General features: G+C 71.3%; 48 protein-coding genes and 2 pseudogenes. 14 read left to right on the forward strand and 36 right to left on the reverse strand.

Annotation, left to right across the window (positions count from 1 at the left end):
* The first annotated feature begins 465 nt into the window (after window positions 1–465).
* Together B9G49_RS06395 and B9G49_RS06400 are read left to right on the forward strand one after the other, a co-directional pair.
* The gene (locus tag B9G49_RS06395; protein ID WP_086215816.1) at window positions 466–1,587 is read left to right on the forward strand and encodes an asparaginase; all 1,122 of its coding nucleotides are present in this window, start codon (window positions 466–468) and stop codon (window positions 1,585–1,587) included.
* 107 nt (window positions 1,588–1,694) lie between these two features.
* The gene (locus tag B9G49_RS06400) at window positions 1,695–2,882 is read left to right on the forward strand and encodes a hypothetical protein (RefSeq protein ID WP_086215817.1); all 1,188 of its coding nucleotides are present in this window, start codon (window positions 1,695–1,697) and stop codon (window positions 2,880–2,882) included.
* A 30-nt stretch (window positions 2,883–2,912) separates the two neighbouring features.
* On the opposite strand, the gene B9G49_RS06405 is transcribed toward B9G49_RS06400, so the two are convergent.
* The 9 genes from B9G49_RS06405 to cheB all read right to left on the reverse strand — a co-directional run bounded on the left by B9G49_RS06405 (window position 2,913) and on the right by cheB (window position 13,004).
* Window positions 2,913–4,169 (reverse strand): carbohydrate kinase family protein, encoded by a 1,257-nt coding sequence (locus tag B9G49_RS06405; RefSeq protein ID WP_086215818.1) that lies wholly within the window; start codon window positions 4,167–4,169, stop codon window positions 2,913–2,915.
* The gene (locus B9G49_RS06410; protein ID WP_086215819.1) at window positions 4,166–5,137 is read right to left on the reverse strand and encodes a ribose 1,5-bisphosphate isomerase; all 972 of its coding nucleotides are present in this window, start codon (window positions 5,135–5,137) and stop codon (window positions 4,166–4,168) included. Before B9G49_RS06410 ends, B9G49_RS06405 begins: the two co-directional genes overlap by 4 nt.
* A gap of 59 nt (window positions 5,138–5,196) precedes the next feature.
* A complete protein-coding gene (locus tag B9G49_RS06415; RefSeq protein WP_049930405.1) occupies window positions 5,197–5,889 on the reverse strand; it encodes a class II aldolase/adducin family protein in 693 nt (230 codons plus the stop codon).
* Window positions 5,886–6,599, reverse strand: coding sequence for an HAD family hydrolase (locus B9G49_RS06420; protein WP_086215820.1), 714 nt, complete (start codon window positions 6,597–6,599; stop codon window positions 5,886–5,888). Before B9G49_RS06420 ends, B9G49_RS06415 begins: the two co-directional genes overlap by 4 nt.
* 78 nt (window positions 6,600–6,677) lie before the next feature.
* Window positions 6,678–7,550, reverse strand: coding sequence for a CheF family chemotaxis protein (locus B9G49_RS06425; RefSeq protein WP_049930402.1), 873 nt, complete (start codon window positions 7,548–7,550; stop codon window positions 6,678–6,680).
* Complete coding sequence (locus B9G49_RS06430) at window positions 7,551–8,765, reverse strand: HEAT repeat domain-containing protein (RefSeq protein WP_086215821.1); 1,215 nt, start codon at window positions 8,763–8,765, stop codon at window positions 7,551–7,553.
* Entirely contained in the window at window positions 8,765–9,583 is an 819-nt protein-coding gene (locus B9G49_RS06435; protein ID WP_049930399.1) for a protein-glutamate O-methyltransferase CheR, read from the reverse strand. The genes B9G49_RS06430 and B9G49_RS06435 overlap by 1 nt, the downstream gene beginning before the upstream one ends.
* A complete protein-coding gene (locus B9G49_RS06440) occupies window positions 9,580–11,910 on the reverse strand; it encodes a chemotaxis protein CheA (RefSeq protein WP_086215822.1) in 2,331 nt (776 codons plus the stop codon). Before B9G49_RS06440 ends, B9G49_RS06435 begins: the two co-directional genes overlap by 4 nt.
* On the reverse strand, window positions 11,910–13,004 hold the full coding sequence (cheB, locus tag B9G49_RS06445) for a chemotaxis-specific protein-glutamate methyltransferase CheB (protein ID WP_198943822.1): 1,095 nt from the start codon (window positions 13,002–13,004) through the stop codon (window positions 11,910–11,912). Before cheB ends, B9G49_RS06440 begins: the two co-directional genes overlap by 1 nt.
* Before the next feature lie 102 nt (window positions 13,005–13,106).
* On the opposite strand from cheB, the gene B9G49_RS06450 reads away from it, so the two are divergent.
* The 4 genes from B9G49_RS06450 (at window position 13,107) to B9G49_RS06465 (ending at window position 15,444) form a co-directional block, all read left to right on the forward strand.
* Window positions 13,107–13,580 carry a chemotaxis protein CheW gene (locus B9G49_RS06450; protein ID WP_049930396.1) on the forward strand — a complete coding sequence of 158 codons (474 nt, stop codon included), beginning with the start codon at window positions 13,107–13,109 and terminating at the stop codon, window positions 13,578–13,580.
* A 124-nt stretch (window positions 13,581–13,704) separates the two neighbouring features.
* Window positions 13,705–14,400, forward strand: a complete 696-nt coding sequence (locus tag B9G49_RS06455; protein ID WP_049930394.1) for an ATPase domain-containing protein — start codon at window positions 13,705–13,707, stop codon at window positions 14,398–14,400.
* Window positions 14,400–14,792: a hypothetical protein gene (locus B9G49_RS06460; protein WP_086215824.1), complete on the forward strand. Its 393-nt coding sequence runs from the start codon at window positions 14,400–14,402 to the stop codon at window positions 14,790–14,792. The genes B9G49_RS06455 and B9G49_RS06460 overlap by 1 nt, the downstream gene beginning before the upstream one ends.
* Before the next feature lie 43 nt (window positions 14,793–14,835).
* Window positions 14,836–15,444 (forward strand): hypothetical protein, encoded by a 609-nt coding sequence (locus B9G49_RS06465; protein WP_086215825.1) that lies wholly within the window; start codon window positions 14,836–14,838, stop codon window positions 15,442–15,444.
* A 52-nt stretch (window positions 15,445–15,496) separates the two neighbouring features.
* Here the strand turns inward: B9G49_RS06465 and B9G49_RS06470 are convergent, their stop codons facing one another.
* Window positions 15,497–16,087, reverse strand: a complete 591-nt coding sequence (locus B9G49_RS06470; protein ID WP_086215826.1) for a hypothetical protein — start codon at window positions 16,085–16,087, stop codon at window positions 15,497–15,499.
* 132 nt (window positions 16,088–16,219) lie between these two features.
* Between B9G49_RS06470 and glmM the strand changes: the two genes are divergently transcribed.
* A complete protein-coding gene (glmM, locus tag B9G49_RS06475; protein WP_049930388.1) occupies window positions 16,220–17,584 on the forward strand; it encodes a phosphoglucosamine mutase in 1,365 nt (454 codons plus the stop codon).
* A 308-nt stretch (window positions 17,585–17,892) separates the two neighbouring features.
* On the opposite strand, the gene B9G49_RS06480 is transcribed toward glmM, so the two are convergent.
* Window positions 17,893–18,609 (reverse strand): Sjogren's syndrome/scleroderma autoantigen 1 family protein, encoded by a 717-nt coding sequence (locus B9G49_RS06480; RefSeq protein WP_086215827.1) that lies wholly within the window; start codon window positions 18,607–18,609, stop codon window positions 17,893–17,895.
* An 88-nt stretch (window positions 18,610–18,697) separates the two neighbouring features.
* Window positions 18,698–19,120, reverse strand: coding sequence for a Fe-S cluster assembly sulfur transfer protein SufU (sufU, locus tag B9G49_RS06485; RefSeq protein WP_049930385.1), 423 nt, complete (start codon window positions 19,118–19,120; stop codon window positions 18,698–18,700).
* An 82-nt stretch (window positions 19,121–19,202) separates the two neighbouring features.
* Here sufU and B9G49_RS16510 point away from each other — a divergent pair, with 82 nt between their 5' ends.
* Window positions 19,203–19,340: a hypothetical protein gene (locus tag B9G49_RS16510; RefSeq protein WP_158093601.1), complete on the forward strand. Its 138-nt coding sequence runs from the start codon at window positions 19,203–19,205 to the stop codon at window positions 19,338–19,340.
* 197 nt (window positions 19,341–19,537) lie between these two features.
* On the opposite strand, the gene B9G49_RS06490 is transcribed toward B9G49_RS16510, so the two are convergent.
* The 5 genes from B9G49_RS06490 to B9G49_RS16700 form a co-directional block, all read right to left on the reverse strand.
* Window positions 19,538–19,924 (reverse strand): co-chaperone YbbN, encoded by a 387-nt coding sequence (locus B9G49_RS06490; RefSeq protein ID WP_049930383.1) that lies wholly within the window; start codon window positions 19,922–19,924, stop codon window positions 19,538–19,540.
* Window positions 19,925–20,023: 99 nt separating this feature from the next.
* Complete coding sequence (locus B9G49_RS06495) at window positions 20,024–20,239, reverse strand: hypothetical protein (protein WP_049930382.1); 216 nt, start codon at window positions 20,237–20,239, stop codon at window positions 20,024–20,026.
* On the reverse strand, window positions 20,236–22,026 hold the full coding sequence (locus tag B9G49_RS06500) for a b(o/a)3-type cytochrome-c oxidase subunit 1 (RefSeq protein WP_086215828.1): 1,791 nt from the start codon (window positions 22,024–22,026) through the stop codon (window positions 20,236–20,238). Before B9G49_RS06500 ends, B9G49_RS06495 begins: the two co-directional genes overlap by 4 nt.
* Complete coding sequence (locus B9G49_RS06505) at window positions 22,023–22,532, reverse strand: cytochrome c oxidase subunit II (protein WP_007345352.1); 510 nt, start codon at window positions 22,530–22,532, stop codon at window positions 22,023–22,025. Before B9G49_RS06505 ends, B9G49_RS06500 begins: the two co-directional genes overlap by 4 nt.
* A 6-nt stretch (window positions 22,533–22,538) precedes the next feature.
* The gene (locus tag B9G49_RS16700; protein WP_007345353.1) at window positions 22,539–22,715 is read right to left on the reverse strand and encodes a hypothetical protein; all 177 of its coding nucleotides are present in this window, start codon (window positions 22,713–22,715) and stop codon (window positions 22,539–22,541) included.
* A 97-nt stretch (window positions 22,716–22,812) separates the two neighbouring features.
* On the opposite strand from B9G49_RS16700, the gene B9G49_RS06510 reads away from it, so the two are divergent.
* A complete protein-coding gene (locus tag B9G49_RS06510; protein ID WP_086215829.1) occupies window positions 22,813–23,013 on the forward strand; it encodes a hypothetical protein in 201 nt (66 codons plus the stop codon).
* 70 nt (window positions 23,014–23,083) lie between these two features.
* The gene (locus B9G49_RS06515) at window positions 23,084–25,525 is read left to right on the forward strand and encodes a cation-translocating P-type ATPase (RefSeq protein WP_086215830.1); all 2,442 of its coding nucleotides are present in this window, start codon (window positions 23,084–23,086) and stop codon (window positions 25,523–25,525) included.
* Between the two features lie 17 nt (window positions 25,526–25,542).
* Here B9G49_RS06515 and B9G49_RS06520 read toward each other — a convergent pair whose 3' ends face one another.
* The 5 genes from B9G49_RS06520 to B9G49_RS06540 form a co-directional block, all read right to left on the reverse strand.
* Window positions 25,543–26,097, reverse strand: a complete 555-nt coding sequence (locus tag B9G49_RS06520) for a hypothetical protein (protein WP_049930375.1) — start codon at window positions 26,095–26,097, stop codon at window positions 25,543–25,545.
* Window positions 26,098–26,211: 114 nt separating this feature from the next.
* A complete protein-coding gene (locus tag B9G49_RS06525; RefSeq protein WP_049930374.1) occupies window positions 26,212–26,454 on the reverse strand; it encodes a SelT/SelW/SelH family protein in 243 nt (80 codons plus the stop codon).
* A 78-nt stretch (window positions 26,455–26,532) separates the two neighbouring features.
* Entirely contained in the window at window positions 26,533–27,936 is a 1,404-nt protein-coding gene (locus tag B9G49_RS06530; protein ID WP_049930373.1) for a heme o synthase, read from the reverse strand.
* A gap of 105 nt (window positions 27,937–28,041) precedes the next feature.
* Complete coding sequence (locus B9G49_RS06535) at window positions 28,042–28,494, reverse strand: adenylyltransferase/cytidyltransferase family protein (protein ID WP_049930683.1); 453 nt, start codon at window positions 28,492–28,494, stop codon at window positions 28,042–28,044.
* The gene (locus B9G49_RS06540) at window positions 28,491–29,006 is read right to left on the reverse strand and encodes a Mov34/MPN/PAD-1 family protein (protein WP_049930371.1); all 516 of its coding nucleotides are present in this window, start codon (window positions 29,004–29,006) and stop codon (window positions 28,491–28,493) included. Before B9G49_RS06540 ends, B9G49_RS06535 begins: the two co-directional genes overlap by 4 nt.
* A 116-nt stretch (window positions 29,007–29,122) precedes the next feature.
* Here B9G49_RS06540 and B9G49_RS06545 point away from each other — a divergent pair, with 116 nt between their 5' ends.
* The gene (locus tag B9G49_RS06545) at window positions 29,123–31,069 is read left to right on the forward strand and encodes a DHH family phosphoesterase (protein WP_086215831.1); all 1,947 of its coding nucleotides are present in this window, start codon (window positions 29,123–29,125) and stop codon (window positions 31,067–31,069) included.
* 36 nt (window positions 31,070–31,105) lie between these two features.
* Here B9G49_RS06545 and B9G49_RS06550 read toward each other — a convergent pair whose 3' ends face one another.
* The 4 genes from B9G49_RS06550 to B9G49_RS06565 all read right to left on the reverse strand — a co-directional run bounded on the left by B9G49_RS06550 (window position 31,106) and on the right by B9G49_RS06565 (window position 35,991).
* Window positions 31,106–32,875 (reverse strand): phospholipase D-like domain-containing protein, encoded by a 1,770-nt coding sequence (locus B9G49_RS06550; RefSeq protein ID WP_086215832.1) that lies wholly within the window; start codon window positions 32,873–32,875, stop codon window positions 31,106–31,108.
* Window positions 32,876–32,965: 90 nt separating this feature from the next.
* Window positions 32,966–34,348, reverse strand: coding sequence for a HEAT repeat domain-containing protein (locus B9G49_RS06555; RefSeq protein WP_086215833.1), 1,383 nt, complete (start codon window positions 34,346–34,348; stop codon window positions 32,966–32,968).
* Between the two features lie 226 nt (window positions 34,349–34,574).
* Window positions 34,575–35,126 carry a cysteine hydrolase family protein gene (locus B9G49_RS06560; protein WP_086215834.1) on the reverse strand — a complete coding sequence of 184 codons (552 nt, stop codon included), beginning with the start codon at window positions 35,124–35,126 and terminating at the stop codon, window positions 34,575–34,577.
* The gene (locus B9G49_RS06565; protein WP_086215835.1) at window positions 35,119–35,991 is read right to left on the reverse strand and encodes a YqcI/YcgG family protein; all 873 of its coding nucleotides are present in this window, start codon (window positions 35,989–35,991) and stop codon (window positions 35,119–35,121) included. The genes B9G49_RS06560 and B9G49_RS06565 overlap by 8 nt, the downstream gene beginning before the upstream one ends.
* 109 nt (window positions 35,992–36,100) lie before the next feature.
* Here B9G49_RS06565 and B9G49_RS06570 point away from each other — a divergent pair, with 109 nt between their 5' ends.
* Window positions 36,101–36,535, forward strand: coding sequence for a DUF1810 domain-containing protein (locus tag B9G49_RS06570; protein WP_086215836.1), 435 nt, complete (start codon window positions 36,101–36,103; stop codon window positions 36,533–36,535).
* A gap of 42 nt (window positions 36,536–36,577) precedes the next feature.
* Here the strand turns inward: B9G49_RS06570 and B9G49_RS06575 are convergent, their stop codons facing one another.
* Window positions 36,578–38,062 carry a sodium:solute symporter gene (locus B9G49_RS06575; RefSeq protein ID WP_086215837.1) on the reverse strand — a complete coding sequence of 495 codons (1,485 nt, stop codon included), beginning with the start codon at window positions 38,060–38,062 and terminating at the stop codon, window positions 36,578–36,580.
* Window positions 38,063–38,151: 89 nt separating this feature from the next.
* Window positions 38,152–38,391, reverse strand: a pseudogene (locus B9G49_RS06580) (DUF3311 domain-containing protein); the annotation flags it as partial.
* 177 nt (window positions 38,392–38,568) lie between these two features.
* On the opposite strand from B9G49_RS06580, the gene dnaG reads away from it, so the two are divergent.
* Entirely contained in the window at window positions 38,569–40,155 is a 1,587-nt protein-coding gene (gene dnaG / locus B9G49_RS06585) for a DNA primase DnaG (RefSeq protein ID WP_086215838.1), read from the forward strand.
* A 360-nt stretch (window positions 40,156–40,515) separates the two neighbouring features.
* Here the strand turns inward: dnaG and B9G49_RS06590 are convergent, their stop codons facing one another.
* From B9G49_RS06590 to B9G49_RS06620, 8 genes are all read right to left on the reverse strand, one after another.
* Window positions 40,516–41,607 (reverse strand): A24 family peptidase, encoded by a 1,092-nt coding sequence (locus tag B9G49_RS06590; RefSeq protein WP_049930356.1) that lies wholly within the window; start codon window positions 41,605–41,607, stop codon window positions 40,516–40,518.
* Window positions 41,608–41,669: 62 nt separating this feature from the next.
* The gene (locus B9G49_RS06595) at window positions 41,670–42,947 is read right to left on the reverse strand and encodes a DUF6498-containing protein (RefSeq protein WP_086215839.1); all 1,278 of its coding nucleotides are present in this window, start codon (window positions 42,945–42,947) and stop codon (window positions 41,670–41,672) included.
* Between the two features lie 82 nt (window positions 42,948–43,029).
* Entirely contained in the window at window positions 43,030–43,242 is a 213-nt protein-coding gene (locus B9G49_RS06600) for a hypothetical protein (protein WP_086215840.1), read from the reverse strand.
* Complete coding sequence (locus B9G49_RS06605) at window positions 43,239–44,294, reverse strand: GNAT family N-acetyltransferase (RefSeq protein WP_086215841.1); 1,056 nt, start codon at window positions 44,292–44,294, stop codon at window positions 43,239–43,241. Before B9G49_RS06605 ends, B9G49_RS06600 begins: the two co-directional genes overlap by 4 nt.
* Window positions 44,291–45,610 (reverse strand): Glu-tRNA(Gln) amidotransferase subunit GatD, encoded by a 1,320-nt coding sequence (gene gatD, locus B9G49_RS06610; protein ID WP_049930348.1) that lies wholly within the window; start codon window positions 45,608–45,610, stop codon window positions 44,291–44,293. Before gatD ends, B9G49_RS06605 begins: the two co-directional genes overlap by 4 nt.
* A gap of 131 nt (window positions 45,611–45,741) precedes the next feature.
* Window positions 45,742–46,017 carry a PadR family transcriptional regulator gene (locus B9G49_RS06615; RefSeq protein ID WP_004597247.1) on the reverse strand — a complete coding sequence of 92 codons (276 nt, stop codon included), beginning with the start codon at window positions 46,015–46,017 and terminating at the stop codon, window positions 45,742–45,744.
* A 485-nt stretch (window positions 46,018–46,502) separates the two neighbouring features.
* Window positions 46,503–46,649, reverse strand: coding sequence for a hypothetical protein (locus tag B9G49_RS16705; protein WP_167373080.1), 147 nt, complete (start codon window positions 46,647–46,649; stop codon window positions 46,503–46,505).
* A 117-nt stretch (window positions 46,650–46,766) separates the two neighbouring features.
* Entirely contained in the window at window positions 46,767–46,991 is a 225-nt protein-coding gene (locus B9G49_RS06620; protein ID WP_086215842.1) for a hypothetical protein, read from the reverse strand.
* Between the two features lie 313 nt (window positions 46,992–47,304).
* On the opposite strand from B9G49_RS06620, the pseudogene B9G49_RS06625 reads away from it, so the two are divergent.
* Window positions 47,305–47,557, forward strand: a pseudogene (locus B9G49_RS06625) (DNA primase catalytic subunit PriS); the annotation flags it as partial.
* Window positions 47,558–47,662 lie beyond the last annotated feature (105 nt).

Below are 47,662 nucleotides of genomic sequence, written 5' to 3' on the forward strand. Positions count from 1 at the left end.
CCTCTACACCGGTGACGCCGTCGAGGCCCGCGTACAGGAGGGCGGGGTACGCGGCCGGGATGGCGATGGCCGCCCAGAAGGCGGCGGCTTTCACGGTGCCGGTCATCAGCCCGGCGAGCCGTTCGCCGGAGGCGATCTGCGTGGGAGCGGGGGTTGACATGGACACCTCTCCGTAGGAAGGGGGACCACATATAGCCCGACGAGGGTTCGACGAATTTCACCACGTTTCTCGGTCGGTTTGGACGTTTTAAAACCCGCTCAGAGATATTTTAACTGTTTATCGGCTCCGCTAATCCTTTGTTTCGAGATCTGTGCCGAACCGAGGGTTTCGGAGCGTCTGGGCCCGCGGAGCAGTCCGACCGCCGCGAGCCGCCGGTAGTCGACCCCGGTCGCGGTCCGGCGCGCGCCGAGCCGAGCGCCTGCCGCGGTACCAATCGCTTTGTCCGTCGGGGAGCGAGGACCGGTATGACCGAGACCGATCACCGCGACCGGCGCGGCGACTCGAACGGCCGGCGCGGCGGCACCGGAAGCGACCGAGAGCGACCCGCGGCGCGAACCGACGGCGGTCGCCCGGGCGTGGCGGTGGTGGCCTGCGGCGGCACTATCGCCTCGGAACCGGGCGAGGACGGTGCGGCGCCGGAGAAGACCGGCGACGACCTCGTGGCGGCGGTGCCGGCCGTGAGCGACCACGCGCGGGTGACGGCCAGAGAGGTCTGCTCGCGGCCGGGGTTCGACGTCCGGTGGCGCGACGTGCTCGCGACCGCGGCGGCGGCGCGCGAGGCGGTGGGCGAAGGCCCGGACCGGACGGGCGTGAGCGCGGACGAGGCTGCTGACGGCGTCGTCGTCACCCACGGGACGGACACCCTGGCGGACACCGCGTTCGCGCTGGACCTCCTCACGGACCTCGACGCGCCGGTCGTCGTCACCGGCGCGCAGCGGCGGCTCGACGAGCCCTCCAGCGACGTACCGGCGAACCTCGCGCTCGCGGTTCGGGCGGCCGCGGACAGCCGGTTCTCGCGCGGCGTCCACGTCGCGTTCGACGACGAGCTCCACGCCGCCCGCGACGTCGTGAAGGGCCACAGCAACGCGCTGTCGACGATGACTTCGCCGGGCGCGGGTCCGGTCGCGACGTTCACCCGCGCCGCCTCGCGCGTCGTCCGCACCCCCGAGCGCGGCGTCTCGGTCGATCCCCTCGCAGACGCCGTCGAGGGTGCTGAGGGCGTGCCTGAGGTCCCGGTGATCCACTCGGGCACCGGCGTCGGTGCGGGCGCGCTCGAACGCGCGCTCGACGCGGGGGTCGGCGGGATCGTCGTCGAGGGGACCGGTCTCGGGAACGTCACCGGGGCGCTCGGAGAGGCGATCGGCGAAGCGGTCGAGTCCGTGCCGGTCGTCGTGGCCGGGCGCCCGCCCGCCGGGCCGACGGAGCCGGTGTACGGGACCGCCGGCGGCGCCGTCACGCTCGCCGACCACGGCGTCACGTTCGCCGGCGACCTCCCGGCCCCGAAGGCGCGCGTCGCGCTCGCGCTCGGCCTCGCCGCCGACCTCGACGCCGAGGGGGTCGAGGCGCTGTTCGCACCGCCGGCGTAGGCCGGCCGGAACGCGTCCCGCGCTCCCGGACCGGCCGCGGACCGGTTGGTTAGACGCGCGTTTGCGTCTACAGGAGGGACTTACGTATCGACAGCGTACCGCGAGGTATGACTGGTCTCACGCGGCGAGCGGCCCTCCACGGCGTCGCCGTCGGAGGCGCCGCCGCGCTCGCGGGGTGTACCGAGGCGGGCGACCCGATCCCGGGCGGAAACGGAACGGACGGCGGCGACGGACGCGACGGCGACGGTAACGCGAGCGACGGCGGGGACGGCGGCGACGGGGTGACGACGGCGGTTCAGCAGGTCGGCGCGGCCCTCTCCGGGCCGGCGTGGAACCGGAACGAGCGACGCGGGTTCTGCGCGCTGATCACCGAGGAGCACGGCGAGGGCGCGGGGCTGTTCGACGACGCGCCCGAACGGGTCCGCGCGTTCGTCGAGGAGACCGACTTCGCGGCGTCGAGGCTCTGCTACGTCGAGTCCGTCGGGCCGGACACCTGTCACGACGAGATCGCGTTCGGCGGGGTCGCGGTCGAGGACGGGACCCTCGTCGCGAACGCGACGGTTCAGGGGCCGGGGGGCGACGATGTCACCTGCGGCGAGGCGATCACCTACTCGGCCGCGCTGCTCCGGGTCACGAGCGATCCCCTCCCCCGGGCAGCGCGGCTCTCGGTCACCGACGGCTGGGGCGAGACCGGGACGGTGCGCGACGCCGACGGAATCCGCGACCCGGAGGGGCTCGCCGGGGAGATCCGACCCGACCACGGGCCGTCGAACGTCCCCGCCTCGTTCGACTGCGACGCGGAGGGGGCCGAGCGTCACCCACAGCTCTACGAGGGCGGCGTCAACTGGGGCGGCGCGGGCGGGGTCGGCACCGGCGCCGGCGGCGACGGCCCGCTCGCGCTCCGCGTTGTGATCCCCGGCGACGACGCCCCCGGGTCCGATCCGCTCGCGATCGGCCGCGGGACTGCGTTCCGGATCGAACTGACGAACGTCTCCGGTCGCACGGCGTACGTCGGTAGTCGCGGGCAGTACAACCTGGAGATCCTGACCGAGGCGGGCTGGACCGAGCTCCGCGCGACGGAGGGCGACCCCGCCGTCGGCTACGACGACGTGGCGATCGGCGTCCCGCCCGGGGGGACGCTGACGTGGGAGTTCGAGATGAGCGAGTCCGGGCTCGTCGGGGACGGGCCGCAGGCGGACGCGTTCCGGGTCTGTCCGGACCTCGTTCCCGGCCGCTATCGGTTCGTCTTCTTCGGCGCCGACGACCTCGCCGTCGCGTTCGACTACGAGGACTGACGCGGCGGCCCGGCGTCAAACCGCGGCGTCTCAGCCGCGGACCTCGATGAGGAGGTCCGTCTCGGGCGACTCGCCCATCCGGTCCCGCACGCGGTCCCACGAGAGGTCCGTGCGCGCGGTCACCGACTCGGTCGCGACCGCGCCGCAGGCGTTGCCGACCAGGATCGGGACCTGGTAGTCGCGCGGGTCGTGCGAGAACCCGTCGCCGGTGATCTCCGGCTCCCGCAGCGCGGCCGCGAGGAACCCGGCCGCGAAGGCGTCGCCGGCGCCGGTCGTGTCGACCGGGTCGACGTCGAACCCGGGGTGCGAGACGCTGCCGTGCGGCGTCCGCACCGTCGCGCCTTCGTCGCCGAGCTTGATCGCGACGACGCGGTCCTCCGGCTCCCACGGATCGACGTCCGTGGCCGCCGCGAGCGCGTCGGCCTCCCGGTCGTTCACGAAGAGCACGTCGCTCGCGTGGAGCGCGGCGTCGAACTCCCGGTCCGCGACGCGGCGCCCGGGGTCGAAGCTCCGGGTCGCACCCGCCTCGGCGGCCGCGGTCGCGAGCGCCGCGGCGGTCTCGGGCTGCTGGCCGGTGAGGTGGAGGTGGTCGGCGGCTGCGAGCGTGTCGCGGTCGAGCCCGGCCGCGGAGAACGACTCGTTCGCGCCGTCGTTCGCGAGCATGAGCAGCTCGCCGCCGCCGTCGACGATGACGTACTTCACCGAGGTCGGCTCGGCGGCGTCGACGAGTACCTGGCCGGGATCGACGCCGGCGCTGGCGAGCTCGCGCAGCGCCAGCGCGCCCGACTCGTCACCGCCGACGCTGCCGTAGACGACCGACTGGCCGCCGAGGTCGACGAGCCCGACCGCGACGTTCGCGGCGCTGCCGCCGCCGGACTGTTCGAGCCGGTCGATCCGCGTCTCGCCGTCGGGCTCGGGGAGGCGGTCGACGTGGATCGTCACGTCCCAGTTGATGTGGCCCGCCGAGACGACCTTCGGGACGCGGTCGGCGTCGTCGGGGTTCAGGTCGGGGTCGCGGTCGACCGACGGGTCGACCCCGTCGCCGGCGGGGGGCGCACCGCCGTCGGCGGCCTCGTTCCCCGCGCCGTCGTTCCCCGCGCCGTCGTCGGCTGCCCCGTCGGTCGCGGTGCCGCCGTCGCCGTCCCCTCGATCCTCGGAACCTTCGCCCTCCCACTCGTCGACCTCGCGGCCCCACGCCGCGACCGTCTCGTCCCAGTCGTCGACGCCCTCGCCGTCGCCAGGTTCGGACGCGATGTCGTCGTCGCCCGCGCCGTCGCGTCCACTCATGGTTCCGCCCACGGCTCGGCCGCGCCCTCGCCGAACAGCTCCCGCATCAGCGTCACGATGCTCTCGGGCGGGAACTGCCCCTGCTCGGTGACGATCGCGTCCATGTACCGCGGCGGCGTCACGTCGAACGCTGGGTTCTCGACCGCGATCTCACCGATCTCCCCGCGGGTCTCGGCGTCGATGACCTCGCTCTCGTCCCGCATCTCGATCTCGACGGTGTGGCCCGTCAGCGTCTCCGGGTGGAGCTTGATCGTCTGTGCCGCGGTCATGATCGGGACGCCGCGCTCGCGGGCGTTGACCGCGAGCCCCGAGGTGCCGATCTTGTTGATGACGCCGCCGTCGGCGGCGATCGAGTCCGCGCCGACGACGACGTGGTCGACCTCGTCGAGGTACCGCCGCGCCGCGGAGTCGACGATGAGCGTGACGGGGACGCCCGCGTCGCGGAGCTGTTCGGCGGTGATGTGGCCCTGCTGGCGCGGGCGCGTCTCCTTGACGACCGCCGAGATCGACTTCCCCTGCTCGACGGCCGCCTCGATGCACGCGAGCGCGTCGGTGGAGTGGCAGTGGGTCATCACCGTGTCGCCGTCGGCGAGGCGGTTCGCGCCGACCCGCCCGAGGTCCTCCTGCGCGCGGTCGAGCTGGCGGACGAACGCCTCGCTCGCGTCGGCGACGCTCAGGCGGAGTCGGTCGACCGAGTCGCCCTCCATCCGCTGGAGGACGTATCGGAGCGCGTTGGGCAGCGACACCGCGGTCGGGCGCGTCTCGCGGAGCGTGCGGGCCGCGGCGCGCATCGACGCGCGGAACGCCGCGGGGTCGCTCGCGGTCGCGTCCGCCGCGGCCGCCGCCTCCGCCTGCTCGGCGAGGGCCTCGGCGGCCGCGGAGGCGATGGTCGCCGCGCCGCGGATCTCCATCGTCGCGATCGACTCGGCGGTCTCGCGGACCGCCGGCGCCGGCTCCGTGTCTGTCATACCGATCCGGTAGCCGCCCGTGTATTTATAAAACCGGCCGACTGCCGGCGCCGCCGCCCCTACTCCGCGTCCGGCTGCTGGCCGTAGCTCTCGAACCGCTCCTCGACGGTCGCCATCTGCTCGTCGGTGAGGACGTGCGGCTCGCCGACCGCGGACGCGCGCAGGTAGAGCCGGCAGATGTCCTCGACGTGGCGGGTGTTCTCGACCGCCGTCTCCACGTCTGGGCCGGTGACGACGAGCCCGTGGTTCGCTAAGATTGCGGCGTCGGAGTCCGCCTCGGCCATCGCGGCGACGACGTTCGCGGCCAGCTCCTCGGTCCCGTACGGCGCGTAGTCGGCCAGCGGCACCTCACGGCCGACCGCGGCGATCATGTAGTGGACCGGCGGGAGCTTCCGGCCGAGCGTCGCCATCGTCGTCGCCCACGGCGAGTGGGTGTGGACGATCGCGCCCGGCCGGTCGTGCCCGTAGATGCCCGTGTGCATCGGCACTTCGCTCGACGGCGCCATGCGCCCGGCGAGCCGCTCACCGTCCAGCGACACCACGGGCACGTCCCCCGCGTCGAAGGAGTCGTAGGGGACGCCGGTGGGCGTGACCGCCACCGCGTCGCCGTCGCGGACGCTCAGGTTTCCGGTCCGGCCGGGCGTCAGATCGGCGAGCGCCGGCGCGTACTCGACGACCGCGTCGCGCGCCTCGCGCAGGAGGTCGGGGTTCGCTCCCGGCTCGGGGTCTCCCACGGCGTCATCGCGGGTCACGCCGCCACCTCCGTCAAGTCGGTGAGCGCGTCGAGCCGACGGTCGGGGCGCTGCCGCGCCGAGAGGTCCGCCTCGGCGGGCGCGTCGCCGTCGGCGACGAAGAGGGCGGTGTCGAGACCGACCGCGTTCGCGCCGGCGACGTCCGTCTCGGGGTTGTCGCCGACCGCCAGCGCCTCGCTCGGCCGGCGGTCCAGCTCGGCGAGCGCGGTCGTGAACGGGAGCGCGCTCGGCTTCTCGCGGCCGACCTCCTCGGAGGTGACGAGCAAGTCGATCCGGTCGTCGACCCCGAGCGCCGTGAGCTTGCGCACCTGGATCCGCGTCGTGAGGTTGGTCACGACCGCGACGTCGATCCCGGCCGCGTCGAGCGCGTCGAAGGCCGGTTCGACGCCGTCGCAGGGCGACATCTCCGCGAGGAATCCGTCCCAGTAGGCGTCGCCGGCCGCCAGCGCGGCCGCGACGTCCGGCTCGCCGGAGCGACGGTACAGCCCGCGCTTGAAGTAGACGTGCCGGTCGTGGCAGGCGGCGGTGGTTCGCGTCTCGCGTTTCGCCTCCCGTCGACCGGTCGCGTAGAGGTCGTCGAACGCCGCGCGGTCGAGCTCGTACCCGCGCTCGCGGAGGGCGTCGAGCGCGGCCCGCTTGCCCGCCTCGTTACAGGGGGCGTACGGGTACAGCGTGTTGTCGAGGTCGAAGAGGACCGCCTCGTAGCTCATGGGCGGACTCGACGCGGCACCGACTTAACTGTGATTCGACGCGGCGACACCGCGCGGTCGAGAAGCGGAGACCGCGCCTCACTGCTCGTTCATCGCCTCGCTGGCGATGTTGCGGCCGCGGGAGTTGAGCGCCACCTCGCGGCGGATCCGGACCTCCTCGACCACTTCGAGCTCGACCAGCCGCTCAAACGTCTCCTCGACGTCGTCGACGTCCATCCCGAGGAACGAGGGGATCTCGAACGGCGAGACGCCGGAGTACAGCGCCATCAGCACCTCGCGGTCGCGGCTAGAGAGGTCGACGTTCGTCGACGACCGCTCCTCGCCCTTCCGGAGCCACGACTCGACGAACCGCATCCGGCTCGGGTCGCCAGCGACGTGCGTCTCGATGCTCGTCCCCTCGTCGTCCGTGTGCGACACCTCGATGACGGGCTTTTTCTCGCCGTTCACCGTGCGCTTCGCGGCGTCGAGCCCGCTGATATCGTCGAGGTCGAACTTCACGAACGCGCCGCGCTCCAAGGCCGCGTTGAGCCCGTTCTCGTCGATCTTCACGCGGGCCTGCTCCCACTCGGTGTCCTGGACGACGCCCCCCTCGATCGCGGGGTGTTTCGCCATCACGGTCTTCTGGTCGAGCAGGGCGCGGTAGACGTCGCGCTCGAACGACTCGTGGTCGGAGGCGGCGACGAGCATGACCTGATCGCCTAAGTCGAAGCTCACGTAGTTGGAGACGCGCGCGACGGACTGGTTCGCGTCGTGGCGGCCGCCGAGCCGCTCCAGCTTCGACAGCGGAATCGTCCGCTTCCCGTCGTTGCCGGCCAGGATTAGCCGCCGGTTCGAGAGCAGGACGCGCCCGGGCGTCCACGAGACGTCGCTCACCTTCCGCCCCTCGCGGACCGCGACCGCGAACTTCGCCTGCGTGTCGGTGATCTTGTACTCGCCCTGGTCCTGCGCCATTTACTGACCCCCCGCGCGGAGCTTCGAGACGGCCGAGAACACGCGCTTCCTGACGGCCTGACTGTCGTCGTCCGCGTACTCTTCCAAGCGGTTGAGCGTCTCCTGTCCGCCGATCTGTCCGAGGACGAACACCGCCTTCGCGCGGGCGTCCTCCGGGTGTTCGGGGCTCAGCTTGTCGAGCAGACGGTCCTCGACGACCGGCCCGCCGAGGCTCTTGAGGCTCGTGGCCGCGAACTGCGCGGTCTGCGGGTCGTCGTCCGCGAGCGCGTCGGCGAGCGCCTCCACCGCCGTCGACGCGTCCGGGTCCGCCACCCGGCCGAGGATCCACGCCGCGTTCCGCCGCTGGCGGCTCTGCTGGCCGTCGGTGAGGATCTCGACGAGCGGCTCGACGACGGTCGCGTCGTCGGCCGCCTTCAGCTCCGAGACCACCTGGTCGCGGACCGCGTGGCTCTGTTGGGTGGGCACGTTCGAGAGCAGCTCGATCACCGAGTACACCGCCGCGTTGCGCACGACCGCGCTCTCGTCGCCGAGCGCCCGCGCGAGCGGCTCGACCGGTTCGGGCGTGCTCGCCTTCCCGAGGGCCCCGGCCGCGATCCGGCGGATCGACTCGTCGCCGTCGTCGAGCAGGTCCAACAGCGGCGACAGCGCCTCGTCGGTGCCGATCGTCCCCAGCGCGTTGGCCGCGGCGCGGCGCACGCGCGGGTCGTCGTCGTCCAGCCGCTCGCGGAGGCCGGGGACCGCTCGGGCGTCCGCGAAGGTCCCGCAGGCCTGCGCCGCGCGGAGCCGGACGCGGGCGTCCTCGTCGTCGAGCGCGCCGACGAGCGGCTGGACCCCGCTCGCGTCGTCGAGCCGCCCGAGCGCGTTCGCGGCCGCCATCCGGAGCTCCGGGCGGTCGGCCTTCAGCGCGCGGGCGAACTTCCGCGCGGTGACCCACTCGGCCTCGGCGTCGCCGCCGCCGCCCGTGAGCTCCTCAAGGAGCTGTTGGAGCGCTTCCTCGCCGATCGCGTCGAGCGCGTCGACCGCCGACCCGCGGACCTCTGGGTCGTCGTCCGTCGTCGCCGCGCGGAGCAGCCCGTCGACCGTCGCCTGATCGCTCTCCTCGCCGACTTCGCCGAGGAACTCCGCCGCCCGCCGCCTGACGGCCGCGCTGTCGCTGCCGAGCGCGTCCCGGAGGCGCTCCGCGTTCCCGTCCCGGGCGTGCTGGTACAGCGACATCAGCGCCTCCCGAACACCCGTCGTCGCTTGTCGATCGGTTCGTAGCGGTCGGTGCGGTCCGGGGGGACGCTCTCCGTCATCCCCAACACTAAGACGCCGTCGTCCGCCAGCGACGCCTCCAGCGTGTCGAACAGGGCGGCCTTGTGGTCCACGTCGATGTAGATCAGCAGGTTCCGGCACAGCACCACGTCGAACGGGTCGCGGGCGCCGTCGCGGATCAGGTCGTGCGTCTCGAAGTCGACGAGGCGCTTGACCGCCGGGCGCACCTGAAACGTGTCCTCGTCGCGCTCGACGTACTTGTCGGGGTCGGAGAGCGGCTCCAGCTCCTCGGCGATGTCCGTTGTGCGCGTCGTGTGGTAGACGCCCTCGCGGGCGTTTTCGAGGGCTTCCTCGCTGATGTCGGAGCCGAGCACCTCGATCCGCGACTCGTCGATCTCCGGGTCGTCCCGGGCCAGCATCGCGACGGAGTACGGCTCCCGGCCGTCCGCCGAGGGCGCGGACCAGACGCGGACGCGCCGCTGGTCTGCGGTCCGCTCGCGGAGCACGTCCCGGAGCACGTCCCACATCTCCGGGTTTCGGAAGAACTCCGTCACGTTGATCGTGAGCGCGTCCATCAGCGCCTGCCGCTCGTCGGCGTCCTCGCGGAGGATCCGCTCGTACTCGGCGTGCGACTCCGTGTCGCGCCGCCGCATCCGCGCCGTGATCCGGCGGTCGAGGTACGACTCGTTGTAGTACCCCGGCTCGAACGGCACCGTGTCGTCGATCTGCCGGAGGACGCCTTCGAACGCCGTCTCGCCGTCGTCCGCCGACCCGCTCATAGGCTCACCACGTCGAGGACGGCCACGACGTCCCCGTCCCCGAGGACGGCCGTGCCGCTGAGGCCCGGCGTCCCCGAGAGCGGGCCGTCGAGGGGTTTGACGACCACTTCCTCCTGGTCTAGCACCGCGTCGCAGTGGAGCGCGACCTTGCGCGTCTCCTCGCGGATCCGGACGAGCATGCCGTCGTCGCTCGGGCCCTCGCCGGACCCGTCGGGCGCCGCGGGGTCGGCCGGGACGAACCCGTCGTCTCCCGGCTCGTCGGCCGCGACGCCGCCGTCGGCGGCTGGCGTCTCGGTCGGCCGTTCCGCCGCGGTCGGATCGATCTCGCCGAGACGTTCGTTCAGCCGGACGACGGGGTAGAGGTCGTCCTCGTGTCTGACGACCTCGTCGCCGTGGACCTCCTCGACGTCGTCGGCGCGGGCGACCTCCGCGATCGACTTGATCGGGATGCCGTACTCCGTGCCGCCCACGTCGACGAACATCACCTTCACGATGGCGACGGTGACCGGGAGCCGGAACCGGACCGTGCTCCCCTCGCCGGGCTCGCTCTCGATCGAGACGGAGCCGTCGAGGTCGCGCGCGGTCGTCCGGACCACGTCCATCCCGACCCCGCGGCCGGAGACGTCGGTGACCTCCTCCGCGGTCGAGAAGCCGGGGTGGAAGACGAGGTCGTACACCTCGTCGTCCTCCATCGCCTCGACCGCCTCGCGGCTCTTGACGTCCTCGTCGACCGCCTTCTCGCGGAGCTGGTCGGGGTCAAGCCCGCCGCCGTCGTCCGACACCTCGATGATCACGTGGTCGCGCTCGCGCTCCGCCGTGAGCGACACGTGGCCGGTCGGGTCCTTCCCGGCCGCTTCGCGCTCCTCGGGCGACTCGATCCCGTGGTCGACCGCGTTCCGCAGGACGTGGACGAGCGGGTCGCGCATCTCCGTGAGGATCGTGCGGTCCAGCTCGACGTCGTCGCCCTCGATCTCGAAGTCGATCCGCTTGTCGAGGTCCCGCGAGATGTCGCGGACGAGCCGCGGGAACGAGTCGGACACCTGCGAGAACGGGATGAGCCGCATGTCCATCGCCGTGTCTTGGAGGCTGGAGGCGAGCTTGTCGAGCTCGTCTAAGGCGTCCGACTCCGCGTCCGTCCCCTCGATCTCGCGGCGGAGCTTGATCCGGCTCGTCACCAGCTGCTCGACGAGCCCGTACAGCTCGTCGACCTGATCGACGTCGACGCGGATCGACTTGATCTCGTCGCCGGACTTGGAGTCGGTCCCGCCGGCAGACCCGGAGTCGTCCGACGGCGAACTGGAGTCGTCCGACGGCGAACTGGAGTCGTTGTCGTCAGACTGGTCGGGCTCGTCGTCCGCGTCGGCCGCGGCCGGCTCCGCCGCGCCTTCGGCGTCGATCTCGCCCGAGTCAGCGTCGCCGGGGTCGGCGGGTTCGGGCCCGGCGTCGCCCGACTCGGCGGCTGACTGCTCGGGGGCCGCCGATTCGGCGTCCGGGTCGCTCGATTCGACCTCGGCGGCGTCGCCGCCGCCGACCGCGGCCGCCGTCACCGCCTCGACCTGCGTGAGCGCCCGGAGCCCCTCGGCGACGACCTCGGGGTCGGCGCCGCCGACGAAGGCGTCGAACCCCTCGTCGTACTCGCCGTCCTCCAGCGCCTCGGGCGCGGGATCGGTGACGTGCCCGTCGAACTGCTCGTCGAGGGCTTGGAGGACGAGCGCCGCGTCGACGCCCGGCATCTGGGCCTCGCCGATCGTCACGTCCGCGTACGCGACCGGGTCCGGGAGGTCGTCCGCGGCCGCCGGCGGCTCCGGCACCGAGATGTCGGGGGCCTCCCCGTCCGCGTCGGCTTCGGTTCCGCCATCATCGTCACCGCCGGCGTCGCCTTCATCGGCCGCGGCATCGCCGGCGCCGCCGGCCGAATCGCCGTCTCCGCCGGCGTCGCTCCCGCCGACGGTGCCGTGCTCCTCCATCTCGCGCAGGCGCGATTCGAGGTCGGAGGGGTCCGTCGACACCTCGCCGGTGTCGGCGATCTCGTCGACCATCGCCTCGACGGTGTCGACCCCCTCGAAGAGGAGGTCCATCAGCTCGGGCGTCACCTCGCGGTTGCCCTGCCGGACCGCGTCGAGCAGGTCTTCGAGGGCGTGCCCGAAGTCGGAGATGCCCTCGTACCCCATCGCCGCGGCGTTGCCCTTCAGGGTGTGAGCGACGCGGAACACGTCGTCCATCGCCTCGGCGTCCTCAGGGTCCGCTTCGAGCGCGAGCAGGGCGTTGTTGAGGTCGGTGATCCCGTCTTCGGCCTCGGCGACGAACGCGGCGCGGTGGGAGTCCATCAGGCCTCACCCCCCACTATCGCGCCGGCGACGTCGTCGAGGTCGCACACCGCGTCGACGCCGCCCGTCTCGACGGCGCGCTTCGGCATGCCGTAGATGACGCAGGTGTCCTCGCTCTGCGCCAGCGTGCGCGCCCCGGCGTCGGCCATCGCGCGGATCCCCTCGGCCGCGTCCGAGCCCATGCCGGTCAGCACGACGCCGACGAGCGGGTCGTCGATCACATCGGCCGCGGAGCGCATCGTCACGTCCGCCGCGGGGGTGACAGTGTGGGAGTCGTCGTCTTCGTCGAGCTTCACCCGGAGCCGCCCCGACCGGTAGCTGTCGATGCGTGTGTGGCTTCCGCCGCGGGCGACGAGCGCCTCGCCGGCGCCGATCCGGGCGCCGTCGCTCGCCTCCCGCACGTCGTACGCTGAGGCCTCGTCGAGCCGGTTCGCGAACCGCGAGGTGAACGCCTCGGGCATGTGCTGGACGATCACCACGCGGCAGTCCGCCATCGGCAGCGCCGACAGCACGCGCTCGACCGCGTTCGGGCCGCCGGTCGAGGCCGCGATCACGACCGTCAGCGGGCCGTCGACGTCCGCGGCGTCCGCCTCCGACGCGGCGCCCGGCGAGCGCGACGCCGCGGCGCTCGGATCGTCACGCTCGCGGGTCGCGGCGTCGAGGTCGGCGTCCGCAACCGAGCGCACCGCCTCGACGAGCCGGTCCGACTCCCGCGAGACGCCGGTGGACACCTCGCCGCCCGGCTTCGCGAAGAAGTCGACCGCGCCCCGGTCGAGCGCCTCGAAGGTGACTTCTGCCCCCTCGTCCGTGTGCGCGGACAGCATCAACACCGGCGTCGGCGTCTCCTCCATCAGGCGCTCGACGGCTTCGAGCCCGCCCATTCCGGGCATCTCGACGTCCATCGTCACGACGTCGGGGCGCGTCTCGGCCACCACCGAGAGCGCCTCCTCTCCGTCCCCCGCCTCGCCGACGACCGCGACCCCGGCGTCGCTCAAGAGGTCGCTTATCAATCCCCGCATGAACGGAGAATCGTCGACGACCACCACCCGCGGCGACCCGTCCCGACCGCCGCGCCGATCCGTCGTCCTGCTCATACTCCACAGCGCGCCCAGAATCAGCATAAATCCACGGACCCAGTAATCACCCCTGATAATTCAGGGAACACGGTTATTTGTCGGTTCACCGCAGGTACGGGCATGGCAGCCACAGAGGCGGACGCCGAACCGACCAAGGTGCTGGAGTTCGGCCTGGGCGACGGGACGTACTGTCTGGACATCGGCGTCATCGACGAGATCGTCGACGCCGGCGAGCTCACGCGGATCCCCAACTCGCCGGACCACGTCGAGGGGGTCATGGACCTCCGCGGCCGGACGACGACGATCGTCGACCCGAAGACGCTGTTCGACATCGACGAGGCCGGTCCGCGAGAGCGGATCGTCGTCTTCGACGACGACGAGATCGACGAGGGCGGCACGGTCGGCTGGATGGTCGATGAGGTGTTCCAGGTTCGCGACGTCTCGCCCGAGGACGTCGATCAGAGCACTACCGTCGAGGACGAGGGCGTCCGCGGTATCGTCAAGTCGGACGACCGGTTTGTCGTGTGGGTCTCGCCGGACGTCGACGAGGCCATCGCAGGCGACCTCGACGACGTCGAGGCCGCGGAAGCGTAGCCGAGAGGGCGGAGCGAGCGCCGGGCGACCGCGTCGGCGACCCCGTCGGCGTCCGCCGGCGATCGGTTCTCACGGGTGAGAACCGGGTGCCAACGCTTATCAGCCGTCCAACGGGTCCCTACGTATGCGCGTCTCAAGCGGCGTCCCGGGGTTCGACGATCTCGTCGACGGCGGGTTCCCCGAGGACCGCCTCTACGTTGTCAGCGGCCCGCCCGGGAGCGGGAAAACGACGTTTTGCTCACAGTTCGCGGCCCAAGGCGCTCGGAACGGCGAGGACGTCCTCTACATCAGCATGCACGAGACGAAGGACGGGATCCGCGAGGACATGAGCGGCTACGACTTCGGGTTCGACCGCGCGCTCGACTCCGACCGCGTCACCTTCCTCGACTCCTTCTCGTCGGACGGCCGGCGCTTCTTCGGGCTCCCCGGCGACCGCCGCGACCGCTCGGGGGTCACCAACCGGCTCACCGGGTTCATCAACTCCCGCGACATCGACCGTGTCGTCTTCGACTCGACGATGCTGCTGCGGTTCCTCTTAGACGACGACGAGGACACGATGATCCAGCTGCTCTCCTCGCTGAAGCGGACGGACGCGACGACGCTTCTGATCTCCGAGATGACCGACCCGAGCGCGTACTCCGAGGAGCACTACCTCGCGCACGGCGTCGTCTTCATGCACAACTACCTCGAAGACGAGGGGATGCGCCGCGGGGTCCAGGTGCTGAAGATGCGGGGAACGGACGTCGACACCGACATCCAAGACGTGGAGTTCACCGACGGCGGGCTCCGCGTCGGCCCGGCGGCGACGGTGACGCACTGATGTACGACCGCACGTTCGGCACGGAGTGGGACGACCTCTCCCGCGAGGAGGCGGTCGAGCGCGCCTTCGCGCTGGGCGTCGCGGCCGGCGTCGACAACCCCCGCCCGGAGGAGCTCGACCGCGTGCTGGAGACGTTCTCGGGGGGCTACGACCGGAGCATCGTCGAGCTGGCGTACGACGAGGGGCGAACGAAGGCGCTGGAGGCGAAGGCGGAGCGGGACGACCCGGAGGACGAGGCTGTCTGGTCGTCGCTCGTCGACGGCGCCGGCGCACCGCGCGAGTCTCCGGTGCCGGCCGCGCTCCCCGGGGCGATACGCGAACTGACACTCACCGACGGGCCGCGGGAGGGCCCGCCCTCGTCGCTCGACCTCCCCTCCATGCTTCGAAAGTGATCCCTCGGAAGGGTTTTACCCGACACACTCTCACGTCCACAAAATGACTGTGCTTCCCGACGCTGTCCGCGGTGCCGACAGCGTCCTCATCAGCGGTCCGCCGATGAGCGGGAAGTACGACCTGTTCAACCGACTGCTCGCAGGGTGGTCCACGGGCCCGGTCGTGATCTCGACGGGACGGACCGCGGAGAAGGTCCGCGAGGACTACGAGGAGCTGACGGGGGCGGACGGCGACGACGTGGTCGTCATCGACTGCGTCACCCACGAGCAGGGCGACAAGCGCGAGGACACGCCGGCGACGAAGTACGTCGCCAGCGCCGGCAACCTCACCGACATCGGGATCAAGTTCACCGACATCGTCGAGTCCTCCGTGGGCCGCGACCGCGCAGTCGGCGTCTACTCGCTGTCCCAGCTGTTGATGTACTGGGAGCCAGAGCGTATCTACCGGTTCACCCGGGTAATGACCTCGCAGACCTCCGGCGAGGGGTGGCCGTTCGTCGGGGTCGTCGGCTCGACCGCCCACGACGAACAGGTCGTTCACACCCTCCACGAGCCGTTCGAGGTCGTCGTCGAGACCCGCGTCGACGACGACGCGCGGGAGTTCCGCGTCCGTGGCCGGGTCGGCCAGCCGTCAGACTGGGAGCCCTTCTGAGCCGGGAACCCCACCGTGGCCCGAGATCTCCGCGGCTCGCGTCGAACCGGCCTCACCCCACCAGTTCGAACTCCGCACCGATCGGGGGCGCGTCGACGAGCCCCCAGTAGACGAACCGGTAGGTGCCGTCGCCCAGCGGCGGGCAGACCTCCAAGTCGACGCCGTCGACCGCGTCGGCGATCGCCGACTCGGTCAGCGTGATGTCCCAGGAGTACGCCGAACTCGTGTCGAGCGACGCCTCGGTCCGGGGGAGTTCGACCGCCTCGCCCAAGGTGGAGCCGCGGATGTCGAGCCACCCCTCCCCCGTCTCGCGCTGGAGCGAGTAGGTGGATTCGCCGAGCGTGGCGGCGGGAGCGTCGCCGGTGTTCCGGAGGACGAGCCGGAGCGACTGGCCGTACGTCTCGGTCGCTCCCTCCGTGGAGAGCTCAACGGTCGTCTCGTCCGTCTCGACGAGGGTCTCGGTGACCGACGCCTCGAACGGCTGACCGAGGCGGACGAACCCGTCGTCGTCGCAGGTCAGCGTCGCCGGCGTTCCCTCCGGGCCCTGCGGTCCGTCGCCCGCCGCGAAGTCGAGACAGCCCGCCGTCGCGACGGACAGGGCGAGCGCGCTCCCGGCGAGCGCGTCGCGTCGCGTGTGGTCCATACGGGTCGAACGAACGCCACCGGCATGAACCGCACGCGTCGTCGCGGGAACGACCGCGGATGTCGGTCGAGCGACACGCGACCGGCCGAGCGGTTCGGAACCGCTTTCCCCTCGGCCGGCGGATGGCCCCGCATGGAGCTGTTCGGATCGAGTGGCATCCGCGGGGTCGCGCTGCGGTACCTCACGCCCGCGCTCGTCCTCGACATCGCGAAGGCGGCCGGAACGGTGTGGGACGCCGACCGCGTCGCCGTCGCGCGCGACACGCGGACCACCGGCGAGCTGTTCGCGAACGCGGCCGCGAGCGGCCTCGCCGCGGTCGGCTGCGACGTCGACCGCCTCGGCGTCGTGCCCACGCCCGCGGTCGGGAACTACTGCGAGGCCGACGGGGTCCCCGCGGTCCTCGTCACCGCCTCGCACAACCCGCCGGAGTTCAACGGCATCAAGCTGGTGGGCGCCGACGGCGTCGAGCTCTCCGTCGACGTGTTAGAGCGCATCGAGCGGCGCGTCCTCGACGACGAGTACGACCACGCCGACTGGCGGTCGGCCGGCGCGACGACGCCGATCGATGGCGCCGTCGACGACTACGCCGACCAACTGACCGCCGCGGTCGACCGCGAGGCGGTCGCGGACGCCGACCTCACGGTCGCGGTCGACCCCGGTCACGGCGCGGCCTCGGTCGCGTCCCCCCGGATCTACCGCGAACTCGGCTGCGAGGTGTTGACGGTGAACGCGACGCCGGACGGCCACTTCCCCGGCCGCGACTCCGAGCCGGTCCCCGAGAACCTCGCGGACCTCTCGCGGCTGGTCGCGACCTCCGACGCCGACGTGGGGATCGCGCACGACGGCGACGCAGACCGTGCCGTCTTCGTCGACGAGCGGGGGCGGTTCGTCGACGGCGACACCTCCTTCGCGGCGCTGGCGGACGCCTGTCTCGAACCGGGCGACGCAGTCGTTAGCGCGGTCAACGTCTCCCAGCGGCTCGTCGACGTCTGCGCCGCCAACGACGCCGACCTCGAACTGACGCCCATCGGCGCGACGAACATCATCACCCGGACGCGCGACCTCCACGACGAGGGGGTCAACGTCCCCATCGCGGGCGAGGGGAACGGCGGGCTGTTCTTCCCGCCGTACCGGCTCTCGCGGGACGGGGCGTACATCGGCGCGCGCTTCCTCGAACTGCTCGCGGCCGCGGACGGCGCGCCCGTCAGCGAGGTCGTCGCGCCGTACACCGACTACCACTTCGTGCGGGAGAACGTCGAGTACGCGGACGACGACGAGCGCGACGAGATGCTCTCGGCCGCCCGCGCCTACGTCGAGACCGCCGACGCGGAGCCGAACACGACGGACGGCTATCGGCTCGACTACGGCGACGCGTGGGTGCTGGTCCGCCCCTCGGGCACCGAGCCGAAGATCCGGATCTACGCCGAGTCCGCCGACGCCGACCGCGCCGAGCGGCTGGCGGCGGACATGCGCGTCGCCGTCGAGAGCGGGCGGTAGCGCAGGCTATTTGATACTCGAAACTGCGGTGGCGCGTGCCTGCGAGCGGCCGCCACCGGCGGCCGCGAGACAGCACGCGCGAGGGACGCGGCGACCGGAGCGAAGCGGAGGGAGCCGCGAGGTTGGGGAGGCGTGAGGCGCGGTCGCGGGGCTTTGGCGGTGATTGCCGGCGATCCGCAGTCGATTACTCATAAACGGTCGGCCGAGACTCTGGTGGGGCTCGCCGCCGATCTACCGGGATCAGGTTGTTAACCGACAGCCGAGACCTCGACCGCGGCCGCGACACGGAGACGTGTTTATAAGTAGTGTCAGTCCAGCGCCGCCAGCGCCTCGGCCGCCTCGCGGGCCGCTTCGAGGTGGTCGCGGGCGCGCCGCGGGTCGTCCGTCTCCTCGGCGGCACGGGCGAACCGCGTCAGCGTCCGGGTCAGCGACGCGCGGGCGGCGCCGACGCCCTCGGCGTCGTCCGTCAACTGAGGCGGGGTGGGTCGCCCGGACTCGGGCGGTCGGGAGTCGGGCCGCCGCGGCTCGGGCCGCTGGGAGTCGGACTGCTGCGGCGGCGCTGACCCCTGCGGCGGCGCCGATCCCTGTGACTGCACGGCAGCCGAGCGGGAGGGCCGCGGCCCCGCGCTCTCGGTCGCACCGGACTCGGTCGTGGCGGAATCGGTCACACCGGAGTCGGCACCCACCGAGCCGTTCTCGGCGACGCCGTCCGCCGCGCCGGCGTCCACGTCCGGCGGGGCTCCCGTCGCCTCGGTGCCTCCCGCCGCGTCCGGCTCCGCCGCGGTCCCGGTCGCCTCGTTCGCCCCCGCCGCGCCGCCGGCCTCGTTCCCGCAGGTGGGACAGAACTCGCGACCGTCGTGACGGAAGATGGGGTCGCCGCACTCCTCGCAGTGGCGGTTCGTCATCGTCGCGCCCTTCAGGAGGAGCTCGGACATCCGCTGGGTGTGCTCGCGCTTCTGCTCGTCGTCCGCGAACTTCTCGCGGAGCTTCTCGCGTTCCGCCTCCTTGTCGAAGTCGTCGCTCATGGGCTGACGAACGTGGTTCGCGGGCAAAAGTCCGGTGGGCTCGGGACGAGCCGTGGCGGGAGCCGACGGGCGCCGTCGGCCCGCGGGCTCACTCCTCGGTGACCGTCCGGTCGTCGGGGTCGAGCTCGCCGCGGTGGATCTTCGCGCCGTCCTGCGCGACCTGTCGCCCCAGCACCGCGCACTTCACGCGCATCGGCGAGATGTCGACGCCGAGCATCTCGGTGACGTCGTCGGTGTCGAGCCCGTCGAGTTCGTCGACGTTCATCCCGTGGAGCCGCTCCGAGAGCATGCTCGCGGAGGCCATCGAGATGGCGCACCCGTCGCCCGTGAACCGCACCGCCTCGATCGTCTGCTCCTCGTCGTCGAGGTCCACGTCCATCCGGATCGTGTCGCCACAGGAGGGGTTCTCGCCGACGTGCGTGAAGTCCGGATCCTCGAGTTCCCCGTAGTTTCGCGGGTTCTTGTAGTGGTCGAGGATCTGCTGTCGGTACATGTCCGAGCCCAGTCCCATACTGGCGCACAGTACGCCGCTCCGGCTCAAAAGGGTTCCGTCGAGCGCGATCGTTTATAAATAGGTGAGAGCCAAACGACGAGTGAGTACGGAAAGTGCGGTGGCGCGCACCTGCGAGCGGCCGTCAGCGGCGGCCGCGAAGCCAGCACGCGCGAGGGAGGCGGCGGGCCGGCGCGGCGGCGCCCGCGCCGGTGCGTCCGCCGAGGCTGGGGAGGTGTGAGGTGCGGGGCCGAGCGGTACGGGGTGGCACTCGAAGGGGCAGTCGTGAGGCGGGCAAAGGCGGTGTACGTACCACAGCGACAGAGTGGAGCGACTGAGCGAGGAACGCAACGAGCGTGCGCCCGGCTCGCGACTGGGGCTTCGGTGGTGTCCGTCGGCGACCCCCGGAACGAGTCCGAACCGACACATCAGCCTCGGTCAGGCCGCGTGCTCGTCGACCCACGCCGTCAGGTCGTCGCCCGAAATGAACCCGTCGGCGCGCCGCGCGACCGGCTCGCCGTCGACGAAGAGGACGAACAGCGGGACGCTCCGCACGTCGAACCGCTCGACCAGCGGCGGGTCGTCGCGGGGATTCACCAGGCCGACCGCCAAGTCGGCCTCGGCGCCGCGGGCCACGTTCCCGATCACCGGCTCCATGCTGGCACAGATGCCGCAGCCGTCGGTGTAAAACTCCACGAGCGCGGCGTCCGCGTCGGCGACGAAGGCGTCGAGAGCGTCCTCGTCCGCGAGCGAAACGGGCCGGTCGGTGCCGGACGATCCGGAGGAGGGCGCCTCGGAGGCGTTCGAGGCAGTATTGGATTCCATACGCATTATTGGGCGTCGACGGTGATAACTGCTTCCGTCGACGCGGTCGACGTCGGAGAGAAGAGCGCGAGGGCGCGTCGGCGGGAATGACCGGCGTCGCTACGCCGGTTCGTCGGGCTCGGGCTCGGTCCGCCACCCGCCCTTCAGCGTGACGTACCAGACGGAGGCCCCGGCGAGGACGAAGACGGCCCCCATGTACGGGATGATCGGCAGCTCGACGCCGACGAAGTCGAGCACGGTCCGGAGCTCGTAGACGATCACGCCGAAGATCGCGAGCGTCACGAGCAGCCCGCCGCGAGAGATGTCGACGCTCATCGGACCACCTCAATGAGCGAGGCCGAGAGGTCGGCGACGGCGCCGAACAGCGGGGCGGCCGCGTCCGCCAGCGCGTCGAACAGCGGCGCGAGCCACACCGGATAGGTGCCGACGCCCGGTCCGAGCAGTCCGCCGCGGTTGATGATCGCCGCGATCGGCAGCGCGTACGCGAGGACGACGAGCGTGAGCGCGATGCCGACCCACAGGCGGAGGTTATCGAGCACCTGCGGCGCGTCCTCCGCGCCGGAGACCGGACTGGGGAGCGGCTCCGCGAGCCCGGACACCTTCGGGTTCCCCATCGTCAACACGAGGTTCCCGAGGAAGAGGATCGTCGAGACGAAGAGCAGGGTCCCGCCGATCGCGATCTGGATGTTGAGCTCCTCGAAGCCGCCGAACATCGTCGGGTAGTCGAAGCCGGAGTACTCCGGCTCGGCGGTGCGTCGCGGGACGCCGAGGAGCCCCTGCGCGTGCATCGCGTTCGACATCAGCGCCATGCCGATGAACCAGAGGACGACCTGGAACAGCCCGATCTGGCTGCTGTAGATCGGCTTGTTGCTGATCTGCGGCCAGATCCAGTAGGTCCCGGCCATCATCGTCAGCGCGACCGCGGTCCCGACGGTGAGGTGGAAGTGACCCGGCACCCACAGCGTGTTGTGGATGAGATAGTTGATGTTCATCCCGGCGTTGACCATGCCCGAGAAGCCGCCGGCCGCGAACATCAGGCCGGCAAGCATCATGCCGGTGAACTCCGGCTTGCGCCACGGGAGGTTCGTGAGCCAGCCTAACAGCCCGGTGCCGCCGCGCTGACGGGCGCCGTACTCGACGCTCGCGACGACCGTGAACGCGGTGAGCAGGCTGGGCAACAGCAGGAACATCGTGTTCGTCATCGAGATGAACTTGAACCCCTCGGCGATCCCCGGGTCGAGGTACTGGTGGTGGATCCCGACCGGCGTCGAGAGGAGAACGAACAGCACGAACACGACCCGGGCCAGCGGGTCGCTAAAGAGGCGGCCGCCGGCGATCTTCGGCAGGACGGTGTACCAGAGCATGTACGCCGGCATGAGCCAGAAGTAGACGACCGGGTGGCCGAAGAACCAGAACAGCGTCCGGGTGAGCGTCGGGTTCACCTGGTCGATGAAGCCGAGCGACCACGGGAGCAGGAACAGCAGGACGGAGGCGGCGACGGCGGACGAGGCGATGTACCACATCGTCATCGTCGTCAGCACCATGAACGTCTGGAGCGGGATCCGCTCGTCGGGGTGCTCGCGCCGCCACGCGAGGAACGTCCGGAACCAGTCGGCGCCCGCGATCCACGTCCCGACGATGAACACGGTGAGCCCGGCGTAGAACAGCGGGTGGGCCTGAAGCGGCGCGTAGAACGTGTACAGCACGTCCGCGCTCATGTCGATGGAATCGACGAACCCGGCGAGGATCGAGATCCCCGTGAGCGTCATGCCGGTCGCCATCAGCCCGTACCACGTCCACGTGATCTTGATGTTCAGGAGCGGCCGGTCCAGACTGCGCGTCAGCGCCCAGGTGAACAGCCCGACGAGGAAGAATATCGTGAAGCTGATCACCATGAACACGCCGTGCGCGGTGAGGACGGTGTAGTAGTCGGTCGAGGGGATGATCCGCGCGACGTCGGTCCGGTGGAGCGTCTGGATGATCCCGAAGATCGCGCCGAGCAACAGGGCGAAGAAGGAGCTCAGGAAGGCCGCGCGGACGACCCTCGCCTCGTCCGGGAACTTGTCGACGAACGTCTGTTCGGACTCGATGGCGGTGCTCATTCCGAGTCACCTCCGCGGCTCTCGAACTCCGACTGGCTCACGACGTTGATCTTTCCTTCCATGACGTGGTGACCGGCGCCACAGTACTCGTTACAAACGAGCCCGTACTCCGTCGGCTCCTCGGTCTCGACCGTGATCTCCGAGACCTCGCCGGGGACGGCCATCGTGTTCGCACTCGTGCCGACGACCTCGAAGCCGTGTATCACGTCGCGAGAGGTGACGTGTAACGTCACGGTGCTGTTCGCCGGCACGACGATCGGAGACGGTTCGAAGCCGAACTGGTAGGCGACGATGTACGCCTCGTACTCGTTTTCGCCCACCTGCTCGACGCGGGGCTCGGAGAACCGCTCGTCCTCGTCGAGCGCCGCGGCGTCGACCGTCGACTGCGAGTCGGCGACCATCGCCACGCCGGGACCGACCGCCCCGTAGGTCACGGTGCCGATGAGCGCGAGAATCAGGACGATCGACAGCGCGAGCCAGAGCTTCTCGTAGGCGTGAATGTGCACGTGTGATCACCCCACCACGACGAGGTCCCGGCCGAGGAACTCTACGAAGTAGATGTACACCCACGCGAGTACCAAGATTGCGAAGTAAATTCCGATGAGCGTGAGCGTGCCGATCGGGTCGAAATCCTCTCCCTCGCCGCCGACATCGTCAGTCGGAGCGTTTGCTGCCTCACTTTGGCCCATAGGCGACTTTGACAGTAGAGAGCCATATAAGATCTACCCGTTCTCGCACCCTGAAAACACGGGTGTTATATATTTCCGGCGAGCGCATGGTTACGGCATGGACTTCTCGATCCAACAGGCCGTACTCCTCGTCCTCGGCGGACTCGTCCCCGCGGTGGTGTTCATCGCCGACCGGGCGGAGTTCGTCGTGGCGGTGACGCTGGTGAACGTCCTGCTCATCTGGGGGAGCCTCCGGATCGCGACCGGCGGGACCCTCCCGGGGTTCGCCGGCGACTCGGCCGACTCCGAACACGCGTAATCGATCACGAACCGCGGGACCCGCCGCCCCCGGTCCGCGGACCGCCCCACCGACCGCGAACGGACCACCAATGACAGGCTGTACGCTCTGTGACCTCCCGACTGGGGATGACCCGCACACCGCGCCCGACGTCGACGGCGAGTTCTGCTGCCGGGGCTGTCTGACCGTCGCGCGGTCGCTGGACGACGTCGAGGACCTCGACGACCTCGACGAGCAGCGGCCGGATGCGACGCCGGGCGACGAGTTCGACGGCGAGACGACGTTCCTCCACGTCGACGGGATGCACTGCGCCACCTGCGAGTCGTTCCTCGAGATGACGGCCGGCGAGCAGGAGGGGGTCGCGGCCGCCGAGGCGAGCTACGCCACGGACACGATCCGGGTCGACTACGACCCCGACGCCGTGAGCGCCGAGGAGCTCCCCGGGCGGCTCTCGGTCGCGGGCTACTCGGCGAGCGACCGCGCGGACCCGGACGCGGAGGACGACGACGCGGTCGTGCGATTCCTGATCGGCGGCGGGTTCTTCGGCATGATGGCGATGCTGTGGTACGTCCTCTTCCTGTATCCGACCTACTTCGGGTACGAGCCGATACTCGACTTAGGCGGCGTCTCGGGGACGTACCTGTTCGCGCAGATCTGGGTGTTCGCCTCCATCGTCCTGTTTTACACCGGCTACCCGATCCTGCGGGGCGCGTACGTGAGCCTCCGGGCCCGGCAGCCGAACATGGACCTGTTGGTGTCGCTCGCGGCCGCGAGCTCGTACGTCTACAGCACGCTCGCGCTGTTCGTCGGCCGGACCGACCTCTACTTCGACGTGACCATCGCCGTCATCCTGGTCGTCACCGCCGGCAACCACTACGAGTCGATCATCAAGCGGCGGGCGACCGGCATGCTCGCCGACCTGACGACGACCGAGGACCGGACGGTGCGGACCGAGGCGGGCGAGACCATCGCCGCCGACGCGGTCGACCCCGGCGACCGGCTGCTCGTGCGCCCCGGCGAGCGCGTGCCCTTCGACGGGACCGTCGCCGAGGGAACGGCCGCTGTCGACGAGGCGCTCGTCACCGGCGAGTCCCTCCCCGCCACGAAACGCGAGGGCGACGCGGTCCGGGGCGGGACCGTCGTCACCGACTCGCCGGTCGTCGTCGAGGTCGGCGAGGACGCGGCGAACACCCTCGACACCCTCGTGCGGCTGCTGTGGGAGATCCAGAGCTCGCGGTCCGGCGTCCAGCGGCTCGTCGACCGCTTGGCGACGGTGTTCGTCCCCCTCGTCGTCGCGGTCGCGACCGTCGGCGCCGCCGCGACGCTGGCGCTCGGGTCGGCGCCGATCGAGGCCGCGCTCGTCGGGCTGACGGTGCTCATCGTCTCGTGTCCGTGCGCGCTCGGCCTGGCGACGCCGCTTGCGGTCGCCGCCGGGATCCGCGACGCCGCGAACCGCGGCATCGTCGTCGTCTCCGACGCCGTCTTCGAGTCGGCGAGCGACGTCGACACCGTCGTCCTCGACAAGACCGGGACGCTCACCGACGGCGAGATGCGGCTGCTCGACGCGACGGCCGCGGCGGGGACGCCTGTCGACCGCGTGCGAGACCGCGCCGCCGCCGTCGAGCGCGCCTCGGTCCACCCGGTCGCCGAGGCGATCGTCTCCGGAGTGCTGGGGGACTCGGAGGGGCGAACTCTTGAGCGGCCGGCGACCGACGGCGGCGCGGCGACCGCGGCGGACTCGACCGCCGACGGCGTCGGCGAGACCGACGACACGCCCGCCCCGAGCGGCCCGCCAGCGACGGACGTGGACGTCTTCGACCGCGGGGTCGCGGGGCGCGTCGACGGCGACGAGGTCGTCGTCGGCCACCCCGGCCTGTTCGACGAGCGCGGCTGGCCGATACCGGACACGCTCCGCGAGGCGGGAGCGACCGCCCGCGACCGCGGGAACGTGCCCGTCTACGTCGGCTGGGATGGTCGCGGCCGCGGCGTCCTGACGGTCGGCGACGAGGTGCGCGACGGGTGGGAGTCGGTGGTCGCCGACCTCGACGCGGACGGCCGCCGGGTGGTGGTGCTCACCGGCGACGCGCCCGCGGCCGCGAGGCGGTTCGCGGAGCACCCCGCGATCGACGAGGTGTTCGCCGAGGTGCCGCCGGAGGCGAAGGCCGAGACGGTCCGGCGGCTCGGCACCGACGGCTCGGTCGCGATGGTCGGCGACGGGAGCAACGACGCGCCGGCGCTCGCCGCGGCCGACCTCGGGGTCTCGATCGCCTCCGGTACCGACCTCGCCGCGGACGCGGCCGACGCCGTCCTCCTGGAGGACCGGCTCTCGGCGGTCCCCGAACTGTTCGCCGTCACGCGCGGGACGAACCGACGGCTGAAACAGAACCTCGGCTGGGCGTTCGTCTACAACGCGGTCGCGATCCCGTTGGCGTTATCCGGCGTCCTCAACCCGCTGCTGGCCGCGCTCGCGATGGCGTCGAGCAGCATCCTCGTCGTGACCAACTCCGCGCGTGCGGTGTTCGACCCCAACTGAGTCCAGCGTGGCCGGGGTCAGCTCTCCCCGTCTCCCGAGCCCGCGCTCCGATCGGCGCTCGCGGGGAGGAGGCGGCGCGCCAACGCCCCCAGGCGCTTGTACGCGAGGTTCACGTACAGTCCCGAGAGGAAGACGACGCCGGCGACGAGGGGCGCGTCGCCAGTCGTCCCGCCGAGAAGGATGTCGGAGAGCAGGTACACCCCGACGCCGAGCGGCAGGGCGGCCGGCAGCCGGAGGTTGTACCGGACGAGCGTGCCGACGGAGGCGTCGAACCGCTCGACGAGGGCGGTGAACACGAACCCCAGAGCGCCGAGCAGGCTGAACAGGGGGACGAACGGCGGAACGACTCCGGAACCGAGGCCGGCGAACCCGGGGAACGGGCCGTCGGTCACCAGCAGCGCCCCGGCGGCGAGGCCGACGGTGAGGAGCACGTCGGCGGCGATGACGCCGACGCCGAACCGCGACCGGTACCACGTCCGCGCGAGCCGCGACCGGTTCTCGGCGGCGGCGTCGACCGCCGGATCGCCGGGGGCGACCGCCTCGGTCCGGGTCCGTTCCGATGAGTCCGACATCGTCACCGAGATTTGTCGGCGAGTCGTAATTAGCTTGCGGCGTGAGAACAGTGATCAATGTAACCCGTCGAAGAGTCCTCCTCGGGCGTCTCCAGTCTGAGAACAGCCGAGTGACTACGCCGTCGCGCCGACGTGCGGCTTGACCGCGCGGACGATGGCGTCGACGTCGTACTCGTCTTCGGTCTTGTCGAAGACGACCTCGCCGTCAGCGCGGACGACGAACACGCCGTCGTCGCCGGTCACCAGAGCGACCTCGTCGACGCTCTCGCCGAACTGCTTGAGGATCGCCTCGGAGACGTCTCGGGCGCGGTTCAACATGCCACAGGGGACGCAGTACTCGACTTCAACGCGTGTCATGGCACAGCGTAGGACACGAACAGGATTAAAGGGACAGGTCCCGGTCGGTCGCGGCGCGCTCGCGACGATATCGCCGTGTCAGACCACCAGCGCGTCGAAGACGACGGCGAACAGCAACAGGCCGAGGTAGGCGTTCGAGGCGTGGAACGCGCGGAAGGCGGCCCCCTCAGTCTGCTCGTAGTGGAGCCGGACGACCATCCAGAGGAAGACCCCGCCGACGCCGACGCCGACGACCGCGTACAGCGCGCCGAGCGGGTCGGCGGCCGCGGCGAGGGCGACCGCGGCGACCAGCGTCGCGCCGAGGTACCAGAGGATGTGCCGACGCGTCGCGGTCTCCCCGCGGACGACGGGCATCATCGGGAAGCCGCCGCGCTCGTAGTCGTCCTTGTACGCCAGCGCGAGGTTGTAGAAGTGTGCGGGCGTCCACAGGAAGATGACCGCGGCGAGCAGCACCCCGCCGCCGCCGACCTCGCCCGTGACCGCGGCCCACCCGATGAGCGCCGGCAGCGCGCCGGCCGCGCCGCCGATGACGGTGTTCTGGACCGTGTTCGGTTTGAGGACGAGCGTGTAGACGACGCTGTAGAACAGTATCGCGACGAGCCCGAGCGCGGCCGTCAAGGAGTTCACCGTCCAGAACAGGCCGAGCGAGACGAGCGTCAGCAGACCGCCGAACGCGAGGGCGTGCGGAACGGGCACGAGGTCCGTCGCGAGCGGGCGGTCGCTGGTGCGTTGCATCCGCTTGTCCACGTCGCGTTCGAGGACGTGGTTGAACGTCCCGGAGGCGCCAATCGAGAGCGCACCGCCGGCGAGCGTCGCCGCCACGACGGGCGGCGTGAAACCGGAGCCGCCCGCCAGCGCCATCGCGGCCGCGGCGACGAGGCAGAGCAGCCACATCAGCCGCGGCTTCATCAGCCGGAAGTACGCGGTCGCGGTCGCCTTCAGCCGCGGGAGCGCCGCCGACGGGATGTCCGGTTCCGGGGCCTCCTCGACCGGCGGCAGGTCGTCGGTCCCGGGTTCGAACTCGTCGGGCGCGTCGTCCGGGTCGCCCGTCTCGGCCTCCAGCCACCAGGCGAGCGCGGCGAGGACGGCCCCGAAGATTCCGATACCGATCAGGAGGTGCGCGGAGCCGAGCGCGGCCGGGAGGTCGCCGAGCGCGACGAGCGCGCCAACGCCGGCCTGCGCGGGATAGACGACGAGCGCGACGGCGAGCGCGACCCTGACCCGGCGGTCGGCGCCGTCCCGCCACGCGAGCGCGGCGGAGAGCGCGACGAGGAGACCGACGACGGCGGCGAGGGCGCGGTGGCCGAGGGCGATCCACCCCTCGGTCGCCGTCGGGAGGGCGGCGCCGTTCCCGCAGGCCGGCCAGGCGCCGCAGGCGGTCGCCGCCTCGGTGAGCGAGGTGGTGGCGCCGACGACGACGAGCAGGTACACGCCCATCGCGGCCGCGGCCAACACCGCGGGGAATCTGTCTGGGAGCGTCACGTGGCGTGAATTACGAATCGGACCCATATATGTTCCGCGCTTCGACAAAACGGCGGCGAGCGGCGGGCGAAAACGCGGACCCGAGCGGACGGCGTCCATCAGCGCTCAGTCCCGGTCCGCGTCCGCCTCGCCGCCGCGCTCTCGGAGGATCCGGTCGACGATGTCGCCACTGGAGAGCAGTTCGTCCTCGTACTTCGGCTCGCGGCCGGACGCGCGCTCGACCCGGCAGTCGATACCCCGGTCCGCGAGCGCGTCGGCGATGTCGGCCTCGTCGTGGTGCTGGTCGAACCCCAACACGATCACGTCGGGGTCGAGCCGCTCGATGGGGACGAACACGTCCCCCGGATCGCCGAGGTGCGCCTCGTCGACCGCGTCGAGCGCCGCGACCATGTCGCGCCGTTGGCGGGCGCACAGCACCGGTGCGGGCTTGTGCGTGACGTTGGTCCGGCGGGCGACGATGGCGTGGAGCTCGTCGCCGCGGGCCGCGGCGTCCTCCAGGTAGTGGACGTGGCCGGGGTGGAGCAGGTCGAACGTCCCCTGCGCGACGACCCGCGTCATCGGAACCACGAGAGGAAGCCGCCGCGGTCGCGCTCGTCGAGCTCCCGGTCGATGTCCTCCTGGGTGAAATCGAAGAAGTGCTCGTCGGGCACCTCCACGTCGAGGACGTCGAGGGTGGTCTGTCGCCCCTCGTTGTCGAACGCCTTCCAGTCGCCCCAGCCGTAGGGGGCGCCGACGATGATGTGTACTTTCCCCTGCCCGAAGGTCGCGAGGTCGGCGTCGCTCGGCCGCAGCGCGCCGTTGGGGTGGGAGTGGACCGACCCGACCGCGCGCATGTCGTTCGGCTTCATGTGTGTCCGGACGCTGGCGCTCGTCGGGCTCGACTCCGTGCCCGGGATGACGAGCACGTCGGTGATCACCTGTCCGTCCCGGTCGAGATCGAGCTTCCGGGCGTCGTCCGCGCGGAGGAACCCCATGTACTCGTTGGGGTGCGTCTCCTCGCTCGCCTCGAGGACGAAATCCAGGGTCTCTCGGGCGATGCCGAGGAGCTCGTCCGAGCGGAACAGTCGCATAAGCGGGATAAGTCGCCGTCGCCTCATAGGGGTTCCGGACCGCGGAACGCGACGCGGACTCCCGGCCCGAGCCCCGAGAGAACAGGCTTAACACCGGCCGTTCCCGAAGGCTGCCCATGAGCGAAAACTTCGCCGGGGATTCCGGCACGCGGGGCGATTCGAGCCCCGAACCCGACGCCGACGCGGCGGAGGGGGCGGCCGACGACCGGCCGACCGTCTACGATCTGGCGCCGGACTGTACCCTCGAAGACGCCGCAGTCGACGAGCTGTACCACGCCGAAGTCAACGGCGTCGTCGACTACGGCGTGTTCGTCGACCTCTCCGACGCCGTGAGCGGGCTGGTCCACGAGTCGAACCTCGACGGCGACTACGCGGTCGGCGACCGGCTGATCGTCCGGCTCACCGAGGTCAAGGAGAACGGCGACGTGGCGTTCGACGACGTCGACCCCGACGACTACCGCACCGAGACGGTCGCCCACGAGCCGACGGTCTCTCGGGTCCGGGGCCTCACGCCGGGCGACGAGGTGACCGTCGAGGGCGAGGTCGTTCAGGCGAAACAAACGGGGGGTCCCACCGTCTTCGCCGTCGCGGACGCCTCCGGCGTCCTCTCCTGTGCCGCCTTCGAGTCCGCCGGGGTCCGGGCGTACCCCGAGGTCGAGGTCGGCGACATGGTCCACGTCTCGGGGGCGATCGAGAGCCGCGAGAACGCGCTCCAGTTGGAGGTCGACTCGCTGACGCGGCTCCCCGACGAGCGCGCCGCCGAAGCCCGCGATCGCTTCGAGGCGGCCCTCGACGAGCGCGCCGAGCCGGCCGACGTCGAGCCGCTCGTCGACTGGGAGGCGTTCGAGCCGATCCACGAGGACCTCCGCGAGCTCGCGCGGTTGCTCCGCCGGACGGTCCTCGCCGGCCGCCCGATCCGTGTCCGACACCACGCCGACGGCGACGGGATGTGCGCCGCGATCCCAGTACAGCTCGCCGTTGAGAACCTCATCGAGGAGGTCCACGGCGACCCCGACGCCGCCCGACACCTGTTCAAGCGGCTCCCGAGCAAGGCGCCCTACTACGAGATGGAGGACGTCACCCGCGACCTCAATTTCGCCTTGGAGGGCCGCGCGCGCCACGGGCAGAAGCTCCCCTTCCTCCTCATGCTCGACAACGGGTCGACAGAGGAGGACGTGCCGGCCTACGAGAACCTCGCGCACTACGACATCCCCATCGCGGCCGTCGATCACCACCACCCCGACCCCGAGGCGGTCGGGCCGCTGCTCGACGCCCACGTGAACCCCTACCTCCACGGCGAGGACTACCGGGTCACCACCGGGATGATGTGCGTCGAGCTCGCCCGGCTCGTCGACCCGTCGCTCACCGAGGAGCTCGAACACGTGCCGGCGGTTGCCGGCCTCTCCGACCGCTCGAAGGCGGAGGCGATGGACGACTACGTCGCGCTCGCCGAGGGCGCGGGGTACGACGAGTCCGACCTCCTCGACATCGGCGAGGCGCTCGACTACGCCGCCCACTGGCTCCGCTACTCCGAGGGGAAGACCCTGGTCAACGACGCGCTCAACGTCGGTTGCGACGACGAGGCGCGCCACGAGGAGCTCGTCGAGTTCCTCTCGGAACGCGCCGAGCGCGACGTGGAGCGCCAGCTCGACGCCGTCGAGGACCACGTCGACCACGAGCGGCTCGCCTCCGGCGCGCACCTCTACCGGATCGACTTAGACGAGTACGCGCACCGATTCACCTACCCCGCGCCGGGCAAGACGACCGGCGAACTCCACGACACGAGAGTGAAAGAGACCGGCGACCCCGTCATCACCATCGGCTACGGCCCCGACTTCTGCGTCCTCCGGTCCGACGGCGTCCGGCTCGACATCCCGAACATGGTGACCGAGCTGAACGAGGAACTCCCCGAGGCCGGGGTCTCCGGGGGCGGCCACCTCGTCGTCGGCTCGATCAAGTTCGTGAAGCGCCGCCGGAGCGAAGTGATCGAGACGCTGGTCGAGAAGATGGCGGGGGCGGAGATCGACGACGCGCTCTCGTCGACGATCGCGCTCGACGACTGAGCCGGCCGCCGCGGCCGTTCGCACCGACCTCGTTTCTCAGCCGAACGCGAGCTCCCGTCGAGCGACGGCGCCGGCTCCCGCGAGCGCGACGCCGAACCCGGCGACGAAGGCGATCGGAAGCTGGATTCCGCCGCCCCGCCAGTCGGCCGCGTACGCGCGAGCGTAGAAGTCGGCGACCGACTCGTTCTCGACCGCGAGCACCACCTCGCGGTTGTTCGTCTCCGCGCTCGGATTCCAGTTGAGGCTGCCGACGAGCGCCGTGTCGTCGACGACCAGCCCCTTCGCGTGGACCTTCTCGAACCGGCCTCGCGGCTCGGCGAGGTCGACGGCGATCGGCTCGTCCCTGAGCGACTCGGAGAGGTTCCGGTTCGCCTCCCGGTCGTACCACGCGTCCGAGAGCAGCAGGTGGACATCGACCCCGCGGTCGGCCGCGCGTCGGAGCGCGCGGACGATCCGATCGTCGGGACCGCCGACCCGCGGCACGACCGCGAGCACCCGCTCGTCCGCGGCGTCGATCCGCGCGACGATCCGGTCGGCGGCGTTCCCCGGCGCGGTCAGGACGGTCACGTTCGCCGTCGCGGGCTTCGCGGGCGCGTCGAACCGCGTCGGGTACGAGCCGTTCACGCGCCCGCCGCCGTGGAACTCGGTGTCGGCGCGGAAGGCGCGCCACGAGCGCGCGTCCCGCGCCCGGAAGTCCGCGGCGAACAGCGCGGCGAGGTCCTCCGCGACGAGCGCGTCGCGCTCGGTCCCGGGACCGCCCGCGTCCACGGTGTCGTCGCTTCCGACGACGACGCCCCAGCCGCGGTTGCTCCGCCCGCCCGTGCCGGACCGCTTCCAGTTCTCCGTGAGGACGACCGCGCGGTCGTCGGCGACCGCGTACTTCGGGTGGTGGAACCGGAACCGCTCGACCTCGCCGTCGAGGATCCGGACCTCGATGCCGGCGGCCGTCAACCGGTCGATCAGCTCCGCGCTCCGCGCCGGGAAACCGCCGACCGGCGACCCCTCCAGCAGCACGCGGACGCGGACGTCGCGGTCCGCGGCGGCGACGAGCGCGTCGGCGACCCGCTCCGAGGTCAGCGTGTAGCCGGCGACGAACAGGCGGTCCTCGGCGTCGCGGAGCGGCTCGACCGGCAGGCCGGGGCTGTCGGGGAGGACGAACGGCGTCACGGCGGCGTTCGCGGTCCGACGCGGCGACCGGCGTTCGTACCCGCGGGGTCGCCACTCCCCCCAGTCGGCGCGCCACCGGTGTCCCTCGGGCGCGCGGTCGTAGTCGACCGCGGCGACCGTCGTCCCGTTCCGGCGGAGCGCGATCCGGTCGCCCGACGCGGCGAGCGGGAAGTGGTCGTCGAGCGCGCGGAGCGTCGGGTCCCCGGTGCCGCCGTTGCCGGCGACCGCGGTCTCGTCGGCGAGCAGGGGCGTCGCGTTCGCGGGGTCCATCGAGAGGGCGACGACGCCGCTGGCGTTCGCCGGGACCTCCGCCTCGTGGTGTCCGTCGGCGAGCGACCAGTTCCCGCGCTCGGGGAGCCGGACGACGAGGTACTCGCCGCGGTTCTCCGCGGTCGTCGGGTTCGGGAACAGCTCGACGATCCGCGGCGTCGTGGACACGAGCGTCAGGTTCTCGGGGCTCTCGTTCGCCGGGGCGGTGGCAGCGCCGCCGGGGTCGAGTCTGCCGACTCCCGGGCCGGTTCCGGCATCGCCAGCGACGGCGACCGGGACGACGGCCGCGGAGACGAGCAGTCCGAGCGCGACGACGGCGGCGACGCTCGCGGTCGAGTAGATCGGGACACGGAACGGAGCGGGTGACACGAGGGGAGTGCCCTCGGTATCGGTGAAAAGGGTCGGTCGAACGGCGGGCGGAGCGGGTCGGGTCAGTCGGTCCGCATCACGCGGGCCGCGTCAGGCGGTCGGCGCCGGTTCCGCCTCGTCGTCGAGCGCGTCCCGGGCCTTCTCGCCCTCGGTCGAGACGACGAAGGAGTGTTCGTCGGCGTACTCGGCGACCGCTTCGAGCGCCTCGCGGGTGCCGATCTGGCGGAGCGCCCAGCCGGCGGCCGCGCGGACGTCGTCGGACGGGTGCGCCTCGAGCGCGTCGGCGAGGGGGTCGACGGCGCGGGTGTCGCCGATCAGCCCGAGCGCGCGGGCGGCGTGGGGGCGGACGAGCTCGTCGGTGTCGCCGTCGGGGTCGAGCTGGTTCGCGAGCGGCTGGACCGCCTCGGACGCGCCGATTTCGCCGAGCGCCTTGAACACGACCTTCTGGAGCTGCGGGTTCGAGTCCTCGGGGACGTACTCGACGAGGGTGTCGGTCGCCTCTTCGGCCGCCATCGTCCCGAGGATCCGGATCGCGGGCTGGTCGCGCTTCTCGGCGCGGCCGAGGATCTCCTCGACCGACGCCTCGGTCTTGCCGCGCTTGCCCATCCGCTCGAACGCCTCCAGGCAGTGGCGCTCCATGAACTCGGACTGGAGCGAGTCGAGCGCGAGCAGGATCATGTCGACGTTGCCCCGCGCCTCGTGTTCCTTCAGCGCCGCCCACTCGACGGGGAAGTCCTTGTAGTGGCCGAGCACGTCGTAGTATCCCTGCGCACGGAGCTGCTCGTGGGTTTCGAGGTCGTCCCACTCCTCGGCGTCGTCGAGGCCGGCCTCCAGCTCGTCGGTCGCGTCCAGCAGCGCGGCGATGTCGTCGGCGTCGTCGTCCGCGTCGAGGTCGGCGTCAGTGACCGCGCCGGCGACCGCGTCGAGCGCCGCGACGAGCTGATCGACGGGGGCCGGCGCCGCGGCGTCGGCCGCCTCGCCTTCCGCGAGAAGCGCCTCGGGATCCTCATCGGCGTCGCCGATCGCGTCGGCGGCCGCGTCGACGAACGACTCGACGGCGGCCGCGACGTCCTCGCGCCCGTCGTCGGTCCACTCCGTGTCTTCGACCGTCCCGGCGGCGGATTCGATCGCGTCGACGACGTCCTCCCCGTAGGGGCCGCGGGCGTCGTCCACGCCGTCGCGAAGCTCCGCGACGCGGTCTTCGAGGTCGCCGCGCGGGTCGTCCGCGTCCTCATCGTCCTCGTCCGGCTCGGGGAGGTCGGCCTCCTCGATACCGGTCTCCGCGTCGGCTAAGAGCGCCTCGACGTCGTCGAGGTCGGCCTCTGTCTCGGCGGCCTCGAGGCGGTCGGCGATCTCGTCGAGGTACTCGGTGAGGGACTCCTCGGTCGCGTCGTCGGGGAGCGTCGGAGCGGCCGTCTCCGCCGGCTCGCCGTCGTCCGCGGCGTCGGCCGGGTCGTCATCGCCGTTGCTCATATACCCCGAACTCCGCGCGTAGTCCATTAAGAGGTTTCCCTTCGCGGGCGCCGGGCGGCCGCGTGCGGGGCACGGAGCGGCCGCGACCGGCGCGGTGTCCCTCCGTTCTCTGCTGTGCGGGTCGCGGTAGATCCCCGCGCTTGGTGGCTCCGTCGGAATACCGAATTCCTCGACGTTCGAGGTCGACCGCGACGCCGTCACCGACGGGCCGTACGGGCGGTTCTCCTCAGCGGTCGGCGAGCAGGTCGTCGCTCTCGACGACTGTCGCGAACTCGCCGTTCAGGTGCGCGAGCGCGACGCGGTGGGAGGTCTCCGGGTCGATCCGCTCCCCGTCGGGCGCTTCGCGGGCGTGCGTCGCGGTCGCGTCGGCGACCACGCGCACGTCGTAGCCTCGGTTCTCGGCCTCGCGCGTCGTCGTCGAGACGCAGTGGTCGGTGGTGAGTCCGCAGACGACGAGCGACTTGTGCCCGGCCTCGCGGAGCCACTCGTCGAGCCCGGAGTCGAGGAACGCGCCGTTGACCGACTTCTCGAAGGTCGGCTCGCCCCCGGCGGGCGCCGTTTCCGGCTTCCACGCGAAGCCGGGGGCGTCCGGACGCAGCGGCGAGTCGGGTTCCGTCGAGGCGTGGCGGACGTGCGCGACCGGCCGGTCCGTCTCGCGCCAGCGGTCGAGGAGCGCGGCCGCGACCGCCTCGGCGTCGGGGTTGTTGCGCTCGCCCCACCCCGGCTCGTCGAACCCGACTTGGAAGTCGACGAGGAGGAGGACCGCGTCGTCAGTCATCGCCGAGTCCGGAACTGACGGGCGCGTCGGATTCGCTCCCGGTGTCGGCCGCGTCGAACGCCCGCCACGCGCCGGGTTCGAGCAGCGACTCGGACGCCTTGGGGTGTTCGCGCGTCGGGTCGAGCGGACAGGCGTCCGGGCTCGCGTCGTCGTCCTCGCGGAACAGGTACTGCTTCCACTCGCGGTCGCCCTCGGCGCCCCAGTCGCCGAGGTCGGCGTGGGGACAGACCCCGTCGTACTCCTCCATCCGGCCTCGGATCGTCTCGCGGGCGCGCTCGCCCGCCTCGGTGTCGGCGGTGATCCCCTCGAAGACGCTCCGGGGTTGGAAGGTGATCTCTAAGCCGACCGGCGAGTAGCGGCTCTTCCGGTCGTCGTAGAAGGGGGCGCGCGAGGTCGGGAACAGCGCCTCGCCGCCGAAGCAGAACTCCCACCGCGGGGTGTCGGGGTCGACCGGGATGTCGTCCGGCCACGGCTCCGGGTCGTGGACGTGAAGGAACTCCAGGACGTGCCAGAGCCGCTCGTGGTAGTGCGCCTCGCCGCGGTCGTCGTCGGGCGGCCTGAAGAACACCGCGAGCGGCGCGCGGTCGGCGTGGTCCGGGTACGTGTCGAGGTACTCTGAGAGGACATCGCGCAGCCGCAACAGCGCGGCCGGGTCCGTGGTCGACTCGCAGGCGGCGTACAGCATGTCGCCCTCGCGCTCGACCTCGATCCCGAAGTAGCAGGGGAACGGGGACCCGTCGCGCTCGCCGAGCATCGACTCCCGGAAGGTCCGGTAGTGCTCCTGAAACCACGGCGACGCGTCGTCGAGCCGATCGTGGAGCGTCTCTTGGTCCAACAGCACGCCCTCGGTGCCGGGCTCGTTCATACGCGTTGTCGGGGCGAAGCGGTCTTTTGGCTTTCGCCGGGTTCGACGCGGCGGGAACGGGCACTGCCGGCCACTCTTATAAACAAGCGACGAGAACGTTCCCGAAGAGATGGCCGACCCGAACGACTCCCACGACCTCCGACGGTTCGTCGAGGCGCAGGCCGGCGTGATCGAGTCGGCCAAGCGGGAACTGCGCGCGGGACGGAAGCGGAGCCACTGGATGTGGTTCGTGTTCCCGCAGGTCGAGGGGTTGGGGACCAGTCGGAGGTCGCAGCGCTACGCGATCGGTTCCCGCGAGGAGGCGACCGCGTACCTCGCGCACCCGACGCTGGGGCCGCGGCTGCGGGAGTGTACGGCGATCGTCAACGGGCTGGAGGGGCGGTCGGCCCGCGAGGTGTTCGGGTCGCCGGACGGCCTGAAGTTCCGGTCGTCGATGACGCTGTTCGACGCGGTCGCGGACGGGCACGATCCGTTCGGGACCGCGCTCGACCGGTACTACGACGGGCCCGATCCGAAGACGCTCCGGTTCCTGCGGAACGAGTGAGACCGACGGCGGTCGAATCCCGACTGACGGGGATCGGCCGAGTCAGTCCCCGGCCACCGCGAACCGCGAGGCGTCGCCCTCCTCGGTCGGCGCCGTGAGCAGCGAGACCCCCACGGTGAGCGCGCCGGACAGCGCCATCAGCCCGAGCGCAACGTCCCAGCCGCCGAGGACCGTCTTCGGCAGGGTCGGGACGGCACCGACGACGGCGGACAGCACGACGAGCAGGTACGCCGCCTGGGGGACCGCGACGCCGGCGATCATCCCCGTGCGGGTCGTCCGCGGCCAGTAGAGCGCGCAGATCACGGGGAGCGCGAGCAGCGCGAACCCGGAGAACGCCGTGTCGCCGACCTCGATCAGCGTCCCCGGGCGGAACAGGCTCGCGGCGAACGCGAGCGTCGCGAACGCCGCCACGCCGATCCGCGCGATCCACGCCTCGCGTCGCTCGGAGGCGTCGGCGTCGACGAGCGGTCGGTACAGGTCGCGAGTGAAGTACGACGACCCTGAGAGCAGCATCGAGTCCGACGAGGACATCATCGCCGCCATCGCGCCCGCGACGACGAGCGCGGCGAACCACGCGGGGGTGTACTCGCCGAGCACGACCGGGAGCACGTTCGCATCCGTTGGCACCTCGACCGGCGTCCCGGCCGCCCACGCGCCGAGCATGAACGCGGGGAGGAACAGCAGCAAGACGAGGACGGGCCACAGCGCGAACGACCGCTTCAGCGTCGCGGCCGACTTCGCGACGAAGAAGCGCTGGTTGATCTGCGGGAACATCGTCACTCCGAACGCGATGGTGATCGCCGTGGAGACGATGAACTCCGGCGTGTACGCGCCGCCGCCGAAGCCCCCGAACTCGGGCCGTGCCGCCAGCATCCCCCCGGTCGCGGCGCCGACGCCGCCGAGCGCCGAGACGACCCACGCCGCGGCGACCCAGACGACGGAGAGCATGAACAGCCCCTGGAGCGTGTCGGTCCACGCCACGCCGCGGAGTCCGGCGACGGCGACGTAGAGGATCATGAACCCAGTGATGAGCGCCGCGCCGCCCCAGTACGGGACGACGCCGTCGGTGAGGCCGACGAGCGCCTCCCCGGCGCCCATCTGCTGGAGCATGACGTACGGGAACAGCCACAGGAGGCTGACGCCGGCGATCAGCGCGCGCAGCCCGGTCGAGCCGAAGCGGTCGCCGAGCATCTCGCCGAGCGTCACGTAGCCGTTACGAGCGCCGATCAGCCACTGCTTGTAGCCGATGACGTACCACAGCACCGCGAACAGGACGCCGTCTAAGGTCCCCATAACGATCAGCCACTCTGGGCCGGCGCGGTAGGCGAGGTTCGGCCCGCCGAAGAACGTGAACGCCGACAGCAGGGTGGCGAAGGTCGTGAAGAGCAGCACGAGCGTGCCGATCGACCGGTTCGCGAGGTAGTAGTCCTCGGCGGTCGTCTCCGAGACGCGGTACGCGACGAGGCCGAGCGCGAGCGCGACGACGAGGTAGCCGACGACGACGCCGAGCGAAAGGCCGAGCGTCACCGGCGGTCACCCCGGGTCGGCTCCGACGGGTCGCGGCTCGTCGCGCCGTCCACGGCGGCGGAATCTGTGGCCACGGTGTCGGCGGCCGCGGAATCTGCGGCCACGGCGTCGGTCCCCGCCCGCCTGCCCATCCCGCGCTCCCACGCGCCGCTCCGGACGAACAGCGCGAACAGGCCCGCACACAGCCCGAGCCACGCCACGTGCCACCAGATCCACACCGGGAGCCCGGCGGCGACGCGGTCGACGCCCCACAGCGGCCACGGCACCGCGAACGCAACGAGTATCGCGAACGTCGGTATCCAAACGAGATCGCTCCGTAAGCGCGTCATGTACAATGAAACTACGACTATAAACACAAAGAGCTATCGAATGAGTTCGAACACACATATCGGAGAGAAATTTTCTTCGATAACTGTTGCCGGAGGGACGTGGCGATAGCTATTTTCCGCGAGGAGCGCAACGATACACGGACGGGCGCTACCGCCCGCTATCACCATTCACCACTCATGAAAGACACAGAGAAATACCTGATACACGCCACCATCGCGGCCGACGGCGTCGTCGAGCGGAGCGACGTCGTCGGGGCGGTGTTCGGCCAGACGGAGGGGCTGCTCGGCGACGAGCTGGACCTCCGGGACCTCCAGGAGTCCTCGCGCGTGGGTCGGATCGACGTCTCCGTCGAGTCCGAGAACGGCCAGTCGTTCGGCGAGGTCACCGTCGCGTCGAGCCTGGACAAGGTCGAGACCGCGATCCTGGCCGCCGCGCTGGAGACGATCGATCGCATCGGCCCCTGTCACGCCTCCGTCGAGGTGACGAGCATCGAGGACGTACGGGCGGCCAAGCGCCGCGAGGTCGTCGAGCGCGCAAAGGAGCTGATCGCGGGCGGCTTCGAGGAGACGAGCCTCGCGAGCAGCGACGTGTTAGACGAGGTGCGCGACGCCGCCCGCGTCGAGGGCATCGTCGACTACGAGGGGCTCCCGGCCGGGCCGCGCGTCGGCGACTCAGACGCCGTCATCGTCGTCGAGGGCCGCGCCGACGTGCTCACGCTGCTCGACTGCGGGATCAAGAACGCCGTCGCGGTCGAGGGGACGAACGTCCCCGAGGCGGTCGCCGAGCTGACCGCCGACCGGACCGTCACCGCGTTCCTCGACGGCGACCGCGGCGGGGAGCTCATCCTCCTCGAGCTCGCGCAGGTGGGCGACGTGGACTACGTCGCGTTCGCGCCGCCCGGCGAGTCCGTCGAGGACCTCGACCGCGACGCCGTCTTCGAGGCGCTCCGCGGGAAGGTCCCGTACGCGAGCCTCGCGGACGCCGGCGATCTCCGAGCGGCCGCCGGCGACGAGGATCCCGAGGACGGCGACGGGGCGTCCGTCAGCGACGGGACGACTACCGACGACGTGGCACCCGACGACGACGGTCCCGAGTCGGCCGCGCGCGTCGGCGACGGCGGCGCGGTGCCGAGCGGTTCCGCGGGCGGCGACGCGGTCGACCCGTCGCCCGAATCGACCGAGCCGCCGACTGCCGGGTCGACGACCGAATCGCGCGACGCGACGGACGCCGACGCCGAAGCCGCCGGAACGAGCGACGCGTCCGCCTCCGGTGGCGAAGTAGAACCGGCGGATTCGGCGTCAACTCCCGAAGAAGCCGGCGGTACCGACACCGTCGCGGACGACGCCGCCGGAGAGACCGACGAGGTGTCCGGAGGCGACGCGACCGCGGACGAGATGGCTAGCGACAACGCGACCGCGGACGAGGAACCTTCGGACGGCGCGACCGGCGAGCACGACGAACCGCGGTCGATCGCGGCGCACGTCGACGAGGTCGTCGACGGCGAGACCGGCCGCGCCCGGCTCCTCGGCGACGAGTTCGGCGTCGTCGATGAGGTCGACGCGGGAGACGCGTTCGACGCGGTGGAGGGGGCCGAGCCCGCGCCGCGAGCCGTCGTTGTCGACGGCACCGTCGACCAGCGGCTGCTCGACGTGGCGGCCCAGCGCGGGGTCGGCGACCTCGTCGGCCGCAACCTCGGGGAGTTCGTGAAGCGCCCGGTCGGAACGCGGGTACTGACGGCGGCCGCCCTCCGCGCTGGGAGCTAGCGAGACGGGGAGGTCGTCGTTGATCGCTTACGGATCGTCGATCGCCGATCGGCGGTAAAAACCGCTAAAGTCGCAGCTGCTCGCCGATAAAAGAGCGATTGGCGATCGGCGGCGAACGCCTCCAAAGCCCCAGCCGCGATTCCCGCGAGCGAAGCGAGCGGGAATCGCGACTGCCCCTTTGAGTCTCACCCGACCGCACAGCAGCCGCACCTCACGCCTCCCCGGCCTCGTCGCTGGCGCCCTCCGCTTCGCTCCGGGGCCAGCGACTCCCTCGCGCGCGCGACTCGCGGCCTGCGGCCGCTCGTCGGCACACGCCGCCGCACCGCTCATCTGTTTATAAATGGCGTCGTCAGTGTCGGCTCACACCAGCCCGAGCGCGCCCAGCGCCGCGAACAGCGCGTCGCCGTACGTCAGCGAGGCGACGAGTCCGACCGCCATCGGGACGACGAACGGCATCCCGGGCGAGACCAGCACGCGGTCCTCGCGGGCGACGACGTCGAGGCCCTCGCGGAGCGTCGCGGCGTCGGTGCCGTACGCGCCGTGATCGATCTCGTCTAGGAACCGCTCTGCCGCCCACGGGTCGTCGGACTCGCGGTCGGCGTCGCTGTCGGTCTCCGCGTCGGCCGCATGCCCGCCGTCCGGGGCCGCGTCGTCAACTGCCCGTCCTCCGTCGGTGGGCGCGTCGTCAACTGCGCGCCCCCCGTCGGTAGGCGCGTCGTCAACTGCGCGCCCCCCGTCGGTCCGCGGACCAACGTGGGTCCCGCCGTCGGTCGGGGCGAACGTCTCGCCGACCGAGGCGGGGTCGCGGAGGTCGTCGGGGTCGGCCCGCACGTCGGCGAGCGTGCGGCCGCGCCACCGGAGATACATCCGGAGCGCGTCGAGATCGAGGCCGTTCCGGGTCGGCCCGTCGGGGTCCTCGAACAGCCGCCCGTGCCGGTCGGGCAGCGAGTCGGTCGCGACCGGTCGCGCGAAGAACATGAGCCGCGAGGCCTCGCCGCGGACGAGGTTGAAGACGGCGAGGCCGACCGGGTACGCGAGCCCGAGGAGGACGGTGTTCGTGAGGATCGTCAGCGAGAACACGCCGAGCTGGGTGTCGACGAGCGGGAGCGTGACCCCGGCGAGGTCGTACGCCGGGAACGTCGGGAAGAGCACCGCGAGCGCGATCATCGCCTTGGCGTCGGCGCCGCCGAACGCCCCGAGGTACCAGAACGCGTAGCCCAGCGGCGCGACGAAAAGCAGACTGATCGCGACTCGCACCAGGAATCGCATCTCCACGAACCCCCCGAGAGGCCAGATCGTCACAATCTCCCAGACCAGAAGCAGCGCGCCGAACAGGTACAGCGGCGGCCACAGCCTGTTCGGGAGGCGCCGGGTCCGGACGTCCCGGATCGCCGCCCACGCGAACACGGGGACAACGACGAGTCGGAGGAGGTCCGGCAGCGTCGCGACCATGTCTCCACGGGCGAGACGGGACCAATTAGGCGTTCGGGTTCGCGTATCGATATCGATAGCCGTCAGCCGTCCGGCCGGTCCGGCCGCCGATCGAACACGTCGAGGACAGGCTCCGGGTCGTCGAGGCCCGGGATCCGGTACTCGTCGTCGCGCAGTTCGATCACGACGGTCTCGGTCCCGAGCCGCCGGTCGAGCCGCCGGCGCTCCACCCGCAGATCCGTCTCGTCCCACGGCTCGACGCGCCACATCGTCGCGCCGGACAGGCGGTCGCGCGCGACGAGAGCGCCGTCGCCGGCGCGGTACTCGACGAGCCCGTGCCGGAGTTCGTGGTCGAGCGCGGCGAGCGCGAGCGGGACCGCGAGCGCGGCCGCGAGGAGGAGGGCGACGGTCCCCCAGTCGCCGCCGAACGCGAACAGGAGGCCGAGGAGCGCGAGGCCCCCGCTGACGTACCAGAGCCCCGGGTGGCCGAGCGGCGTCGTCAGCGCCCCGGCGAGGCGAGCGCGGCGGGGCTGGCGGACCGTCTCGGTCGGCTTCGCGAGCGATCCGTCGACCGGCTCGGCCGCGGGCGGGTCGTAGGAGAGCCCCAGATCGAGCGACGACGACTCGTCGAACGCGGCCAGTCTGTCGCCGTACAGGCTCGCGAGGTCGAAAGCGAACTTCACCGCGACGATGCCGAGCAGGAGGGGAATCCCGATCGCGTCCGGATCGATCGCGGAGATCGGCGTGTCCTCCTCCAGCGTTCCCGCGCCGACGATCGTGACGGTGAACAGCGCGCCGAAGAAGATCGCCGCGCCCTGAGCGAACACGCCTTGGATCGCGGTCTGCGCGCTGTGATCCCGGTGCTCGCCGCGACCGAAGTACTCGACGAGCGTCGTGACCCCCTCGCCGATGAAGAGGGCGAGCGTCGCGAGCGCGACCGTGTCGACCACGGTCGAGACGGTCCCTTCCTCGACGACGACGCCGACCGTGAGCGTGCCGACGACCAGCCAGACGACCGCGAGGATCGGCGCGGCGACGGGGAGGACGAGCAGCGACGAGAGCCGGACCTGAACGCCGGTCCACGGGATCGACAGGGCGGCCCGTCGCTGTGCGAGCGGGCCGATGAGCAGCCCGTCGCGTTCTATCTCGGACGGGCGTCCGGCGAATAGCGCGCGGACGAGCGCCCACCCGGAGGCGATCCCGAGTTCGAACCAGTACAGCGTCATCAGCGCGGCCGCGTTCCAGCCGAGCGAGACCACGCCGACGAGCGGGAGCAGGTTCGCGAGCGCGACCGAGAGGACTCGGGGACGACGGCCGCGGGCCAGCGCGCGCAACCCGTCGGGCGGGCGAGAGGAGGGCATCCGTCGGTCGTTCCGGGTCGGCGTACATAAGCGGCCGGGGGTTCGGCGGCGAGGGCTCGGACCGGTGCCGGGCGCGACCAATTTAGCGCGCCGGACCGGCGTCGCGGTGGAGATAGAGGTACGCCAGCACCGGAACGATCGTGAAGAGGAGCGTCGAGGCGGCCCAAACGACCGCGTAGCGGCTCCCGCGCGCCCTCGCGTCGCGGTAGATCCACACCGCGGCGGCGACGACGACGCCGTAGATCACGAGCGTGAGCGGCAGCGACCACGGGAGAGCGAGACTGAAGAGCGTCATCCGTCTCCACCGGTGAGGTCGGCGCACATGACGAAGTCCGGTTCCGCCGCGACCGGCACGCGGTTCGCGCCGGTGTCGCTGACGTGCTCGACCGTCTCGGGGATCAGCACGCGAGCGCGGTCGGCGTCCGCCGCCGCGGCGTCGGCGGCAATCGCGTCGTACAGCGCGCCCGCCGCGTCGACGTCGCGCCACGCGGCGACGCCGTAGACCGCGGTCCGCGTGGGCTCGCCGTCGACCTCGCGCTCCGTCACGCGGGTCCGGACGGCGAAGCCGGCGAGCGCGTCGGCGTCGGCGACCGCGAGCAGTCGGTCCTCGGCGGCCGCTGTCGCGAGCTCGTCGCGGGTGAGCCGGGAGCAGGCCCACGACTCGTCCGGGTCGAGCGCGAGGCCGCGCAGGCGGTCGCGGACGGCGCTGTCGCTCCAGAACGCCCACGCCGCGTTCGGGTCGGGGTCGGGGAGACGGTCGAGACCGGCGGCGTCGCGGTCGATTGCGTCCGGGTCGGGCGCCGGCTCCGCGAACCGGAACTCCGTCGCGGGGTCGAAGCCGACCGCGCGCGACTGGCCGAGTCCCATGACGTTCCACGAGAACACCATGTTGCGGCAGACGGTCGCGCCGCGTCCGCGCGCCCAGTCGAGCACCGCCTCCGAGAGGGCGGTCCCGACGCCGTGGCCGCGTGCGGCGGGGTCGACGCGGATCCCCTGTCCCCACGCCTCCCACTCGCTGAGGAGCGCGCCCTGGATACAGCCGACGACCGCCTCGGGGTCGCCCGCGTCGGCGGCGCCGTCGCCGTCGCCCGTGACGTGCGTGTCACCCGCGTCTCTGCCGTCGAGGTCGCCCACGTCGGCGGCGTCCGGGGGGAGCGTCGCCACGAAGGTGCCGCGGTCCGGGTCGTCGGACGCGGCCCACTCCGGGAACACGCGAGGGATGTAGTCCTCGTGGCGCTCGCCCCACGTGTCGCGGGTGAACGCCGCGACCGCGTCGGCGTCGGCCGGGCGCGCCTCGCGGACGACGACGGTCGGCGCTGCGTCGGCCTCGTCGGCTGCCTCGCTCATCGCCAGGGCCGCGACTCCTCTGTCAGCTCGCCCGCGAGGTCACGCGTCATCGCGTCGGCGGGGTCCGCGCGGTTCGCGAGCGCCCACATCAGCTTCACCTTCGCGGTTCCGGGGAGGGTGTCGCCCGCCTCGACGACGCCGGCGTCCAGCAGGTCGCGGCCGGTGTCGTACACGCGGTCGCAGACCCGACCTTCGAGGCACTGGCTCGTCATCGCGACGACAGTCCCGCCCTCGACCAGCTCCTCGATCCGCGGGATGAGGTCGGTGTGGACGTGGCCGAGCCCGGTGCCCTCGATCACGACGCCGTCCTTGTCGTCGAGGTACGCCCACGCGGCCGGGTCCATTCCGGGCGTGAACTTCACCAGCTCCACGTCGCCGTCGAGGTAGGGCTCAAGCGCGATCGCGTCGCCGTCGGCCGCGTCGCTCCCGTCGGTTCCGCCCCGCGAGCGCGGCTCGCGGTTCCACTCGATCGCAGCGTCGGCCGCGTCACCGTCGGCGCCCGCCTCCGCGGCGCGCTCGTAGTCGATCAGCCCGAGGGGCGCGGCGCCGACCGTCTCGAAGGCGTCCCGGCGCGAGGTGTGATTCTTGCGGACGCGCGTGCCGCGGTGGAGCGCGCAGGCGTCGTCGGAGGGGTCGGCGTGCATACAGACGAGGGTCTCGCTATGCTCGGCCTTCGCGGCCTCGACGGCGCACACCGCGTTCATCACGTTGTCCGACGAGGGCCGGTCCGCGGAGCGCTGGCTCCCCGTGAACACGACCGGGACGGGCGAGTCGAGCATAAAGGATAGCGCGGACGCGGAGTACTGCATCGTGTCGGTGCCGTGCATCACGACGACGCCGTCGGCGCCGGCCTCGATCTCCTCGGCGACCGCGTCGGCGAGGTCGCGCCAGATGGACGGCTCCATGTTCTCCGAGAGGATGTTCGCGACGACGCGCCCGCGGTAGTTCGCGCGCCCGGCGAGTTCTGGGACGGCGCGGAGGACGTCCTCGGCGTCGAACTGCGCGGTGACGGCGCCGGTCCGGTAGTCGACGGTGGAGGCGATCGTCCCGCCGGTGGAGATGAGCGAGACGGTGGGGAGGTCCTCGTCGAAGGTGATCTCGGAGGTGGCGTCGGCCTCGTCGTCGGTCTCGGCCGCAGGGTCGACCTCGCGGGCGGCGGAGTCCAGCACCTCGACATCGGCCGCCTCGCGGTCGATGCCGACGTTGTAGCCGCCGTCCAGCTTGACGACGAGGTGGTCGCGCGTCGTGGAGGGGAGCAGTACGCCCTCGTTGGTGACGCCCCCGCGCTCGACGCGGACGCGATCTCCCGGTTGCATACGCTCCGCTTCCGCCGGGGCGGACTTGAATCCAACCGTTCGAGGCGGCGCGACGGGAGCGTCGCAAAAACGGCGAGGAAGAAGAGAGGCCGACGGCTATCGACCGAGTGCGGGAGCGGCGGGCGGCCGGGTCAGTGCTCGATGTACTCGGCTTCCCAGTCGGTCCGGGCCTCGATCTCGCGGCGGCCGCGGCGGGTCAGCGTGTAGTAGTTGGTGCGGCGGTCGCGCTGGCCCTTCTCGACGAGCCCCTTCTCGACGAGCGTGTCGAGGTTCGGGTAGAGGCGGCCGTGGTGGATCTCCTTTTCGTAGTACTCTTCGAGTTCCTCCTTGATGGCCAGCCCGTGCGGCTCGTCGAGCCCCGCGATCACGTAGAGCAGGTCTCGCTGAAAACCTGTGAGGTCATACATACGACTGCCTAAACATATTATCCGAAAATAAATAAATATACCGTTACATTTGTCCTCATACGACCAGCCGGCGGCACCTACGCCTCCGTAACCGACGGGTTCGTTCTGTCAACTCCGTAACTGTCATCCGAAATAGAGCGGGTATTCGGCGATGGGAAGTCGTTACGGTTACCTGATACGTGCCCGGAACCCGCGGCTCACAGGAACGACTGGCTGTCGGAGTAGGGCGCCGATCGGAGAGAAACCGAGCGGCTCCGATCGGGCGCGACGAGACGGAGGCGAGGCGCTATTGGATCAGGGCGTGCGAGGCGCTATCGAAGCAGGATATGCCGGACGCTGTCGGATTAGCGCTCGAAGAAGGCACGCCCGACGCGGAAAAAAGCCGCGTCGAGCCTGCCGATTGGTCCCCGCTGACGCTTCGGCCCTCCAGACGAAGCGTCACCTGATGATAGCAGGTAGAGCGTAATAAACGTGTTGTACGCCGCTCACATGTGTTCTTCTTCTAACACCCAGCCGAGCGCGCGCTTGTAGTGCGCGAACAGCTCCTCGACGCCGCGGTGGTTCATCTCTTCGTCGTCCAACTGCTCGCGCAGGAACTCGTACTGCTCTCTGATCTCCTCTTCCGAACGCATACCACTCGGTACGGAGCGGTCCCGGATAGTGTTGTGGCCGGAAGGGTGTCGAGCGGTTGACGGGGCGCCGTCGCCGAGACTCTCGCGACTGACTGAGGGCTCACCGGATCCGGAGGGTCATCGATACCACCAGACGACCACGCCGACCACGAGGAGTGCGCCGACGGCGGTCAGTACCCCGCCGAACCGCGGTGACCACCCGACCGTCGCCACGCCGAGAAGCGTCGCCACACCGAGCATCGCCGTCAGGAGACCGGTTACCAGAAATATCGCGCCCAACACGACATTGGGGACCAGCTTTGCGACCTCGTCGATGAGCAGGTCGAGTATCTCGTCGAGCATGGGGACCGGCCGTGTTCGGCCGACGACGGTGCCGGACTAAATGCTGTCGACGGTCAGTGACGAGGAGAGGGCCTGAGGCCAAATCACGGCCGCTTGGTTACACATATCGATCGTAGTTCGACAGAGGACACCGCAAATTCCCAGCCGCGGGGCCGCGCCCGTACCGCGCAGCGCCCCACGCCTCCCCAGCCTCGCGGCTCGCGCTCTTCGAGCGCTCGTCGCCACGCGCCGCCGCGTCTTTTCGATGAGTACTGTCGCGGACACCGGCGAACGGTAACGTTGATACGTCGACCGCGGGTACGAGAGGAGACGAATGGACGACCGGACTCGCGAGTACCTCCGGGGGCGGTTCGGCGACTACTACCGGTCGGTGTCGCTGTCGCTCCCCCCCGACGCGAACCTCCGCGAGTGGGGGCACATCCCGTGGACCCCCGGATCGGGGACGACGATGGTCCGTCACCAGTCGCTGTACGACCTCGGCGACGTGGACACCTTCTTCGCCGACAACGCGCCCCGGCACGCCTACTTCTCGGCCGCGCGCTACGACGACCCCGCAGCGCCCACCGTGGTGCACAAGGCGTGCCCGACCCCCGACATCGCCTGAGCGCTGGCCGCCCACCACCCACCCACCCTCCGCCCCCCCGCCCCCTCCACCCCGCACACCCGCGCGC

Source organism: Halorubrum sp. SD683 (genome assembly GCF_002135045.1).
In the GTDB taxonomy this organism is placed as follows: Archaea; Halobacteriota; Halobacteria; order Halobacteriales; family Haloferacaceae; genus Halorubrum; species Halorubrum ezzemoulense.

Bases quoted from the DNA above. Each gene is read 5' to 3' on its own strand.
- B9G49_RS06395 (WP_086215816.1), top strand. From the start codon at position 466: ATGACCGAGACCGATCACCGCGACCGGCGCGGCGACTCGAACGGCCGG.
- B9G49_RS06400 (WP_086215817.1), top strand. From the start codon at position 1,695: ATGACTGGTCTCACGCGGCGAGCGGCCCTCCACGGCGTCGCCGTCGGA.
- B9G49_RS06405 (WP_086215818.1), bottom strand. From the start codon at position 4,169: ATGAGTGGACGCGACGGCGCGGGCGACGACGACATCGCGTCCGAACCT.
- B9G49_RS06410 (WP_086215819.1), bottom strand. From the start codon at position 5,137: ATGACAGACACGGAGCCGGCGCCGGCGGTCCGCGAGACCGCCGAGTCG.
- B9G49_RS06420 (WP_086215820.1), bottom strand. From the start codon at position 6,599: ATGAGCTACGAGGCGGTCCTCTTCGACCTCGACAACACGCTGTACCCG.
- B9G49_RS06425 (WP_049930402.1), bottom strand. From the start codon at position 7,550: ATGGCGCAGGACCAGGGCGAGTACAAGATCACCGACACGCAGGCGAAG.
- B9G49_RS06430 (WP_086215821.1), bottom strand. From the start codon at position 8,765: ATGTCGCTGTACCAGCACGCCCGGGACGGGAACGCGGAGCGCCTCCGG.
- B9G49_RS06435 (WP_049930399.1), bottom strand. From the start codon at position 9,583: ATGAGCGGGTCGGCGGACGACGGCGAGACGGCGTTCGAAGGCGTCCTC.
- B9G49_RS06440 (WP_086215822.1), bottom strand. From the start codon at position 11,910: ATGGACTCCCACCGCGCCGCGTTCGTCGCCGAGGCCGAAGACGGGATC.
- cheB (WP_198943822.1), bottom strand. From the start codon at position 13,004: ATGAGCAGGACGACGGATCGGCGCGGCGGTCGGGACGGGTCGCCGCGG.
- B9G49_RS06450 (WP_049930396.1), top strand. From the start codon at position 13,107: ATGGCAGCCACAGAGGCGGACGCCGAACCGACCAAGGTGCTGGAGTTC.
- B9G49_RS06455 (WP_049930394.1), top strand. From the start codon at position 13,705: ATGCGCGTCTCAAGCGGCGTCCCGGGGTTCGACGATCTCGTCGACGGC.
- B9G49_RS06460 (WP_086215824.1), top strand. From the start codon at position 14,400: ATGTACGACCGCACGTTCGGCACGGAGTGGGACGACCTCTCCCGCGAG.
- B9G49_RS06465 (WP_086215825.1), top strand. From the start codon at position 14,836: ATGACTGTGCTTCCCGACGCTGTCCGCGGTGCCGACAGCGTCCTCATC.
- B9G49_RS06470 (WP_086215826.1), bottom strand. From the start codon at position 16,087: ATGGACCACACGCGACGCGACGCGCTCGCCGGGAGCGCGCTCGCCCTG.
- glmM (WP_049930388.1), top strand. From the start codon at position 16,220: ATGGAGCTGTTCGGATCGAGTGGCATCCGCGGGGTCGCGCTGCGGTAC.
- B9G49_RS06480 (WP_086215827.1), bottom strand. From the start codon at position 18,609: ATGAGCGACGACTTCGACAAGGAGGCGGAACGCGAGAAGCTCCGCGAG.
- sufU (WP_049930385.1), bottom strand. From the start codon at position 19,120: ATGGGACTGGGCTCGGACATGTACCGACAGCAGATCCTCGACCACTAC.
- B9G49_RS06490 (WP_049930383.1), bottom strand. From the start codon at position 19,924: ATGGAATCCAATACTGCCTCGAACGCCTCCGAGGCGCCCTCCTCCGGA.
- B9G49_RS06495 (WP_049930382.1), bottom strand. From the start codon at position 20,239: ATGAGCGTCGACATCTCTCGCGGCGGGCTGCTCGTGACGCTCGCGATC.
- B9G49_RS06500 (WP_086215828.1), bottom strand. From the start codon at position 22,026: ATGAGCACCGCCATCGAGTCCGAACAGACGTTCGTCGACAAGTTCCCG.
- B9G49_RS16700 (WP_007345353.1), bottom strand. From the start codon at position 22,715: ATGGGCCAAAGTGAGGCAGCAAACGCTCCGACTGACGATGTCGGCGGC.
- B9G49_RS06510 (WP_086215829.1), top strand. From the start codon at position 22,813: ATGGACTTCTCGATCCAACAGGCCGTACTCCTCGTCCTCGGCGGACTC.
- B9G49_RS06515 (WP_086215830.1), top strand. From the start codon at position 23,084: ATGACAGGCTGTACGCTCTGTGACCTCCCGACTGGGGATGACCCGCAC.
- B9G49_RS06520 (WP_049930375.1), bottom strand. From the start codon at position 26,097: ATGTCGGACTCATCGGAACGGACCCGGACCGAGGCGGTCGCCCCCGGC.
- B9G49_RS06525 (WP_049930374.1), bottom strand. From the start codon at position 26,454: ATGACACGCGTTGAAGTCGAGTACTGCGTCCCCTGTGGCATGTTGAAC.
- B9G49_RS06535 (WP_049930683.1), bottom strand. From the start codon at position 28,494: ATGACGCGGGTCGTCGCGCAGGGGACGTTCGACCTGCTCCACCCCGGC.
- B9G49_RS06540 (WP_049930371.1), bottom strand. From the start codon at position 29,006: ATGCGACTGTTCCGCTCGGACGAGCTCCTCGGCATCGCCCGAGAGACC.
- B9G49_RS06545 (WP_086215831.1), top strand. From the start codon at position 29,123: ATGAGCGAAAACTTCGCCGGGGATTCCGGCACGCGGGGCGATTCGAGC.
- B9G49_RS06555 (WP_086215833.1), bottom strand. From the start codon at position 34,348: ATGAGCAACGGCGATGACGACCCGGCCGACGCCGCGGACGACGGCGAG.
- B9G49_RS06560 (WP_086215834.1), bottom strand. From the start codon at position 35,126: ATGACTGACGACGCGGTCCTCCTCCTCGTCGACTTCCAAGTCGGGTTC.
- B9G49_RS06565 (WP_086215835.1), bottom strand. From the start codon at position 35,991: ATGAACGAGCCCGGCACCGAGGGCGTGCTGTTGGACCAAGAGACGCTC.
- B9G49_RS06570 (WP_086215836.1), top strand. From the start codon at position 36,101: ATGGCCGACCCGAACGACTCCCACGACCTCCGACGGTTCGTCGAGGCG.
- dnaG (WP_086215838.1), top strand. From the start codon at position 38,569: ATGAAAGACACAGAGAAATACCTGATACACGCCACCATCGCGGCCGAC.
- B9G49_RS06590 (WP_049930356.1), bottom strand. From the start codon at position 41,607: ATGGTCGCGACGCTGCCGGACCTCCTCCGACTCGTCGTTGTCCCCGTG.
- B9G49_RS06595 (WP_086215839.1), bottom strand. From the start codon at position 42,947: ATGCCCTCCTCTCGCCCGCCCGACGGGTTGCGCGCGCTGGCCCGCGGC.
- B9G49_RS06600 (WP_086215840.1), bottom strand. From the start codon at position 43,242: ATGACGCTCTTCAGTCTCGCTCTCCCGTGGTCGCTGCCGCTCACGCTC.
- B9G49_RS06605 (WP_086215841.1), bottom strand. From the start codon at position 44,294: ATGAGCGAGGCAGCCGACGAGGCCGACGCAGCGCCGACCGTCGTCGTC.
- gatD (WP_049930348.1), bottom strand. From the start codon at position 45,610: ATGCAACCGGGAGATCGCGTCCGCGTCGAGCGCGGGGGCGTCACCAAC.
- B9G49_RS06615 (WP_004597247.1), bottom strand. From the start codon at position 46,017: ATGTATGACCTCACAGGTTTTCAGCGAGACCTGCTCTACGTGATCGCG.
- B9G49_RS16705 (WP_167373080.1), bottom strand. From the start codon at position 46,649: ATGCGTTCGGAAGAGGAGATCAGAGAGCAGTACGAGTTCCTGCGCGAG.
- B9G49_RS06620 (WP_086215842.1), bottom strand. From the start codon at position 46,991: ATGCTCGACGAGATACTCGACCTGCTCATCGACGAGGTCGCAAAGCTG.